A 57671-nucleotide genomic window follows, 5' to 3' on the forward strand; every position below is an offset into this window, starting at 1 on the left:
CATCTGCCAATGAAGCACGTACCTGACATTCGGCTTGTCGATCCCCATGCCGAAAGCGTTGGTGGCGACCATGATTCTGATTTCATCGAACCGGAACTTCTCTTGCGCGTCGGCGCGCTCCGTATCGGACATGCCGCCATGATATTTGCCCGCGGCAAAGCCGGCGGCCGACAGCAGCTCGTGAACATGCTCCGCTTCCTTGCGCGTCGCCGTATAGACGATGCCCGACTGCTCGCGCCTCTCCTCGGCGAACCGAAGCAGAAACCTTTTGCGGTCGGCCCCCGTCACGACGGACAATGCCAGATTCGGCCTTGCGAAGCCGGTGACGAATACGTTCGGTTCGTGCAAACCGAGCATGCGGATAATATCGTCCGCAACCTCCCGCGTGGCCGTTGCGGTAAACGCCGCGACAAGCGGCCGGTTCGCCATACGGCTGATCCATCCGGCAAGCTGGCGGTAGCTCGGGCGGAAATCGTGACCCCATTGCGATACGCAATGCGCTTCGTCAATGGCGATAAGCGGTATTCCCAGCTGCTCTGCAAGCGAAGCGAACATCGGGGCGTCGAGACGCTCCGGCGCGACGTACAGCAGCTTATATTCGCCCGCGACGGCGTTTCTCATCACGTCCCGGTATTCGGCCGCGCTAAGCGAGCTGTTCAAATAAGCGGCAGGCACGCCCAGACGGTTAAGCGAATCGACCTGATCCTTCATCAACGAAATTAACGGGGATATGACAAGCGACGTCCCCGGGAGCAGCAGCGCCGGAATCTGATAACAGATCGATTTGCCGCCCCCGGTCGGAAGAACGGCAAGCGTGTCGCGCCCGTCCAATATGCCGCCGATAATCTCTTCCTGCCCTTTTCGGAATGCGTCGTAACCGTATATCTGCTTAAGCTTGTCCTTCGCTTGTTGAAGCATAATGAACTCTCCTTGCCTTTTAATCATTGCGGTCCGCAAGCGGAAACGGCTTTGTCCTCGTCCAAGGACGAACCGTTTCGCCGGGAAATATAAAGCGGTGAATAAAGCCAATTTGGAAATCCTTATATCGGGACATGTCCTCTTTCAGAAAGAAGACCCCTACACTATAATAGCGCAGGGGTCCTCCCTATCCAAATCATTAAATTCGTTGGTGCGAAAATTAACCGTTCACCACTTGAATGACATTGCGCACGGATTGAGCCGATTTGTCGAGCGCCGCTTTCTCTTCCGGCGTAAGATCAAGCTCGATCACTTTCTCGATGCCGTCCCCGCCGATAACGGCCGGCACGCCCATAAACAAGTTGTCGTAGCCGTATTCCCCTTCCAGCAAAGCAATGACCGGAATAATGCGCTTCTTGTCTTTCAGCACCGCTTCCGTCATTTGAACGAGGGAAGCCGCCGGCGCATAATACGCGCTGCCGTTGCCGAGCAGGTTTACGATTTCGCCGCCGCCGACGCGGGCGCGCTGCACGATCGCTTCGATCCGGTCGGCAGGAATAAGCTTTTCGATCGGAATGCCCGCGACGTTCGAGTAGCGGACAAGAGGCACCATGTCGTCGCCGTGTCCGCCAAGCACGAAGCCGCGGACGTCTTCGACGGATACGTTAAGCTCTTGCGCGATAAACGTGCAGTAACGGGCGGTGTCCAGAACGCCGGATTGGCCGATCACGCGATTTTTCGGAAAACCAAGCGTTTGGTAGGCTACATAGGTCATGGCGTCGACCGGGTTGCTCAGGACGATGACATAAGCGTTCGGGCTTGTCGCTTTTACGCTCTCGCAGACCGACTTCACGATTCCCGCGTTCGTGTTCACGAGGTCGTCTCGGCTCATCCCGGGCTTACGGGCTACGCCGGCGGTAATGATCACGACGTCGGAATCTTTCGTGTCCTCATAGTTGGAAGTACCGACAATATTGGAGTCCACGCCTTGAACCGGCGTCGATTCCAGCATATCGAGGGCCTTGCCTTTTGTCGGGTTCTCGAGCTGCGGAATGTCGACGAGGACGATGTCCCCGAGTTCCTTTTGCGCAAGCATCAAAGCCGTTGTCGCGCCGGTAAAGCCTGCGCCAACCACCGTAATTTTTCTGCGTTTAATAGCCATCTTGTAAGCACCCTCCTGATTCAAGTTTCACCCAGGCCCTATATAGGGCTTCTACCAAAGATATCGAAACCTCTAAGGGATCCAACCAAAGGCTCCCAACCCCCAAAATCGAGGGGATCCCAACCCCCTAAATCCCCCTTGTCGTAAGGGGGACCCCAAGGGGCTTCGCCCCTGAAGGCCACCCCAAAACGAACTAACGACGGATCGCAAGAGTGCGTTCCCCGAAACCGAGTGCTCCAACCGCTTAGTCCCTTCGGGACCCGCTTCTCCGTTTATTGTCCCTGCGGGACGAAAACGTTATCCCTCCCGGGATACAAAGCCTTGTTCCTTCGGTACAAAAACAATGCGGGAAGACCCGCAGAGCCATCTCCCAGCTTCAAGACGATAGTCAGTAGGTTAAAAGCAGAAAAAATGTGAACTGCAGGACCGTTAACGGTATATGTAAAAGCGGCCGCGCAAAAATGCGCGGCGCAAGCTTTTGTATTACATGTTTGCGATTACTTGGTTGGCGAATTCGGAGCATTTGACTTCCGTTGCGCCTTCCATCAGACGGGCGAAGTCGTACGTAACCGTCTTATTGTTGATCGACGTTTCCATGCCTTTATAGATCAGGTCCGCCGCTTCCTGCCAGCCCAGATGCTCAAGCATCATGACGCCGGACAAAATAACGGAGCCCGGGTTCACGACGTCTTTGTCCGCGTATTTCGGAGCGGTGCCGTGGGTCGCCTCGAAGATGGCGTGTCCCGTAATGTAGTTGATGTTAGCGCCCGGAGCGATGCCGATGCCGCCTACTTGCGCAGCCAAAGCGTCGGACAGGTAGTCGCCGTTCAGGTTCAGCGTCGCGATAACGTCGAAGTCGGTCGGACGAGTCAATACTTGCTGCAGAGCGATGTCCGCAATCGCGTCCTTCACGATGATTTTGCCGGCTGCTTCCGCTTCCTTCTGCGCCGCGTTCGCCGCGTCAACGCCTTGCTCTTCCTTGATGCGGTCGTATTGGCCCCAAGTGAACGTTTCGTTCGGGAACTCGGTTTCGGCCACTTCGTAGCCCCAGTTTTTGAACGCGCCTTCCGTAAATTTCATAATGTTGCCTTTGTGTACGAGCGTTACCGATTTACGCTTATGTTTGATGGCATATTCGATCGCCGAGCGGACGAGACGCTTCGAGCCTTCGGACGATACAGGCTTGATGCCGATGCCGGACGTTTCAGGGAAACGGATTTTGTTTACGCCCATTTCCTCCTGCAGGAACTTGATCACTTTCTTAACCGCGTCGCTGCCTTCCTGATATTCGATGCCGGCGTAGATGTCCTCCGTGTTTTCGCGGAAAATGACCATATCCACGAGGTCCGGACGTTTAACCGGCGAAGGAACGCCGTTGAAATAACGGACCGGGCGCAAGCATACGTACAGGTCCAGCTCCTGGCGGAGCGCTACGTTCAAGGAGCGGATACCGCCGCCGATCGGAGTCGTGAGCGGGCCTTTGATCGCCACGATGTATTCGCGGATGGCCGTCAGCGTATCGGCAGGGAGCCACTCCCCGAATTGGTTAAACGACTTTTCGCCGGCAAACACTTCGTACCAAGCGATTTTCTTTTCGCCTTTGTAGGCTTTTTCAACCGCCGCGTCAAGGACGCGTTTGGATGCGGCCCAAATGTCGCGGCCCGTGCCGTCGCCTTCGATAAACGGAATAATCGGATTGTTCGGAACGTTCAGCTTGCCGTTCTCGATCGTGATTTTCTCGCCTTCGGTCGGAAGCGCGAATTTCTCGAATTGAACCATGAATGAAATCCTCCTGAACTATCGCGCCGTTAGACGCTTAATGTTTTGCGTGTTCATGCGTATCGGCCTCCCCGCAGCGGGATGGACAAGCCGCATGCAACCCAATTCATAATGATTTTATTGCATGGAGAAGGGAACGGCAATGCCGCCGCCCCTCTCTATCATTTCAAAATCGTCAGCGTTCGTCAATCGGGACGAATTTCGCATTTGCCGGGCCGACGTAGTCCGCGCGAGGACGGATAAGCCGGTTGTCCTGGTATTGCTCCAAAATGTGCGCTGTCCATCCCGATACGCGGCTGATCGCAAAGATCGGCGTAAACAGGTCGCGAGGAATGCCAAGCGTCGTATAAACGGATGCGGAATAGAAGTCGACGTTAGGCTTAAGGCCTTTTTGCCCCGTCACGAGCTCCTCGATTTTTACGGACATTTCGTAAAGCTCCATATTGCCTTTCAGCTTGCCGAGCTCGCGGGACATCTTCTGAAGATGCTTGGCGCGCGGATCGCCGTTTTTGTAAACGCGATGTCCGAAGCCCATAATTTTCTGCTTGTTCGCAAGCGCATCGGCAATCCAGCTTTCCACTTTGTCGAGAGAACCGATCTGCTCGAGCATGACCATAACGGCTTCGTTCGCTCCGCCATGCAGCGGTCCTTTCAGGGCGCCGATCGCGGAGGTAACGCCGGAGTAAATGTCGGAGAGCGTTCCGACCGTTACGCGGGCGGCGAACGTGGACGCGTTCAATTCGTGGTCGGCGTGCAGCACAAGAGCTTGGTCAAGCGCTTTCACGGCCACATCGGCAGGCTCTTTGCCATCCAGCATGTACAAGAAGTTGTATGCGATCGATACGCCGGATTTCGGAGCGACAGGCTCCAGGCCGTTGCGGATGCGCGAGAAAGCGGCTACAATCGTCGGCAATTTGGCCTGCAGCTTGATCGCCTTCTCGAGATTTGCCTCAGGCGTCATATCGTTCGCGGATTCATCGTAAAGCGCGAGGCTCGATACGGCGGTCCGGAGAGCGGCCATCGAGTTTGCGTTTTTCGGGAACGTGCGGATTTGTTCGATGACTTCGCCGGGAATGGCAGCGTATTCATCAAGCTTGCTTCTCAGCTGCGCAAGCTCGGTGCGGTTCGGCAGCTTGCCGTACCACAGCAAATAAATGACTTCTTCAAACGTGGCATTCTCGGCCAGATCGTCAATATTAATGCCGCGGTAGGTCAAAACGCCATCGATAATGGAGCTGATCGACGAAGATGCGGCTACAATTCCTTCAAGGCCTTTGGTTGCTGTCATTCGAATCTCTCCTTTAACCTCATATGATTACGCTTAAAACATTCCAAATCGTAATACTCATATGATTTATGATAATGGATTTCGCCCGAGATGTGAACAAAATTAGACATAGAAATGCTTTATCAGCGTCATAAATAATTGTTCTTGATATACGTTTCGCCAATTCGTCCCCATATTATGCCTGATTTTTCGCGAACCAAATTTCATTGTAGGTTATTTTCCCCTTTTCTATTCCGTCCCTCCGGTTCATTTTTTTGCCGCAACAAATCCACGCGCTGCAATCGCCAAAAACGGCCATGGAACCGGCCGCTATGGTTCTTCTGCCGCTAAAATGGTACTATGGGCATTGAAAGATTTTCACGCATCATGAGCGTTAGACCGGACAGGAGGCATGACCATGACTGAACAAAGGATGGCGATCATCGATATCGGCTCCAACTCCGTTCGCCTAGTCGTGTACGAGCGAACGGCTTCAGGGGCTTATCGCGTCATAGACGGAAGCAAAAGACAGGCCAGACTAAGCGAGCACGTCGGTCCCGACGGCAAACTGACCTCGCTTGCGATCGAGCAAATCGTACATACGCTCCGGCATTTTCTCATGATTTGCACCTACCATCAAACGAAACGCGTCCGCGCGGTTGCGACCGCCGCCATCCGCAACGCGGCAAACGGCCGCGAGGCGCTTTCCGCCATACGGGCGGCCACGGGGCTCGAAGTCGAACTGCTCTCCGGCGAGGACGAAGCCTATTACGGGTTCCTGGGCATGATCAACGCCATCGACGCGGAGGACGGCTTCCTGATCGATATCGGCGGCGGAAGCACCGAAGTATCGCTGTTCCGCGGCCGAAAGCTGGTCCGTTCGGTCTCGTTCCCGTTCGGCAGCGTAAGCTTGAACCGCCGGATCGGCCAGAGCGGCATACCGGACAGCCAGTCGCTGAAGGAGATTGAAGCGATCGTCGCGGACGCCGCGGCCGGCGAGCCGTGGATTGCGGAATCGCCGGGGCTTCCGCTGATCGGCGTCGGCGGGACGGTGCGCGCCCTCGGCAAAATCCATCAGGCATCCAGCGGCTATCCTTTCCCGTCCAATCATAATTACCGGATCGAAGCCGCCGATGTAGCGCAATTGTTCGACCAGCTCGTCAAGCTGCCGCTCGACAAGCGCCGCAAGTTTCCGGGGTTGTCCAAAGAACGCGCAGACGTTATCGTACCCGGGCTTGCCATTCTGCAGCGGCTGTTCCAATCGATGAAAGCTTCGCATTACGTCGTTTGCGGAACAGGGCTTCGCGACGGGCTTTTCCACGCGGAGCGGCTCGCCGAAGAGCCGGTTCTGCCCGACGTGCTGGCCTCCAGCGTAGACAACGTTCAGCGGTTATACCTGAACGCTCCGAGCCGCCATGTCGAGCTGGTAGAGCGGCTGGCGCTGCATATTTACGGCCGGCTGGAAGACATTTACCGTCTGCCGCCGGATGCGAAGCTTCTTCTGCAAACGGCCGCCAAGCTGTTTCGGATCGGAGCCGCAGTCGATTATTACGAAGCGGCTAAACATTCGTTCTATCTTATCCTCAATTCGCATCTGAACGGCCTCACGCACCGCCAGATCGTGCTGATTGCGGCCATCGCGTCTTACAAAGGAAAAGGCCGGCTCCGCCAGCAGCTCGCCGATTACCGGGAGCTGCTTCACGAAGCCGACCTGGAAGCCGTAACCCGTCTCGGCATGATTCTGCAGCTGGCGATCGCTTTGGACCGCAGCGAGACGCAAGCCGCCTGGCCCCTCGAAGCGAAGCTGCTGCCGCCGGCGCTGCTGCTCGTCCCGGCCCCGGAGGCAGGCCATTTGTCGTGGGAACAAGCCGAGGTTAAGGAGCTTGCCGCCGATTTCAAAAAAGCTTGGGGCGTCGTCCCCGAGCTGTTGTTACAGCATCACGCGTAACCTTTCCACTTGCGGATGTCTCTCGCCTCGTATTGGCTGCGCAGCGGCTCTCCCTCGTTTACGACGGGCGCATAGGCGCCCGTCGGGAGGAGCTGCCGGGCTTTGACGTTATCGTTCAAATTAAGCTGAAGCATATTGATCAGCATGCGCCCGAGCTCCCGGTCGAATACCGGGCACATGAGCTCGATGCGCCTGGTCAGGTTCCTCGTCATCCAATCCGCGCTGGACAGATACACCTCTTCTTCTCCACCGTTCGCAAAGTACACCATTCGCGCATGCTCCAGGAAACGGTCGACGATGCTGATGACCCGGATATTGTCGCTGCGGCCCGGCACGCCGGGGCGCAGGCAGCATACGCCGCGCACGATCAACTCGATCGTCACGCCGGCTTGCGAAGCTTCATACAGCTTATCGATCATTTCCTGATTGGAGAGCGAATTCATTTTGGCCACGATATGCGACTTCCGGCCTGCTTTGGCGTGCTCGATCTCGCGGTCGATCAGCCGGAACAGCTTTTCCTTCAGGCCGGTTGGCGCCACGCCGAACGCTTTCCATTCATAGGGCGAAGAGTAGCCGGTTATTTCGTTGAAGAGGGCCGAAGCGTCGGCTCCGATGACCGGATGGGACGTGAACAGGCCGATATCGGTATACAGCGTCGCCGTGCTGTCGTTGTAATTGCCGGTGCCCACATGAACGTAGCGGCGAAGCGTTCCGTGCTCGCGACGGACGACCAGCAATATTTTGGCGTGCGTCTTTAGTCCGACCAGCCCGTAAACGACATGGCAGCCCGCTTTCTCCAGCTGCCTCGCCCAAGCGATATTGCGCTCCTCGTCGAATCGCGCTTTCAGCTCGACGACGACCGTTACCTGCTTTCCGGCTTCGGCGGCTTTCGATAACGCTTGCACAAGCGCCGATTGGCCGCTGACCCGGTAAAGCGTCATTTTAATGGCCAGCACGTCCGGATCGTAAGCGGCTTCCGTCACGAAGTCGTTTACCGCTTCAAACGATTCGTACGGATGATACACGAGCACGTCGCGCTCCTTGACGACCGAGAACATATCCTCGTTGTCGTCGAACTCTTTCGGGTACACCGGCTCCATCCGGTCGAACCGGAGATTGTCGTAGCCGGGCAGCGAACCGGCAAATTTCATCAGGAAGCTTAAATCGAGCGGTCCGTCGATTTGGAACAGGTTGTCCTCGATTTCAAGCTCCTCCTGCAGCATGGCAAGGGCGTAAGGGTGCATGCCGCGCGCCACCTCAAGCCGTACCGGAATGCCCCAGCGCCGCTTCCTGAGCTCCTTCTCGATCTCTTCCAGCAAATCCTCGGCGCCGTCTTCGTTAATGGACAAGTCCGCGTTGCGGGTTAAGCGGAAAGGATGCACGGCAAACGGCTTGTATCCGTTAAACAACGTATGGATAAACTGCTCGATAATCGATTCCAGCAGCACGAACTCCGTTTTTTTGCTGCCGGTGCGGTAAGGGACCTGGAAGAAACGAGGCAGAATGGACGGCACCTGCACAATGGCAAATAGCGGCTCTTCTTCCTCTCCGCCGTCTTCCTGCTGCAGAAGAACGGCCAAATAAAGCTCCTTCGTATGCACTAGCGGGAACGGCCGGCTCTGGTCGACCGCCATCGGCGTCAGAACCGGAAACACGATTTCGTGAAAATAATCCGATACCGCCCGCAGCTGTTGCGCCGTCAGCTCATCCATCGAACGGAAGACGATGCCTTCTTTCGCTAGAGCGCGCACAATATCCCGGTACGATCTATACTGCTCCGCAACCATCTGGTTCGTCCGCTTCAGCAGTCTTTTCCATAAGCCTGCCGGCGTGTAGCCGGTAAAATCCGTTTTCGTATAGCCCGCCCGAATCTGATCCTGAATTCCCGCCACGCGAACGCTCATGAACTCGTCCAAATTGCTGGACACGATAGCCAGAAACTTGGCCCGCTCCAGCAGCGGATTGGCCGGTTCCTGAGCCTCCTCCAGCACTCTGCGGTTAAATTCAATCCAGCTTAAATCCCGGTTTACGTAATGGGACAATTGTTTGGTCACGAATAACGCCTCCCTATATGCCCCCTATTATGCGGTCCCACTATTATACGCTTATTAAGCAATTGTAAAATTAATGTAAAGACAAGCGAAAAATATGAAAAAACGGCCCGGACGGCATCTACGAAGAAGCGGCCGTCCCCGCTAATATCTCCTTATCGTAAAAGAGCCGTTCTTCATCCGTTTCTCCAGCCAGCGCAGCATCATTTGCCGGTAAAAGGCGCGCGTGGGCGGCAAGAGCAGCGTCAATCCGGCAATATCGCTTATAAAGCCGGGCATGGCCAGCATAATGCCCCCGGCAAAGACGCATAATCCGTCCAGCATCATTCGCCCGGGAATTTGTCCGGCTTGCATCTGCCTTCTTGCTTCGGCCAATACCTTCCGTCCTTCGGCCTGGGCCAAATAAGCGCCGAGAACGGCCGTCAGCAAGATGGCGAGCCACGTCCCCATGCCGCCGATCCAGCGCGTCACCAGAACGATGCCCGCCACCTCGACAACGGTGAACGCGATAGCCATAATAAACAGCCCGTTACGTCTTTGCATAAGCACTCCCCTTACGCATCCTGTTTCAATAGGTTTATAAGCAAATCATACAACGCCGGCATCCGCTTGTCCAAACGGGCAGGCTGCATCTCCTTCGTTACCCACGCATGCCGCGTCCCGCCGTAAACGAGCCGTTCGCCCGGAAGCTCATCTCCCGGCTCCCACGTGCCGGACTTCCATTCCGGCGCTTCCACCCTTCTGACTTCGTTCTGGAAGCTAATCCTGATTTTCGAGCATGAAGCGACCCTCGTAAAAACAAGCACCGTATCGTCGTACCGGGCCGGCGCTTCAAACGCGCAGTCGAGGTCGATCACCGGAAGCAGCAGCCCTTCCCGCTCGATCGCTTTATATTCGATGCCCAGGCTGCGAATCAGCTCGGTCCGGCCGATTTCGAACCAGTTCAAATAATTCGTATGGAACACGACCGCCATCTGATCGGTTTCCTGGTAACGCACGCGCAGCGGATGCGCATGCCAACGGGAGTATCGTTCTGTCACGCGGATGACTTCCTTTCGCTTTTGCTTCGTTTCGATGGAAGAACAAAAGCGACGGTGCGGCCACCATCGCTTTTGCGCTTATGTCATATATGCTGAATTTTACAGTACTTTCGATTGGCCGGAGTAAATGACGCCGGTTTCGCCGTAAATCGTCACTTCCATATCGTCTTGCAGCTTGCTGGTCGCGTTCGCCACCCCGAGAATGACCGGAATGCCGAGGTTGATGCCGCAAACCGCAGCATGGCTCGTAATGCCTCCCTGCTCGGTGATGACGGCAGCGGCTTTCTCGAACGCCGGCATATAATCTTTGTCCGTCGATACCGTTACGAGGATCGAGCCTGCCGTCGTTTTGGCAATGGCTTCTTGAGCCGTGCGGGCAATGACGATTTTGCCGGTAGCCGTCTGGCTGCCGATGCCTTGTCCTTGAGCGAGCAATTCGCCGATGTGATGAATTTTGACCAGGTTCGTGGAGCCTGCGAAGCCGACAGGCACGCCGGCGGTAATGACAACCGTGTCGCCCAAAGCGAGCTGGCCGGTCGACATGGCGCCTTTCACCGCGGTTTCGAACAAGGCGTCCGTCGTCTTCTGCTCTTCGCCAAGCACAGGCGTAACGCCCCATACGAGAGCAAGGCGGCGTACGACTTTATCGTCGGACGTAACGGCGATAATCGGCGATTTCGGACGGTACTTCGACACCATGCGGGCCGTGTAGCCGCTCTTCGTCGACGTAATGATCGCCTTGGCGTCAAGCTCAAGGGCGGAGTTCGCCACCGCTTGGCTGATCGCTTCCGTAACCGATACTTGCTGGGCGTTCGCCTGCTTCAGGAACAGTTCGCTGTAAGCAAGAGCCGCTTCCGTACGCTCGGCGATGCGGGCCATCATCTCGACCGATTCGACCGGGTATTTGCCCGCAGCCGTTTCGCCCGACAGCATGATCGCGTCCGTTCCGTCGAAAATAGCGTTCGCCACATCGCTTGCCTCGGCCCGGGTAGGACGCGGATTGCGCTGCATCGAATCGAGCATTTGCGTAGCGGTAATAACCGGCTTGCCGGCGCGGTTGCATTTTTGAATCATCGACTTCTGCACAAGCGGAACTTCTTCGACCGGAATTTCTACGCCGAGGTCGCCGCGCGCAACCATAAGGCCGTCCGATACTTCGAGAATTTCGTCGAGATTGTCGACGCCTTGCTGGTTTTCGATTTTGGAAATGATTTGGATATGGCTGGCGTTGTGGCGCTCGAGCAGCTCGCGGATTTCAAGCACGTCGCTTGCTTTGCGGACGAAAGAAGCCGCGATAAAGTCGATGCCTTGCTCGATGCCGAATACGATATCGTTGGCGTCTTTTTCGGTAATGCCCGGCAGGGAGATATGGACGCCCGGAACGTTCACGCCTTTTTTGCTCTTGATCGGACCGCTGTTGACGATGCGGCATTTGATTTCCGTTCCGTCGATCCCTTCTACGGTCAGGCCGATCAAGCCGTCGTCGATCAAAATGGTGGAGCCGACTTGTACGTCGTTCGGAAGGTTGCTGTATGTAACGGGGATGCGGTTCTTGTCGCCGAGAATCTCTTCGGTCGTCAGCGTGATCGTCTCGCCTTGCACCAGCTCGATCGGCTCTTCCTTCAACTTACCGAGACGAATTTCCGGTCCTTTCGTATCCAGCAGGATGGCGACCGTCTTGCCCAGCTCGGCGCTTGCTTGGCGGATGTTCTTAATCCGGTTGCCGTGCTCCTCGAAATCGCCGTGGGAGAAGTTGAGACGGGCCACGTTCATCCCGGCGTTGATCAGTTTCTTCGTGTTCTCCAACGATTCGCTGGATGGACCGATCGTACATACAATTTTTGTTTTGCGCATGTTGGTTTCCTCCGTTTAGTTTAAAACCTTATAGTTTTTCGATGCCGCTCGAAGAAGATCCGGTGCGGGCGGCCGAGGCTGCACTAGATCTTCTTCGAGCGGCTTCGATTTTTATATGGAAAAGCGGCCGGCGTTAAACCTGCAGCTCCTCGCTATGCTCCGGTTTGCCGGAAACGCCGGCGTCCGGGCGGGCGGCCTTCGCGTCCGTTTTGTCCGCGGCTTGGCCTTGCGCTTCGTCCGTTACCGCCGGCTTGTCTGCCGCGCGAAACTGTCCGACTTTCCGGAATTTCTCGTAGCGGTCGTGAATCAGCTCCGCCGGCGACAGCTTCAGAAGCTCCTGCAAGTGACGCCACAGCGCCTCCTTGATTTGTTCCGATTGGAAAGCCAGATCCCGGTGGGCTCCGCCTTGAGGCTCCTTGATAATCTCTTCGATCACGCCGAACCGGAGCAGATCCGGCGCCGTAATTTTCATCGCTTCGGCCGCTTCGTCCGCTCTGGAAGCATCCTTCCACAAGATGGACGCCGCGCCGTTCGGCGAAATCGCGGAATAAATTGCGTTCTCAAGCATTAGAACCCGGTTGCCGACGCCTAGCGCAAGCGCGCCGCCGCTGCCGCCCTCGCCGATTACGACACAGACGATAGGCACGCCAAAACCGGCCATCTCGCGCAGGTTGCGGGCGATCGCTTCGGCTTGTCCGCGCTCCTCCGCCGCATTGCCCGGATAAGCGCCTTTCGTATCGATGAACGTAATGATCGGACGGTTAAACTTATTCGCTTGCTGCATGAGGCGAAGCGCCTTGCGGAAGCCTTCGGGATGAGGGCTGCCGAAGAAGCGGGCGATATTGTCCTTCATGTCCTTGCCCCGCTGATGGCCGATAACCGTTACGGGCATGCCGTTCAGCTTGGCCAATCCGCCGACGATCGCCAAGTCGTCCGCGAACAGCCGATCGCCGTGCATCTCCATGAAGTCGGTAAAAATGGCGTTGATGAAATCAAGCGAAGTGGGACGTTGATGGTGGCGCGCCATGTGCATCTTCTGAGCGGCCGTCAGCTCGCTGTACATTTCCTGCTCCAGCTGCTTGCAGCGCTCCTCGAGACGCGCGATCTCCTCCGAGAAATCCATGCCGTTATCCTCGGCCAGCTTCCTGAGCGTCTTGATTTTCTCTTTCAGTTCAACGAGCGGTTTCTCAAACGGAAGCTCTCCCGCCATCGGCAATCCCCTCCTTTACGACATGCATATCGAGCAGCTTGGTCAGCGTCGCTTTCATATCTTTGCGGTGAACGACCATATCAAGCTGGCCATGCTGCAAATTAAACTCAGCGGTCTGGAAATTGTCCGGCAGCTTCTGGCGGATCGTCTGTTCGATGACAATCCGTCCGGCAAAGCCGATCAGCGCGCCGGGCTCGGCCAAATTGTAGTCGCCGAGGCTCGCGAAGCTCGCCGTTACGCCGCCTGTCGTCGGATCGGTCATGACCGATATAAAAAGGCCGCCGCCGCCCTGGAACTTGGCGAGCGCCGAGCTTGTCTTCGCCATCTGCATCAGGCTGAGAATGCTCTCCTGCATCCGCGCTCCGCCCGACGTGGAAAATATAATGAGCGGCAGCCGCTTCTTCTCGGCAGCTTCGATCGCTCTCGTGATTTTCTCCCCTACGACGGAACCCATGCTGCCGGTAAAAAAGTCGAAGCTCATGACCGCCACAACGACCGGAAAACCGCCGATCGTCCCTTCGCCGGTCACGACGGCGTCCAGCAGCCCCGACTTCTCCTTCTGCTGCTTCAGCTTGGCGGCATAACCCGGAAAACCGAGTGGGTCGACGGACTCCAAATCGGCGTCGTATTCATACAAACGCCCGTCATCTAGCGTCATTCCGATTCGTTCCCACGCGCTGAGTCGGTAATGATACCCGCATGACGAGCATACTTTCAAGTTTTTATCCAATTCTTTGCTGTAGTGAATGGTGCCGCATTTCGCGCACTTATTCATCAAGCCTTCCGGAATGTCTCGCTTCGTCCGTTCGGAAGGAATGGTCGCGTATTTCTTTTTTCCAAATAAGTCCTTAATCACTCATGACACCTCTTTAGGGCGTGGGTTAGTATTTGGACATTACCCATCCGTCAGATCCGGAACATGGAATTGAACACTTCCTGCACTTCCTCCAGTTCGGCGGACGGCACCAAAATTTCGTATTGCTGTTTAGACAAGTTAACAGGGCGGATTTTGATGAGAAATCCCTCTTCGGTTAGCCGTTTCTTGATGTTTTCTGCAATTTTGGCAGTCGGTGCGATGTAAATGACCGTCCACATGAATTGAACCCCCTGGTAACAATGCTGCAGCATAGCTTGGCCCTGCGCTCAAGCAATGATCGATCAGGCATCATGCCATATGATGCAATATGATAACATAATTATAGGGATTCCGGCAAATCATATCGCTCCGCTTTCGGGTCCTGATGGGCGATGCGCGCCGACGCGGCGGCCGCCAGGCCGGCAACGAGATCGTCGAGAAATACGTGGATTTTCTCGCCTTTCACATTGAGCCGGCGTATAATGCCGGGCTTTACTTTGTCCAGATAGCCGAAGCTGGTCAAGCCGATCATGCCGTATACGTTCGTGATGCCGAGCGCCAGCGTTTCGTCCACGCCATAAAGGGACTCATCCGTCTCCATGATCGCCTGGAGCGGCTGGGGAAGCAGCTTGCTCTCGGCAAGCTCGTCTAACGCAATGCCCGTGTAGAGAACGTATTGCACCTCCCGCTTGCAAAGGACCGCCCTTACGCTTTCCTCGCATTCGGCCAGCTTCAAGTCCGGATTGTAAGGCAGCTGCAAGGAATGCACGATCTCCGCGATATCGTCCACGGAAACGCCTCTTTTCTTCAGCCACCTCTCGATCCCGCTTGTCCCGATTTGTCCGCTCGTTTCATTGTTTTCGTCCGTCATAACGATTCCTCCCGACTGGCCTTAATCCGCTTGTATCTCTATTTGTATGCAGGTACAAGCGGATATGTGCCAGCGCAGAAAGGAACGATTCGCCCGATATTACTTCACCACGGCGGTCCCGCCGCCGAACAGCTTCTCGATCTCCCGGATCAGCTCCACGGACGGCTTCACCCGGTACCCGTCGCTAAGGGCTACCGTTTTCTGGCCGCGCTCGTAGAACAGCACCGTCACGAGCGGTCCCGCGTGCGAAGCGAGCAGCTCCTTCAAACGCGCGAGAACGGCCGGCTGCTCCCGCTCCGCCGTTATTTTAATGTAAAGGCGCTGCTGCTTCCGCTGCACGGGGCCGGCCGGAGGCGCGCTGCGCCCGGTCTGGGCGGAAGGCGCCTCCCCGGCCCGTTCGCGTTCCCGGGCGACCGGCGCTTCACGCGCAAGCTCCGGCCGCGGCTGCGGCCGGGGCCCGCCGTCACGACCGGGCGATGCCTGCGAAGCCGGGGCCCCCGCCGCCCGCGACGGCTGCGCCGGATGCTGCGCGGAAGCGGCCTGCGGCCGGGAGCCTCGCAGCTTCGCCTGGCGCAGAAGACGGCGGGCCTGCTGCGCCAGCGCTTCCCCGTGAAGATCGGCGAACGGCACGGCGTCCTCCACGATCAGCTTATAGTCGTCGTCCTGCTGCTGCACCGTTCCGTAAAGCAGCACCAGCGCACCTTTCTGCAGCAAGCTTCCGATCCGCTTCCATACGCCGGGAAATACGACCCCTTCGACGCGCATGACGCGATCTTCGGCTTCAATGAAACCCATGGCGTTGCCTTTCTTGTTCGTAAACGGCTTGACCGAAGCGATCATGACGCCCGCGACCGCCCCGTAGCCGTCCGGCGCGTCGGCCAATTCGACGAGCCGGTCGAGGCCCAGCGGCTCAAGCGACCGCTCGGCGTCGTCGAGCGGATGCCCGGACAAATACAGGCCAAGCAGTTCCCGCTCCAGCTCCAGCTGCTGGGCGGGAGTAAACGGCTGGATGTCCGGCAGCTCGACCTCCCAATTCTGCACCTCGTCGAAGCCGAACAGCTCGATCTGCAGCTCCTCCCGTTCCTTGCGCCACTTGGCGGCGGTTTCGACCGTCTCCTCCAAGCCGGCGAGCAGCTGGGCGCGGTGGCCCGGCAGCGAATCGCACGCCCCCGCTTGCACCAGCGATTCGAGCACGCGCTTGTTGACGACCCGCAGATCGACCCGGCGGCACAGGTCCAGCAGGCTGGCATACGGGCGCTCCGCCCGCTCCCGCTGCAGCGCTTCGATCGCTTGCGTGCCGACGTTTTTGACCGATGCGAGTCCGAAACGGACAGCTCCTTCGACCGGCGTAAACGTCACGCCGCTTTCGTTCACGTCGGGCGGCAGGACGCCGATGCCCATCCGCCTGCACTCCTCGACGTATTCCGCCGTCTTGCGCTGGTTGCCCGTTACGGACGCCAGCATCGACGCCATGAACGGAATCGGATAATGGGCTTTCAGCCATGCCGTCTGGAACGCCAGCACCGCGTATGCGGCCGCATGGGCGCGCGGGAAGCCGTAATCGGCGAAGCGGACGATCATGTCGTACACGCGGTTCGCTTCCTCCTCCGTAAAGCCTTGGCGGACGCTCCCCGCCGCGAAATGGGCCCGCTCCTGGTCGAGCACTTCGCGTTTCTTCTTGGACACGGCGCGGCGCAGCAAATCCGCCTCCCCCAGCGAAAATCCGGCCATCCGCGAAGCGATCTGCATAATCTGCTCCTGATACACGATAATGCCGTACGTGTCGGACAGTATCGGCTCCAGCGACGGATGGGGATATTCCACGGGGGCTAAGCCATGCTTGCTTTGAATAAATTTCGGAATGAATTCCATCGGACCCGGCCGGTACAGCGCCAGCACGGAGACGATGTCTTCGAAATTCGACGGCTTCAAATCCCGGAGGACGCGCCGCATCCCGGCGGACTCCAACTGAAAGATGCCGGTCGTCTCGCCCCGCCCGAGCATGTCGTACGTTAACGGATCGTCGTCCGGAACGCTCCGGAAATCGATCGTTTCGCCGTACAGCTCCTGCACCCACCGGAGCGTACGCTCCAGAATGGACAACGTCCGAAGCCCGAGGAAGTCCATCTTCAGAAGGCCGATCGCCTCCAGATGCTCCATCGAATATTGCGTAAGCGCCGAGCTTTCGCCGCCCGACTGCAGCGGGACGTAGTTCGTGAGCGGCTCGCGCGAAATGACGACGCCCGCCGCGTGCGTCGAAGCGTGCCGCGGCATCCCCTCCACCTTCAGCGCCATCTTCACCATGGCGTCCGTCTTCGGCTGGCGGGAGCAGGCGTCCCGAAGTTCAGGACTTTGCCGGAGCGCTTCTTCAAGCGTAATGTGAAGCTGGTTCGGTATAAGCTTCGCCGCCCGGTCAACCTCCGCATAAGGAACGTTCATCGCCCGCCCCACGTCGCGCAGCGCGGCCTTGGCGGCCATCGTGCCGAACGTGATGATCTGCGCGACATGCTCCTCGCCGTATTTGGCCGAAACGTAAGCGATCACTTCGTCCCGCCGTTCGTCGTTGAAGTCGATGTCGATATCCGGCATCGTCACCCGCTCCGGATTCAGGAACCGTTCGAACAGCAGCTTGTATTTAAGCGGATCGACGTCCGTAATGTTCAGCGTGTAGGCAACAAGGCTGCCCGCCGAGGAGCCCCGCCCGGGGCCGGTTCGGATCCCCCGTTCGTGGGCGAACCGGATAAAGTCCCATACGATCAAAAAATAATCGCTGAAGCCCATGTTTTCGATTACGGACAGCTCGTAGGCCAAACGCTCTTCCGCTTCGCGGCGAAACGCGCTTCCGGCCGCCCATTCCGCGCTCCCGCCATAGCGGGCTTCGAGACCGCCGCGGCACAGCTCCGCCAAATATTCGGCCGAGGACATCCCGGCCGGAACCGGCCGGAACACCGGCAAAGCCGCGCGGCCGAACTCCAGCTCGAGCCGGCATTTGTCGGCGATTTCGGCCGTATGGGCAATCGCCTCCGGCACATGCCTGAACAAAGCGGCCATCTCTTCGCCGCTCTTCAAATAGAGCTGGTCGGTCTGCATCTTCATCCGGCTCTCGTCGTCCACCGTCTTCCCGGTTCCGATGCATAGAAGCACGTCCTGCACGGCCGCATCCTCGCGGCGCAAATAATGGACGTCGTTCGTCGCGACAAGCTTGATTCCAATCTCGCGGGCCAGCTTCACAAGCGCGCCGGCGACCTTCTTCTGCTCGAGCATGCCGTGATCCTGAAGCTCCAAATAATAATCGTCGCCGAATATCCGCTTGTATCGCCGTGCCGCCTCGCGCGCTTCGTCTTCACGATCGTGCAGCAGCAGCTGCGGCACCTCCCCTTTCAGGCAGGAGCTGAGCGCTACGATGCCTTCCGCGTGCGCCGCCAGCGCCTCCATGTCGATCCGCGGCTTGTAATGAAAGCCTTCCAGATGGGCGATCGAATTCAGCTTCATCAAGTTCCGGTAACCGGTCATGTTTTTCGCCAGCAAAATCAAATGATAAATCGGCTGTTCCTTGCGGTTTGCCTTGTCCAGCCGCGAGCCGGCCGTCATATACATCTCGCAGCCGATAATCGGCTTAATGCCGTGCTCCTGACAAGCGCGGTAGAACGGGATAGCCCCGTACATCACGCCGTGATCCGTAAGCGCCAGCGCCTTCATCCCAAGCTCGGCCGCCCCGGCGGCCAAGTCCCGGATGCGCGCGGCGCCGTCCAGCAAGCTGTATTCACTATGAACGTGCAAATGCACGAATGCCGAGCCAATGTTACTCACCGCTATCTTTCCTTTCCTTAACCGATGCGCTATTGCTTCTATTTTACCATACGGGGAGCAAAAGGCGTATATTTGTTCGCATGCAGGCCGGAACCGGCGTCTTAAGACCCGATAGTCCGATCCGCTCGCCAATCTTGTTCGCATCTTCCCGGAAGGTTATAATCCCGGTTTCCTCTCATACAATTCTAGTAAAGGCCGGACAGGCTTTAGGCAGGAAGGCGGGTGCTGGAACGAATGCAATATTTTTGGGCCAAAGCGGGATTGGATTTCTTTATCGCGTTCGGCGTCGTGCTTGGCGGCGCGATGCTTGCCGGAATCGGTTCGGTGCTGATGCTGCTGCCGCCGGTATCCATGATGCTGGATACGGCCGACAGGTTGAAAATATGGGCGATCGTGGCGGCGGTCGGCGGCTCGATCGACCCGGTGCGGGTCATCGAAAGCAATATCGCGGAGGGGCATCTTTCGCCGGCCGCGCAGCAAATCTGTTTCATTATCGCGGCCTTTCTCGGAGCTCATCTCGGCACCGAGCTCGTGAAGCTGCTTTGCAAAGGAGCCGCCTGACGATGCGAATACCGCCCTTTCACCGGTTCGAGCGGCTCGTTCAATCGGCCGGCATTTTTACGCTGGGCGTCCTCGTCGGGGCCATCCTGTACAATTCGATCGCCCAAGCGCGGTTCGAAGCGTTGATCAATATGCATTCGGAGCTTGAGACGAAGCTGGCGCAATACGAGCAGGAAATCCAATCGCTGAACCAGTTCAAAAGGCAGCATACGGTTATTAAAAGCGTGGAGCCCCGGATCGAGGAGGAAGCCGGCCTGAAAGAAGTGCGCCCGAAGCTGGACAAGCTGACCGAAGCCGAGCTGAAAAAGCGGATGATAGACGATCTCTCCGTGTTTATCGGCAGAAGCATTTACGACATCGACACCGACGCCAAGCTGGCGCGGAAGCTGCTGGAGAAACGGATCTACTACGGGGTCATGGGCAAGGATTACACGGTGGAGGCCAAAACGATGCTCGTATCCGACAACAAGCTGCTGGTCTGGGTCATCGTCCGTCTGTACGAAAAACCGCCTGCCTGACCGGACAAAGCGATTTCCGCTCCGGCCCGATTCCATGGTACAATACGGTCAAACAAGCGTTTCGTATCAAACCTGGAAAAAGGGGCTGTCAGCTTCATGGATGTGCTGTTGCAATGGGTATTCGCGCCCGCGATCGTCATTACCCTCGCGCTGTCCGTCATCTTCAGCTTTAAGGCGCGCCGCGCTTCGGGACAGCGCTCGCGCGGCTTGCACGCTTCGCGCATGAATATGAGCATGGGGATCATGCTTGTTTTTATCGCGGGCGTCCAGCTGCTGCTGTCGGCGCAATCGACGCTTCGCATTATTATCGGGGCTTTGTTTCTCGTCATCGGCTTGTTCAATCTGTTCGCCGGCCTGCGCAACCATAGCGTGTACCGGACGATGCGGCAGGACGGACAGTAAAACAACATTTTGCCGATGTACTCAGACACGCTTCGAAAGCAAAGGAAAAACGAAAAAGGCTGCCTCGCTCAAAGCAGCCCCCCAACGACGGTTGCGTCCATATGGGGGCGGCATGCTAACGGGGACAGCCTTTTTTGCATTGTTTACGAATCGATCATCTGCGCGGTCATCATCGCTTTGGCCGCAAGGCCGTGCTTGTCCCGGACTTCGATCTCCAGCTTCGTGAACTTTCGGCTTATTTCGAGCGCTTGCGGCACAATCGAAATTTCGCTGTCGATCTCCACGGGCCTTACCATGTATGTCGTAATGTTCTCCGTCAAATAGTCCGTCTTCAGCATTTCGCGGATCATTCGGCGGCAGGCTTGCGTCATGAGCGTGACGAGAATCCCTTCCGACACCATCCCAAGCGGTCCCGACATTTGGGGCGTGACGGTCCCCCGGTAGACGAACTTCTCCTTCTCGCCGTCCGTTTCCGCGGCCTGCGCCATGAAGCCGGTCCAGATCAAATCTTCGAACGTGCCGCCCGATTCCGGCTGCTTGCCGGCAAACCTCATGGCGTCAAGCACCTCGCGGCGGCTGACGACGCCAAGCAGCTTGCGGTTACGATCCACGATCGGCAGCAGATCGATGCCTTCGGCCGCCATCGTGTGCGCGGCGGACGTAACCGTTATGTTCGGCGCCGCCGTAATCGGATTTCTGGACATGATCCTATCGAGCGTCGCTTCCTCGGCATTGCCCGCCGCATCCTTGGGCGTCATCATGCCCACGACCTTCCCCCGCTCGTCCACGACCGGGAAACGCGTTCGCCCCGTCTCCCGCGACAGCCGATAATAAGCCGCAAGGGAATCGCTTGCCCGCAGCACGTCTGCAGGACGGCTTAACGTCACGATATCTTCGATCAGCAAAATTTTGCGTTTGATCAAACGGTCGTACATCGCGCGGTTAATCATGGAAGCGACGGTAAACGTGTCGTGCCGGGAAGCGATAATCGGCAAGCCCTTCTCGTCGGCCAGCAGCTTCACCTGCTCGCCGGGCTCGAATCCGCCGGTAATGAGAACGCCGGAGCCTTGCTCGAGCGCGCGGCGGTGGGCGCTGTCCCGGTTGCCGACGATGAGCAGGCTTCCTTCGTCGATATAGCTCATCATCGCTTCCAGCTCCATCGCGCCGATCACGAATTTATGAAGCGTTTTGTCCAAGCCGGCCGAGCCGCCGTACAGCTTCCCTTCCACGATTTCCGCAACTTCCCTGAACGTAAGCTGGTCGATCTCCTCTCTCCGCTTCCGGTCGATCCGAACCGTCCCGATTCTTTCCTTCGTGCTGACCAGCCCGGCAAGCTCCGCGTCCTTAAACGCTTTATAGACGGTCCCTTCGCTGACGCCGAGCTGCTTCGCCACGGCGCGGACCGAGATCCGGGTTCCGGCCTTCAACGATTGGATATAATGGATGATCTGGTCATGCTTCGTTTCCGTCTCCGTCCCGGAGCCGTATATGGTCAAAGTCGTTCCCTCCGATCGTGCGTTACCGGCTCTTGCCGTTTCCGGACGGCAACGCGTTTGCTTTCATTATACCATCATATCGCCGGGAAACTTTATTGTCCGTCCTGCAAGCTTCCTTCATCCGGTTTCAACGCAAAGTCCACCAGCCTCAGCTCCCCGTCGATCTGCTGGCCGTTAACGCCCTTCAGCCTGTAATCGCGCAGCAGCGCCTGAAGCTTCTTCTGCTGAACGGCCTGCTTCATTCCGTCAAGAATAAACGCCTCCCAGTCGTAAACGATCGGCACCGGATATCTCAACCGAAACACGGGATGCTCGGTAAACGTCACGCGCTGCGGCGGTATTTCCTCATATAAATTGGAAAATAAAATGCTGAACGACTCGCTGTAAGGTCTCGATATGATATCGGACTGCATATCCATTCGATATTCAATCGTCTGCGAATGCGGGTTGATTCGACAAGTAAACTCGCCCGTTGCGGCAGCAAGCTTCCTCTTCTTGTGCAGTACGCGATAGGTGAACCATAGTTGAAAAGCGGTCCTGCAGCGCGAAATTCGATCGTTATGCGTACTCATCGGCCATATCGCATCCCTTTTTTATAATATGGATTTGCAGGAAAAAACAAGTATAATTGTGTCTTCTTAACTTGATTATAATAAAAACAAAAGGTATAGGTCAATGACTATAGTCACTATTTTTAATACGTTCTATAAGAGGTTGCCTGCTTGGCGTTCAAGCCTCTATCGTTAGGCTAAGAGGTGATGGACGTGAGCAAAATAGCCCGTTCGGTGGGCGAAAACATTCGAAAATGCCGAAAGCTCAAAGGGCTAAGCCAAGAGCAGCTCGCGCTTCGGGCGGACATAAACGCTTCCTACATGGGGCAAGTCGAGCGCGGAGAAAAGAGCCCTACCATCGACGTGCTCGGCAAAATCGCGGACGCGCTGCAAACGCCGCTTGAGGCGCTGGTCGGGGAAACGGCCGGCAAAGCGGAAACCGCCGGCGGCGGATATGCCGATAAAATCGCCAGTCAACTGGACGGCCTAAGCGTCAAGGAGCAAGAAGCGGTATACCGTTTCGTCAAGCAGTTGGTCCAGTTTAAATCGCTGGAATAATGCTCCCAAGGCCCTCTTGGAGGGTTTTTCACCTCCCCAAACCCCTCCTGAGGAGGGGCTCCAAGGGCATGCGCCCTCTGGACACCCCAAATTGCGTGCCTGCTGCGCGGCCGTCTTCGACAATCCATCGTGCTGCCCCCGCGTTGTCCTGACGGACAAAGCTCTCTTTCCCGCTTCCTAAGCCACGTTGTGCCTCATTGCGCTGCCTGCCACTCTCTCTCAAGAGACATTTCTTTCGTGCTCTCCCCGCGTTGTCCTGACGGACAAAGCTCTCTTTCCCGCTTCTTAAGCCACGTTGTGCCTCATCGCGCTGCCTGCCACTCTCTCTCAAGAGACATTTCTTTCGTGCTCCCCACGCGTTGTCCCGACGGACAAAGCTTTCATTCGTTCTTGACCCGCTTCGAGGGCGTAACATAGCTGAAAAAAATGGGACTGCCGAGGCGGATGGCGCCTTTAGCAGTCCCATTGAAAACCGTTTAACCTCTTGCCCCGCGAGCGGCCCGGCGCTCGATAGCGGCGTATTTGGCCCGCTTGATCCGTTCAAGCTGCTTTCGTTTTTGCTCGTCGACAAGCAATATTTCGTTTAAATTCGCCGCGATGACAAGCAATGCAAAGACGCACCATACGACGCCGAACACGTCGGCCATATCCCACGCCCCTCCGAATTCGAGACGAGGTATGGCGTAAACGAGCATACCAAGCGAAGCTATCAAATAAACGGCATGGCGCAATTTGCGCAGCAGCATGAGCCATCAGCTCCTCTTCATGAACTTGTCCCCTCTTAATCCATCCTATGCTCCGCTTGCTTCGCCTATTACCGGTCGGCGGCTTATGCTTTTTTTTGCGGAGAGAGGCCAATCACCAAGGGATAGATGTCCTCATATGATGAAGTAATTCTTGCCAAAACACCTAAGGGCTTCGTGCCGCTTATTACCGCCATCCTCCCGTTCGGAAGGAGATTACCGATGCTTAAATCGAAAGTAGCCATACAGGTGGTCAGCTCCGGCATGCTTCCGGACGATACGCTTATGCTCGGCGATTATTACGTGAAAAAATGGAAAATTCCGCAGGGGCAGCCGATAACGCTCAAGTTCGGCGGGTTTCGCCAGCATGTCAAGGCGATATCGGCGGCCCGCTTTGACGGCCTTCGCGTCGGCCAAACGCTTGCCCGGAAAATGGGGCTGTCCGGCAACGCGACTTTGCGCATGCAGTATAAAGCCGATACGTCGACGCTTATGCTCGGCCCGCTGATCGGCGTGCTAGTCAGCCGCGACTATCCGCAGCAGTCCGAGAAGCCTTTCGGCTCGATCACGATGTTCTGCAAGGAGCTCGTGGACGCATGCAGGACGCATGGCGCATACGTTTATTTTTTTACGCCCAATATGATCGGTTCGAACGCAAACGCGGTTGAAGCATGGGTCTACGCGGACGGCTGGAAGCGCGCGACCGTCCCCGTTCCGGACGTCGTCAACAACCGGCTGACGTCGCGGAAGCTGGAGAATAAACCGAGCGTGCAGCAATTTCTGAAGGCCGTGAAAGCGGCAAACCGCACGAGCGTCTTCAACGAAAAATTTTTAGACAAAACCGAAGTGTTCGACGCCTTGAAGAACGACGAGTCGCTGATCCGCTATTTGCCCGAATCCCATCTGCTGCGCAATTACACCATGCTGAAATCGATGTGCTCGCGTTACAGCAGCGTCTTCCTGAAGCCGGTGCGGGGCAGCCTCGGCAAAGGCATTATCCGCATCTCGCGCTCGGAGGGCGGCGAAGGCTATCAAGCGATGTTCACGACGGCGGCAGGCGCCCAGAAGCAAAACTACGGAAGCCTGCTGAAGCTGTTCTCCGCGATCTCCTCGAAGATGAAATCGAGCCGCTACCAGGTGCAGCAGGGCTTGAACTTGATCGAAATCCAGAAACGTCCCGTCGACTTCCGGGCGCTCGTGCAAAAAAACGCTGCCGGCAAATGGACGATCACTTCCATCGTCGCCCGGACGGCCGGCAACCATCACTTCGTATCGAATCTGGCGAGGGGCGGCACGCTCAGCACCGTAACCGAGGCGGTCGTCAAATCGAATCTGTCCGCCGGCGTAAGCCGGACCGGCACGCCGGCCAGATTGCGAAGCGCCGCTCTTGCCATCGCCAAAGGAATCGAGCAGCATATTCCGGCGCATTTCGGCGAGCTTGGCATCGATCTGGCGCTTGACACAAGCGGCCGCATCTGGCTGCTTGAAGTCAATTCCAAACCGTCCAAAAACGACAACACGCCGCTGACGGACAATAAAATCCGGCCTTCGGTCAAACTTATGCTTCAATATTCCCGTTATTTATCCGGTTTTTGAAACGGAGGCTTCCGCCAATGACGCAAGCCGTATTCATCATCGGACTATTCGTGGCGTGCATCGACCGGACCGGCGGCATGCCGGGAGGAGACGCCGCCGTCCCGGAGCCTGCCTTCTATCGGGAGCTTAGCGAGACGGCGGCCCGGATGGGCATTGACCTATACGTATTTTCGCCGGAGCAATTCCGCGGCGGCGAACTGTTCGGCTACCGCTGGCGCCGTTCGCGATGGGTTCTCGACAAGGTGCCGTTCCCGGATATCGTATACGACCGCTGCTACTACACCAGCGCCGGGCAACGCAAAGCGTGCAAGCTGACCCTTGCGGCCATCCGCGCCCGAAAGCCGCACCGTCTGCTGAGCGGCGGCAATCTTCCTTCCAAATGGGAAGTGTATAAGCTGCTTGCCGCGGACGCGCCGGTCGCCGGACTTTTGCCCCCGACGGCAAAAGTCCGGTCGGCCGACCAGCTGCTTGCCGCGCTGGCGAAATACAGGGAAGGGCTTTTTCTCAAGCCGGCAGCGGGCATGCAAGGCAAAGGGACGCTGCTCGTGCGGCGCGACAAGGAATCGAACGGAATCGCCGTCGACGGGCGAACAAGAGCCAACAAGCCGTTTTCCTTGCTGTTCAACGGAGAAGCCGAGTGGAAGCAATGGATCTCGGCGTTTATCGGCGAGACGCCGTATATCGTGCAGCCTTATTTAAAGCTGGCGATGCCGGACGGCAGGTCGTTCGATATCCGCGTCCTTCTCCAGAAGGACGGCAGCGGACGGTTTGCGGTTACCGGCCAAGCGGCCAGAGTCGGCAAGGCGGGATCGATTACGTCCAATCTGCACGGCGGAGGCTCCGCAAGCGACGCGGCAAAGCTGCTGAACGAAGCGTTCGGCCGCAAGATAGGCGGCGAAATCTCCGCACAAATGAACGATATAAGCGAATATATTGCTCATAGGCTCGAGAACCGATACGGCCGGTTCGCCGAGCTTGGGTTCGATTACGGCATTGCGGACGGCGGCAAGCTCTGGCTTCTGGAGGTCAATTCCAAGCCGGGAAGATCGGCTTTCGGCCAGTTGAACGACGGCACTGCGGCGGCATTGTCCATTGAACGGCCCCTTCTTTATGCCCGATTGCTAAACAGCCGCCAGGCTCCTTCCTACATGTTGAGACGGTCCGCAAACGGCCGCCGGCTTTATTCCACGCCCTATATGTCCTTAAAAACAAGACGGCCCTCGGCTAGATAACGTTCAGGAGGTTCATCCATGAGTTTGACAACTTGCAACGTGCATTTCTCCCAGGCATCGGATAAAGTCATCTATTTGTCGCGTCCGCTGTTCAAAGAACTCAAGCTCTCCGGCAAAAAAAAGATTCAGCTGAAGCTGGGCAACGAAACGACGACGGCCGTTGTCCGGCCGGTTCAGCGGCAAGGAAACCATCTATACCTGTCCGCCGGCGTCCGCCAGACGATCAAAGTTCCGAAAACCGGCAGCGTCCACGTGCTCGGCAGCGGAGAGAACGAAGTTCAGCTCGGTCCGCTCGTCGGCATCCTGAGCGATTCGGTCTCCCATTCCAGCCTGCAGCCGTTCGGCTCGCGCTCCGCATTTATAAAAGAATTAATCCGTACCGGAAGCAGCAAAGCGTTCATCTTCGGCTTTACGCCCGACGACATCAACTGGCAGCAGGATACGGTCAACGGTTATTTTCTAACGCCGCAAGGCAATTGGTACCGGAAAACCGTTCCGCTGCCCGACGTCGTTTATAACCGTCTGCCAAGCCGCAAAGCCGAAACCTCCTCCGCCATCAGCTCGCTTAGAGAAAAATTCGTCAGGAAGAAGATCCCTTTCTTTAATTGGAGCTTCTTTAACAAAGCGGACGTTTACAAGCTGCTTGAAAACGACCCCGAAGCGCTCGCGCATTTGCCCGAGTCGGTTTCGGGACCTACGCCGGAGAAAATAAAGGCGCTACTCGAAAAGCATCATTTTATTTATTTCAAGCCGACGGCCGGAAGCTTAGGCATTGGCATTTACCGCCTGACCTATCATCCGAAGCGCGGTTATTTCGCGCGTTACCGCAAAGGCCCGCGCAATGTTCTGCTGCGTTTCGCCAATTTCCAAAGCTTAATCCGCATGCTGCAAAACCGGCACGGCAGCTCGTTCAGCCAATATGTGATTCAGCAAGGCATACGGCTGATCGAAATCGACAATTGCCCCATCGATTTCCGGTTCCATATGCATAAGAACGGCAAAAACGAATGGGTGCCGGTCGGAATCGGCGCCAAAAAAGCGGGACGCGGAAGCGTCACGACGCACGTGAAGAACGGAGGGTCGCTCCTTACGCCCGAGCATGCCTTGAACCGCACCTTCGGCTTAAGCGCCAAGGAGATTCTCGACAAAGCCAAGGACGTCGCGGTTAAAATGTCCGAGGCGATCGAACGCAATTACCCGCACCGGCTTGGCGAGCTCGGCCTCGATATCGGGATCGACAAGGACGGCGAAATATGGATGTTCGAGGCGAACGCCAAGCCGGGCCGATCTATATTCAAGCATCCTTCGCTAAAGGCGGAGGGTCGCGCATCGCTCTCCCACATTGTTGAGCACTGCTTTTATTTAAGCCGCTTTCAAGAGGGGGAATAGCCATGAACGACCATACGCTTCCCGGCGAAGACGAGCTTGCCGAATTGCATGGCGGCAAGCCCGTGTTCGCCATACTGACGATCGACGACGATATCCAGCTTTTTCGGGGGAACCGGGAAAACTTTGCCGACCTCGTCCGCACGGGCGAGCAGATGGGCTTTATCGTCTATGTGCTTACCGTCAAGCATTTGAATTTCAGGAAGCCGAGGCTGAAAGGCTACGTCTTCGATCAGGAGACCGAAACGTGGACGGCGCGGCTGCTCCCGTTTCCCCACATCATTTATAACCGGATCCCGCTTCGCGAGGATGAAACATTGCCTATCGTGAAGCAAAAAATTAAAGCCTGCATGAAACATCCGAATGTAATCTTGTTTAATCCGTCTTTCTTCAACAAGTGGGAGCTGTTCGAGTGGCTGCGCGCCTCCAAATCGACCAAAGGACACATTCCGTCCACGCGCAAGCTGATGTCGATCCAAGGCTTGAGCCGGATGCTCCGCAAGCATCCTTATTTATATTTGAAGCCCGAAAGCGGCAAAGCCGGCAAAGGGATTATGACCGTATCGGTACATGGGGAGAAGCAGCTTCCGTACCGGCTTAAAATTCAGGAAGACCGCAAAAGCTCGACCTATAACTGCGCGACGCTCGCTAGACTGTGGCACAAAATCGTGCTGGAAAGCGCGGGAGAAGCCTACATCGCCCAACAGGGCATCGACCTTGCCTCGTTTCAGAAGCGCCGCTTCGACCTGAGAGCGCTGGTGCAGAAAAATGACGAAGGCAGGTGGGATTTGACGGGAATAGGCGCGCGTCTCGCCGGTTCCTCCAGCATTACGACACATGTTCCGCGCGGCGGGACGATCGAAGACCCCGAAACGCTGCTTGTCAGTTCTTTTAACCAAGAATTAGGTCGTAAAATATTGATAAAGGCGAAGCAAACCGCTCTCATTATCGCCCGTCAGATCGAGCGAAGCTCCGGACAGACGCTCGGCGAAATGTCGATGGATCTCGGCGTCGACAACACCGGACATATATGGTTCTTCGAAGCGAACTCCAAGCCGATGAAATTCGACGAGCCCCATATCCGGCAAAAATCGCTCGAGCGCATTTTCCAGTACGGCGATTATTTGACCAAAAGAAATAAGAAAAAGGCAGGTGGCGCTTGATATGGAACTGCAGCTCGGACTGCTTGGCCCTGAACAATGGATTGCCGAACGTAAAAGACTGATCGGGTTTGCCATCCGTTTCGGAGAGAAGCGGTTGACGCTGAAGTCCATGCATGCGTTCCGGACGCTGCGGCCCGATCAATTGACCGCCGCAAGCACGGACAAAGGCGCAGCGGCCGTCGTTACGGCCACGCTGGGCGGCCGTCTTGCCGGCCTCGGCTTCGCCGGAGACGCCGGCGAAGAAGGCTGCTTCGTCGTCGTCCGTTCGGATATGCGGGATCGCGGCATCGGGAGCAAAATCGTGGAAGGATTGATGAGCCGTTTCGAGCATCTGACCTGTACCGTCGCTTGCGACAACGCCTCAAGCATGGCGTTATGCTTCAAGCTTGGCATGGTCGCCGTCGCCATGGTTACCGGCCCTACCGGCAAGCCTACGCTGCGATTCGAAAGGAGAGTCTCCCATGACACAGCCGGTACTCGGGATATTGACCTTATATCTCAATGATAACGGCGCACTCGAGGAGAAGGACATCTATGCCAAAATGACCGCCGCCGGACAGCAAATAGGGCTTGATCTATTTGTATTCACGCCCGACGACGTCGATTTCAAAAAAAATAAAATCAACGCTCTTTTTTATCACACGGATACCCATAAATGGACGAGGAAGTGGACGTCCTTTCCCCATATGATCTACGACCGGTGCCGCATCCAGAAGTCTCCCCGGTTCGAGAAGCTTCGGGAGTTCCGCAAAAAATACGGCCAGCTCACTTTCCTGAACCGTCCGCTTCGCAACAAGTGGACCGTTCACAAAACTTTGCAGCAGGATGAAAGATTCAAAAGCTATTTGCCGGCCGCCAAGCTTGCCGAATCGGCGCAAGACGTCGCGGAGATGCTGCAGAAATATCCGCTGCTGTACGTCAAGCCGATTAACGGCACCGGCGGACGGGGCATTCTGCGAATCGAACGCAAAAAAGGCGGCAGGCTGCTGCTGCAAGGCCGCGACCAGGCCAGGCGGATTATAACGCCGGCTTATATAACGCATTCCGAGCTGGCAAGCTTCCTGCGCAACTGGAACATCGGCAATGTGAAGCATATCGTCCAGCAAGGTCTGCAGCTTAAGCTGCCGAACGGCAGAGTGCACGACTACCGGATGCTCGTTCAGAAAGACCGCACCGGCAAGTGGCAGGTAACGGGCTGCGCAGGCCGGATGGGACCCGCCCGAAGCGTCACCTCCAATCTTCATGGAGGAGGCCATGCGATCGGCATGACCGAGCTGCTGAACATGTGGGTCGGCGAAGATAAAGCCGACGCCGTCAAAGCCGATGCCGAATCGTTTGGCGTTGCCGTGGCGCAATATTTGGAGAAAAGCTTCGGCCGTTTATGCGAGCTTGCGCTTGATCTCGCCATTGACCGCAAGGGGCGGGTATGGCTGCTGGAAGTGAATCCGAAGCCGGCACGGGAAGTGTTCAGGCAAGCGGGGGAAATGGATACTTACCGCAACTCGATCCTGAGGCCGCTCGAATATGCGTTATGGGTGAACGAGCAGAAGAAAATCCGTAAAGCGGCCGGCAAAACGGCGGCTGCGTCGGCCTCCTTCTCCAAAGCGGCCCCGAACCTCGAAATCGGCTGACGAGGCGTGACCGAACTGGGCGGGGTCCGGGGAATACCTTAGAAGACACAAATGGCAATGCAAGATTAACCTTGCATCGCCATTTCTTATTTGCAGCATTTTTGGATTAGACCATCACTAACCGGTTCCCGCTTCGATGCCGCTTCCGCAAATTACTTCGCCGCTTCGAGCAGCGGGAGCAGCTCTTTAAGCGAGCGGACACGCACGTCCGCGCCTTGCAGCTCGGCGTCGCTGCCGTAATCGGCATAGGCGCAGCCGATGACCGCCAGGCCGTTTTTCTTCCCGGCTTCCACGTCGGACGAGCGGTCTCCGACCATCCAAGCGTCCCGTATGCCGTGGTCGCTGAGCAGCTTTGCTACCAGGTCAACCTTGCTTGCCGTACCGAATTCGCCGGCGCTGTACAGGCCGTCGAACAGAGGCGCAATCCCTTTGTAGCCGGCGACATCCTTAACGTACCGCTCAAGTCCGTTGCTGGCAACGAACAGCTTGACCCCCCGCGCTTTCAGCTCCTGCAGAGTCTCCGCAGTCCCCGGGTACAACCGCCCTTCCCCTGCGGCGAGCCCCTCAATCTCATATTGAAGCAGCAGTTCGTTCGCCCGTTCTCTCGTTTCCTCCGGGGCGTCCGGCATTACTTTCAGCCAGATGTCTTCAAGCAGCATGCCGAGACAGGCGAGCAAATGCTCCACCGGCGGCGTCTCCTTCTCGTACAGCCCTTCCGCCCGCAGCGTATCGAAGATGCGGACATGCACGCCGCGAAGCAGCGTATCCGTCTCGAACAGCGTGCCGTCCATGTCGAACAATATCGCTTCCGGTTTTTTCAAAGCGGGAAATATCGTATTCTCCACTCTCGTCCCTCCTCTGTCGTCTGCCTTAATCATAATGCATCGAACCGAGCCGGGCAATCTCCCCGCGATGCCGAAAGCGTAGCGGCTGCCGTTACACTTCAATAATAATCGGCAATATCATCGGCCTTCTTTTCGTCTTATGGAACAGAAACTTGCCGACGGCTTCCTTGACGCTGCTTTTTAACAGAGACCATGTCCAGTCGTTGGCCGTTTCGCGCAGCTCCTCGATCGTCGCTTCGACCAAACGGCTTACGTCGCCAAGCAGCTCCTCCGACTCCTTGACGAATACGAACCCTCTCGTAATGACGTCCGGAGCGAATAACAACGCGTTATCCTGACTGCTTAACGTAATGACGGATATTAGTATGCCGTCCTCGGACAGATGCTTCCGGTCTCTGAGCACGACGTTGCCGACATCCCCGATGCCGGAGCCGTCCACCAGCGTATGGCCGGAAGGAACCTTGCCGGCGAGATACGCATGCTTGCGGTTTACTTCGAGAACGTCGCCGTTCCTCATAATAAAGATCCGCTCCGGATCGACCCCGACCGATTCCGCGAGCTGGCGGTGACGGTGCAGCATCCGGTATTCCCCGTGGATCGGCACAAAATATTTGGGCTTCATCAGCGTCAGCATCAGCTTAAGCTCCTCCTGGCTCCCGTGGCCGGATACGTGCATCCCGCTGTTAATGACGTTGGCGCCCAATAAATACAGATGATCCAAAATGGCGGCGACGTTTTTTTCGTTTCCGGGAATGGGCGAGGAAGCGAAAATAACGGTATCCCCGGGTTCGATCGCCATCAGGGGATGCGTGGAGCTGGCAAGTCTGGACAAGGCGGCCATCGGTTCCCCTTGGCTTCCGGTGCACATGACGGCTACGCGCTCCCTGGGCAACTCCGCCGCTTCTCTCGCGTCGATCAGCATGCCTTCGGGCATCTGAATATAACCGAGCTCGGAAGCGACTTTGACGACATTCACCATGCTTCGGCCCAATAACGCGATATAGCGGCCCGTATTGCACGCAGCGTCGATGATTTGCTGAAGACGGTTGACGTTCGAGGCAAACGTCGAGATGAACACTCTGTTGCTCGCTCTCTGAAAGCATTCTTCGATAGACTCCCCAACCAGCTTCTCCGACGCCGTAAACCCTTCCCGCTCCGCATTCGTGCTTTCCGACAGCAATACCGTCACCCCTTTTTCGCCGACGCGCGCCATCGCGTGCAGGTCCGGGTACTGCTGGTTGGCCGGCGAGAAATCGAACTTGAAGTCGCCGGTATGCACGACGGTCCCGTCCGGCGTGTCGATCACGACGCCGACGCAGTCGGGAATGCTGTGATACGTCCGGAAAAACGACAGCTTCAAGCTGCCCAGCTCCAGATGGGAATCGGGATGGATTTCGCATAGAACGACCGTATCCTTCAGCTTGTGCTCCTTCAGCTTAATGTTGATTAAGCCAAGCGTCAGCCGGGTAGCGAATACGGGGACGTTGATTTGTTTCAGTATGTAGGGGATGGCGCCGATGTGGTCCTCGTGGCCGTGCGTAATGACCATCCCGCGGATCCGGTCTTTGTTTTCCAGCAAATACGTAATATCGGGAATGATCAGATCGATGCCCAGCAGGTTTTCGTCGGGAAATTTCGAGCCGCAGTCGATGACAACGATGTCATCCCCGTACTGCACCACATACATGTTTTTGCCGATTTCGAACACGCCGCCAAGCGCAAAGATAGACAACTTCTTTTCATTCGTCATTGGGATATTCGTCCCTCCAAAGAAAGGATTCGGGCTATCAGCGATGCGATAAACGTTTATCGAATCCTTCGAGGATGGGCGACCGCCATCCAGCGTAAGGCCGATTGCAATTGATGGATAGACCAGATTTATTATGAGCAAATGCAATCCGCTGTATTCGCTTCGCGCGCATCCGTGACGAGCGGCGGTTACAGCCGCTTTAAACTTTCTGCGCCGCCCATGTGACGACGTCTCCCCTTAAGCGTACAGGCTTGCCTTCTCTCGCGATTTCGGTTTCGTAAGGCTTCACCGTATGCTTGATCACGCGCCAGCCGTCGTACTTCGAGTAAAGCAGGCCGTTCAACGTTTCGGTATCCATTAACAGCTCAAACATCGGTTCCAGCCGTTCGCCGGTTGCGGGCTCGGTTTCGCTAATATTGGAGCTAATAATCAAACAATGAATGCCTTGTTCCCTCGTACCCTCGATCATGTCCGTCAATACGCGGTCGAAGGTCGCCGCTGAGTCCAAATGCTCCAGCGCCGAAACGGAATAAATGTAATCGTATTGCCCGGGCTCGATCGGAAAAGCGCCGATGTCCGCAATATGCGTCTCCAGCATAGTCGAGACGCCGTACTGACGGCTGTAACCGGAAAGGTGCCGAATGGCCGATTCAAGCAAATCGACGCAGACGATTTTGCCGCCGGAGCCAAGCAGTTTAAGCGCCAGCGGAATGCTGTTCCGGCCGACTCCGCAGCCGAGATCCAACAACCGCATATCGTTCCGGGGTACCGTCTGATCGAACAACTCCATAACGGTTTTGACCGGCTTGTGAAGCCAAGATCCTTCCTGAAATAAAACCTCGTTCTCGTAGCAATCGTCATGATACCGTCTTTCAGCTTCTCTAATTCTGGCGATTCGGTCTATTAACATAACGCGCCTCCCACATGCTGGCAATCCTGCAGCTGCTATTATGATTCATAGCTATCATACCGCTCAAAAAGCCGAAAGGGAAAGCTTAAAAAGCTTTCCCTGCGTAATGATGGCCTATTGCAGCTTAAGCCTGCATCGGCTTACTAACCTTTAGGCTTGGCGATCAATGCGGCCAGGAACGAAAAGATGATCGCCGAGGATATGCCGGCGCTGGTCACCTTGAATATCCCCATAATAATGCCGATCAGTCCGCTGCTCTTCAGCTCCGTAAGCGCTCCGTGCACAAGCGCGTTGCCGAAGCTTGTAATCGGAACGGAGGCGCCCGCACCGGCAAACCGGATGAGCGGATCGTACAAGCCGACGCCGTCGCCGATCGCTCCCAACACGACAAGCAGCGTCATCGTATGGGCAGGCGTCAGCTTGAACACGTCAAAGCAGATTTGCCCGAATAAGCAGATCGCTCCCCCGACAAGAAAAGCCCACAAATAGATCATTCTGAATCTCCTCCGTTCTCGATCGATACGGCATGGGCGATGCACGGAATGCTTTCGCCTTGCTGATAGGACAGCGGGGATAACAACGCGCCGGTCGCCACGACGAGAATCCGGTTCAGCTCCTTGCTGCGCAACTTCTTCATCAGATGTCCGTACGTCACGACCGCCGAGCACGCGCAGCCGCTCGCGCCCGCCTGTACCTCCTGCTTCTCGTAATCATAAATCATCATGCCGCAGTCTTTGTACGTCGTCTGCTCCATCGGAATTCTATGCTTATGAAGCAGGTCTTTGGCGATTTCGTAACCGATCTTGGACAGATCGCCCGTAACAATCAAGTCGTAATGTCCAGGTTCGATGCGAAGATCGCGGAAATGCGCCTGTATCGTATCGACAGCCGCAGGCGCCATTGCGGCCCCCATGTTAAACGGATCGGTAATGCCCATGTCGACGACCCGTCCGATCGTCGCCGAAGTAATGAACGGCCCTTTCCCGTGCTGGGCCACGAGCGCCGCCCCCGCTCCCGTAACCGTAAATTGGGCGGTGGGAGGCTTCTGGGAGCCGTATTCGGTCGGATACCGGAATTGCTTTTCGACGCTCGCGTTATGGCTGCAGGCGCTGGCGACGGCATATTTGGCCGAACGCGAGTTGACGAAATTGGCCGCGATCGCCAAGCTTTCCATCGACGTGGAGCAGGCGCCGAACACGCCGATATAAGGAATGGACAACGTCCTCGCGGCAAAGCTGGTGCTAATAATCTGGTTCATCAGATCGCCGCCGACAAAAAAGTTGATCTCTTCTTTGGTCAGCCCGCCTTTATCGATGGCCAGCTTGGCCGCTTCCTCCAGAAGCGTACGTTCCGACTTCTCCCAGCTGTCCTGTCCGAGCCGGATGTCGCCATGTATCACATCGAAGTCGTTCGCTAACGGGCCTTGTCCTTCAAACGGTCCGACGACGGAGGCTTCCGCCACGATCGCCGGCTTATTTTCGAATATCCAGCTTTGATGCCCTTTTAACATTGCCCGGAGCTCCTTCCTTAGTAAGCGGGATTAAACAGCCAGTGCAGCAAGCCGACGACAAAAGCGGCCACCGTGCCGAACACGATAACCGGTCCGGAAAGCTCGAACATCTTGCCGCCCACCCCAAGCACAAGCCCTTCGCAGCGATGCTCGATGGCCGACGAAGCCATCGTATTGGCAAAGCCCGTTACCGGCACCGCCGTTCCCGCTCCGGCCCACTGGGCGATTTTATCGTATACGCCCAAGCTGGTCAGAATGACGGAGATGAGAATAAGGGTAGCGACCGTCGGGTTGCTTGCCTTCTCTTTCTCGAATCCGAACCAATGGATGTACATATCGGTAAAAGCCTGGCCGATAATGCATATGACGCCGCCGACCAGGAAAGCGCGAATGCAATTGACGAACACCGGTCTTGACGGCTCATGCCTTTTGGCCAATTTCTGATACTGCTGCTGAACAGGCGTTTGTTTTTTCTTTTTGCTGTTCGACATTCGTCTTATCTCCTTTCTACGTATGCAGGAGCGGTTTCACGTCCGCCAATATCCGCTGCATTTGGTGCGAGCAGCGCTCGTACATTTCCTTCGCTTTCTCGTCCTGCACCGATAAAGCGAACATTTCGAGATCGGCCTCGCATTTTTTTAACGTTGCATATAAAGAAGCTTTCGCTTGCGGCTCCGGCGCTTTAATCTGGTCGTCGAACAAATCGATCGTCAATTGTCCGTAAGAGTCGACTTGTCCGAGAAAAACGTTTTCGACGGCCGCGCCGATCTTCTCCAGCTCGGTGTGAAGCCAAGCGCGGTTTTTGCCGATCGTGGCGAGCGGCTCGTCCATAATTTCCCCGTCCATAATAACGGCCTGCGGCTCGTATTCCGGTCCTACCTTTACACCTAAATGCTTGGGTGTCAGCGGCTGATTCTCCCGCGTCAGAAGAACGTTAATATCTCCGCTTGGTTCCATGATCGCGAATTCGACGTCGGCCGCCCGGAACACGTTTTTCCTTCGCAGCTCTTCCATCAGCTCGTCTAACGTAAGCCGCTCTTTCGCCAGGTTATCCTCGAGAATTTTGCCGCCTTTAATGAGAATCGTCCCTTTGCCGTCGATAAAATCTCTCGCTTTCTTGCTCTTTAATTGGAGAAACTCGATGCCGAGCGACACCACAATCCAGACGGCAAGCGACACGAGTCCAAGATACCAGCTGCTCTCCAGATCCAGCGGAATATATGCGGCGAGGCTGCCGATCGTAATCCCGGTTATGTATTCGAACAGCGAAAGCTGGGAAACTTGCCGTTTGCCGAGCAGCTTCGTCAACAGAAATAATATGACGACGGCTACCAACGTTCTCCATGCTACCTCTAACCAATCCGGCACAACTAATAAACCCCCTTAAGTCGCGATTATTCACTCACGGAATTATTTGTAGCGAAGGAATATTTTATACCCGTCGACGGAGGAATGCCCTTTGGCGGATAACCATAATATGGAGAGCTTTCGCCCGGTATACAACGGAAAAAGAGGAGGTACATTATTTGAGGCTTCAACTTGAGGCATCTTTGAAGGGGGGTGAAAACCGTGACAGTCTCTTCCGACGTAAAAACATGCGTAGCTTCTTTGAAAAGCGCGCAAGCAAGCCTAGAGCAATTTGCCTTGTCGACCAACAATCAGCAAGCCAAGACGCTGTTTACTAACGCAGCTCAACAAACGCAGCAAGTCATCCAGCAAGTGGAAGGCCGCGTTCAACAATTGGAAAACGAAGAACCACAATATAAAGGATTCTAACCCTTACATGAAACCAAAGGATTTGTAGGGACGATGCCATTCTTGGGCACGTCGATAAGCAGCCTGTACGCGAAGCGGCGTACAGGCTGTTTGGATTGGCCGGATGTCGGTTGGAGAACCCAGGCGGACCTATGGTATTCTATGAATAGAGGCTCACGCGGCGAATCATGACACTTTATGACCATAAAGGAGATGATAGACCATGGGACTTCTTCATCATGACGTAACGCTGCTTAATTTCGATCATCAGTATGCCCGGCAGCACCGGCTATCCGACAGAGCCGACGAATGGATCGACCTTTCGAATATCCCTTCCACCAATTTGTTCTGCACGCATGAAGCCTTGGCTGAAATACGCCGAAGATTGGCCGCGCGCAGCTCTAGCGGCATTACCTACATCGGCAGCGGTAACTACCACTACGTTACATATGCCCTTCTCAGCGAAATCCATCATCCGTTCAGCCTAGTGTTGTTCGATAATCATACCGACGCCAAGCGGTCGGAGCAATTGCCGGGCCTCCTAACCTGCGGCTCTTGGGTAGCCGAAGCGATCGCCCGCCTTCCCCAATTGCAGCAAGTCGTATGGGTCGGAGTTCATGCGGACGCCTTGCCCCGTTATTCCGGCATCGGGTCCAAGCTCATCTTTTTGCCTGATTTACGACACGCCGGACAATTATTGTCCTCGCTTACCGCAGACGACATATACGTCAGCATTGACAAGGACGTGCTGGACGAAGCGGATGCCGTGACCAATTGGGATCAAGGCACGATGCGTTTGAGGCAGCTCATTATGGCGCTGCACGAGCTTGTCGTCAACAAAAACATAATCGGCATGGACGTGTGCGGAGAGCTCCGGGTTCCCCCGGCCGATGCATGGAAATATGCCGAACAGATCCGCTTGAATGAAATAGCGAACCTCGCGATTTTGGACGTCGTCAGTTAATTAGCTTTATCCCTCGCCTTCAACTAGCGGAACTGTCATTTCCAACATGATTTAATTGGAGAGGGGCTGTCTCCAAAAGTCAAAGTCAATGACTGATCGGACGCCCCTCTTTCATTTTTTAAATAAATAGATTAATGCCGGATTGATCCGCCTTACCGAGATAGTAGCCGACGCCGCCGATTTTTACTCCCTCGATAAGTTCTTCTTTCGTAATACCCATCACATCCATAGACATTTGGCACGCTACGATCTCGACGCCTTGTCGGATCGCCGTCTCGATTAATTCCTCCAGAGACGAAATGTTTTTGCCTTTCATAACGCCCCGAATCATCTTCGTTCCAAGGCCCATCATGTTCATCTTAGAAAGCGGCAGTTTTTGGCTGCCGCGAGGCATCATCGCCCCGAACATTCGGCCGATCAAGCTTTTGGGTACCGGCACCTTCTCCGGTTTGCGAATCACGTTCAATCCCCAGAAGGTGAAGAACATGGTCACTTTCTTTCCGCTTGCTGCCGCTCCGTTGGCAATAATGAAGGAAGCGATTGCCTTGTCGAGGTCGCCGCTGAACACAATCATGGAACTGCCCTCTGAACGCGCTGCTGCCGGTTTCGAGGCCGAATTCACATTTGCGTTTGAGGTTCCTTTTCTGACATAAGCCTCAATCATACCGCTTTGCGTCTTCCCTACTTTGATCATTTCATGATCGGACATTCGTGCCCATGCCTGGATATCTTCATAAAAGCCGGGATCGGAAGCTGTTACACGTAACACCTGGCCATTTTCCAGTTGATCGATCTTCTGTTTGACCTCAATGAGCGGACCGGGACAGGATAACCCGCAAGCATCCAATTCGATATCCGCATGAACTCCCTGCTCCTCTTGCTCAAGCGCCGCCGCTATTAGTTGACTGCCGTTGGCGGTCGGTGAAGCCTGCGGCACTTTATTGCCGGACGGCGTGTAGGCGAACATGGTGTACGTCTTGTAACCGCCGGTCAAATTCCGCACTTTAAAACCCTTCTGCTTTAGGATTCGGGATGCGGTGTAGCCTCTTAAACCGACTTGGCAATATACCCAAATCTCTTTATCGGGATCCAATTCGCTCAAGCGGCGACGGAGCTCATCGACAGGTATTAGGATGGAGCCGGGGATGTGACCATTCTGGTGCTCGATCTCCGAACGAACGTCCACTAGCGTTATTTTTTCAGGGTCAAGGGATTTCAGATCCTCGGGCACAAAGACTTGCGTCCGGCCGGCAAGAATATTTTCTGCCGTATAACCCGCCATATTAACCGGATCTTTGGCGGAGGAGTACGGCGGCGCATAAGAAAGTTCAAGCTCGGTCAGGTCGTACACCGTACCCTTGAAGCGAATAACGGCAGCGATATCGTCAATGCGCTTGTCCACTCCGTCAGCTCCCACAGCTTGAGCGCCCAGTACGGTGCCTGCGTCATCAAACAGTAACTTGATGGTTAAGGGAGTCGCCCCCGGATAATAAGAAGCATGAGAGCTTGGATGCACGTAAGTAACATGATATGGGATCCCTAGATGCTGCAGGGTCTTCTCGTTATTGCCAGTGACCGCTCCCGTCTGTCCAAAAACTTTAATAATCGCTGTTCCTTGCGCACCTCTATAAGCCGTTCCCAAGCCGCAAACATTATCCGCTGCGATCCGCCCTTGTTTGTTGGCTGGACCGGCCAAAGGTATGGCCGTCTTGTTCCCATTCACAAAATCGACGACTTCGACCGCATCACCGACGGCGTATACGCCTTCCAGATTGGTCTCCAGCTTTTCATTCACGATGATGTGGCCTTTCGGAGTAAGCTCCAGTCCGCTGTCTCTGAGAAAGGCGGTATCGGGCGCAACGCCAATCGCCAAAATGACCATATCGCCGATTAACGATGTTCCGCTCGAGAGCTCAACCTGTATTTGTTCACCTATTTCCTTAAAAGATTGCGCGCTGTCGGAGAAAAGAAGCTTCACGCCGTGCTGTTCTAATTCTTTGGCAAGAACATGGGACATCTCCCTATCGAATGACGCCAATATGTGCGGTCCGGATTGAACCAAGGTGACATCAAGTCCGATTTGTTTAAGATTTTCGGCCATCTCTACCCCGATGAACCCGCCGCCGATGACAATCGCCGACTTCGTATTCGATTCGGCAACTCTTTGTTTAATGCGATCGGTATCAGCCACATTGCGTAAGGTGAATACTCGGGAACTGTCGATACCAGGCAACTCAGGCCGAATAGGCTTCGCACCCGGCGACAGAATCAGGTAATCGTAACTTTCTTCGTATACACCGCGTTCTCTGCTGCTTACGCGCACTGTTTTGGAGCCAGGGTTAATGCTTGTTACTTCGCTCTCTGTTCGAATATCGAGATTAAATCGCAAACGCATCGCTTCCGGCGTCTGAACGAGCAACCTCGACCGGTCTTGGATAGAATCTCCGATATAATAAGGCAATCCGCAATTGGCAAAAGAGATGTGTTCATCTCGCTCGAACATGACAATGTGCGCATCTTCATCCAAACGGCGCAGCCGGGCGGCGGCTGAAGCGCCGCCGGCGACACCGCCGACGATTAACACTTTCTTGCTCATGATGCATCCTCCCCAAAGAAAACTTTGATGATTTGTTTCACTCTGTCGTCAGCAATCGTGTAGTTGACTTCGAGTCCGTTACGTTCCGTCGTGACAATGCCGAAGCTGCGAAGCTTTTGCAAATGCTGGGATACGGTAGATTGCGGAAGATCCAGGCATTCCTGCATATACCCAACGTTGCAATGACCTTTTTGGAGAAGTCCCTTTACAATGCACAAACGGACCGGGTGGGCCAGAGCCTTCAAAATATCCGCGGCCTCGTTGAATTGCTTAAAATTGTTATCCATCTGGATCGTCACCTCGAATTAAAATTAATATATCGTAATATTACGATATATTGATTTAGAAAGCAAGTTATGCGATGGGGGGCAGTGTTGCTCCAACGCACCTAATAAATGAGATTTAGTAAGGAACAAGTGAAGGCGTTCGTGAAGGAGAACAGGATGAATTGCTTCTTCGTTTGTGAGTGTAGAAGTAAACATGGAGACATCACATCCACTTAAAAGAATAGTAATTAAGAGTAGGTTAATTAGCATTCTCAAGATTACCACACCTCCTGTTCTCTATAGCCATCATGCTTCAGGATCATGATTTAAACCATAGTTATGGGATAATTCATGTTGTAAAGCGTGTGCCTTAGAAGCATCAGATTGATCTAAAACAGTACTATAAGCTGCATATGTGTGTCACCTGCCTATACGCAAATGCCCGCTTCCGCATATGCTGGTCTGAACAACGTTTATAAGGGAGGATGACCATTTGGATCCGCGACTGGCGCAATTGCTTCAGCAAACAAGTCTTTATGGAACGTTGGCTAAATTTTACGAGCATATCGACCCTGAAAAGCATATTTACTTCTACCGGAAACACCTTATGTATGAGATGCAGCTGGTGAAGCTGTATTGGTCCTTGCACAACACGATGGAATAAGCCGCAACGTCAGAAGTACCCTTGCCAGAAACGCTTGGGGAAACAATCGCTTACAAATTTGTTTACAATAAAATGCCCTTCGGGTCTATTTACGACCCAAAGGGCATTTTATCCTCCAACAACAATTTACGTTCAACCATCTAAGAAAAGTTTTATTGGCTATTTTATCATTATTATTTTCCGCCCAAACAACAATATCCTTGATACACCTTTCGTCTTCTTTCAAAAACCGAAACACATATAAATAGGGACAATCTTTTTCCCGTGCGGCTTTATTCCAATAACGGACCTGAAATATCCCGTCATCATGATTATCCTAATTTCCTTTGATTGCTTAAAAAAGTGCCTGGTTAGTTATTCACTTCTTGTTCTCAACTTTCCGGACGATCGAGTCGTCCTGCTCCAAGAAAGGCCACGCCGGATATTCGATCGGCAGGCGGCTGACTTCATCTAATCGGGCCAATTCGTCCTGATCCAAAACGATCCCGCTTGCCGCCAAATTATCGGCCAACTGCTCCGGACGCTTGGCTCCGACAATCACGCTGGTGACGGCCGGCTGATTGAGCACCCAAGCGAGAGCGATGCGAGCCACCGTCGTTTCGCGCTTCTCCGCAATTTCGCGCAGCACATCCAGGATGCCGAAAGCCTTTTCCTTGTCGACGGGAGGGAACGACATCTTGGCATGGCGGTCTTCGGAGCCGTTATGGTGATCTCGGGTATATTTGCCCGATAGAAATCCCCCGGCGAGAGGGCTCCATACGATCAGGCCCATGTTCTGATCCTGCAGGACAGGTATGATTTCCCTTTCGATTTCGCGGGCGGCCAGCGAATAATAGGACTGGCTGCTTTTAAAAGCGTGAAGCCCGTAGAGCCGGGACAAGCCGCGTGTTTTCATTATACTCCAGCCGGTCATGTTCGAGCTGCCGATGTAGCGTACTTTGCCGCTGCGGACAAGATCGTCAAGCGCCCGAAGCGTCTCTTCCCAATCCGTCAGCTGATCCGGATTATGGATTTGATACAGATCGATATAATCCGTGCCGAGACGCTTAAGGCTTTCTTCCACTTGTTGGATGATATGGAGCCGGGACAAGCCGAGTTCGTTCGGGCCGGGTCCCATACGGCCCCTTACTTTGGTTGCGATGATGGCCTGATGTCTTTTGCCTTTAAGGGTTTTCCCCAGAATTTCTTCCGACCTGCCGTCGGCGTAAACATTAGCGGTATCGAAAAAATTCACTCCCGCATCCATCGCTTGATCGACCAGAATGCCCGCTTCTTTTTCATCCAACGATCCGAAGAGTCCCCACTTGTCACCTCCGCCGAACGTCATCGTTCCAAGACCGATTTCCGATACCAACACGCCCGTATTACCCAGCAAATTATACTTCATTCCCTTTCAATCCTCCCGAAATTGGTTTACATTAATGGTGACGGAAGCAAATTGAAAAAGACGCAATAACTTTGAAATTTTTTTTAGATGAGGTGTAGGTTGAATGACCTTGGATGAACTGTGGGACCAATACCACGATCACGTCAGAAATTTCGTTCGGGAGCAAACCCGTTTTCATCCCGATGCCGAGGATATTGTTCAGAATGTGTTTATAAAAGCTCACCGGCACATCGACGATGTGCGGGATACCGGAAAAATTCGAGCCTGGCTGTTTCAAATTGCCCGTAACGGCATTGTCGATCACTTTCGGAAAGCGAAGCTCACCGAGGAACTGCAAGACCAGCTCCCTGCAGAAGATTCGTATGAAGAACCGGATCTCGCTCAGGAAGCCGTAATCGGGCTAAAGAATGTGCTCCGGCGATTGCCGGACAAATACAGAGAAGCTCTTGAGCTGTCCGAATTAAAGGGGATGTCCCAAAAGGAATTGAGCGAGCATCTGGGCATTTCTTATTCCGGCGCAAAATCCAGAGTGCAGCGAGGCCGAGAGTTGCTTAAAGAAATGATGACCAGCTGCTGCACCATTGAATCGGATCTGTACGGCAATATTATGGACTATCGCGTTGTGCTGGACGAACCGCGCCTTAACGGGAAATCCGGACGAAGAAATGAAGGGCGAAATAGTTAAGAGCGAGGGAATGCTCCGTACCATCTCGTTCAACCATGACCTCCCCCGTCTTTTGACAACATTACCAAATGAGCTTATATGAAAAACGGGCTGCCGATGGTCGGCAGCCCGTTTTGTTTATTTAGCTATCGTTCTCCGCTTCCCCGGGAGACGTCCGAATGTTCTGCATGGGTTGGGGTAGACTACGGGAGGAGGTGAGAACATACAAATGAGAAAATTATTGGTCCTGCTCTTGCTGATTCCTTTGTTATTCGGATTGTCGGCAACGGACATATACGGCGAACCGTATGCAAATAAAGGCCAAGAGGAACAACAAGACACGATAAAGCCCTACAAACGCGGAGCGATTCGTTCGCCAAGACGAAGCTATAATCCCGGAATTACGCCTGCGACTCCGGCGAGACGGGATAATACGGTTCGAAATCCGGCGCCGCCAAGAGCTACTCCCACGCCGCGAACCGGATTCGGCGGTTTTTTGGGCGGCATGTTCGGAGGATTGGCGCTTGGGACGATTTTAGGATCGCTGTTCAACCCGTTCGCCGGTTTTTCGCTTGGTTTTCCTTTGCTTTCTTTACTCAGCCTCGCTTTATGGATCATTGTTATTTTTGCCGTCGTTCGGTTGTTCCGCAAGCGGAAAAATTATTAATCGGGGAGCGCCGAAGGCTGCGAAGCCGATGGACTCCCGGGCTTGAATAGGCGGGGTCGATTCAGGCGGCAGGCAAGATCCGGACCTATTAGCGGTAGCCGGAAGCATTCGCCGGTTTACCGGCATCCTGCACTTCCACGAGGTATCGCCAGCAGTCCGGCTGCGAGCCGTCCAAATCGCAAAAACCGTACACTTGTGCGAGCCCGCCGCTTGAAACAGAATGGCCGTTCCATCGAGCAACCTCCGGATCTCCCGCCAAAGCGGCAACGGCACGTCCTACAAAACGCGGCGTTTCGGATATGATGAAATGAGGCTCCTTCACCGTGGCGTCGCGCCAGTTTTCTTCCGTTACGCCAAAGTGATCGAGCATAATCTCAGAACGCATCCAACCCGGAGTGACGGCTACGGCGGTGCAGCTATAAGGTAAAAGCTCATGGGCTAAAGACTTTGCCATACGAACGACGGACATCTTGGCCAGATCGTAGAACATCGATAAACGATAGTTCGTACTGTTGTATTCCGCCGTTCCGTCCGTGATCTCAACAACCAGTCCGTTCTTGCTGCGGGTTAACAGCGGCAGCGCAAAATGGCTTGTAATGAGATGCGTGTCAACCGCAAGCCGGAGCATGCGCAGCCCCCTTTCAAGGGAGTGCTCCCACATGGGGACATTCCACTGTGCCAAATGTTCGGCCCCCCACACATCATTGACCAGAATATCCAGTCTCCCCTGTTCCTTCTCGATCCGAGCAATAAGAGCCTGAACCTGCTCAGGGTCCAGATGATCCACTTGAACCGCTATCCCTCGACCGCCCTCATGATAGACAAGTTCAGCGGTTTCTTCAATCGTTTCAGGACGATTGTACTCGGAGCGCTGCGTTCGGGTCGTGCGTCCGGTCACATAAACGGTCGCCCCTGCCGCTCCCAATTCGACAGCTATGCCTCTGCCGGCACCCCTTGTTGCACCCGCCACCAAAGCCACTTTTCCATGTAGAGGTTTCATGACTTCCACACCTTTCGTCTCGTTTCGTTTATTCAAATCCATAATACGCCCCTAAAGAAGTCAACCAGTGTCATATTAGCGAAGTTAGTTTTAACGATCAGCCCGTTAACAAGAACATTTCCCGTTAAAATGAAAAAAGCCGCAAATTATGCGGCTTAGAGCAAACTAAATATCTTTCGTTGTCCGTGCGGCTTTGACATGTTTGAGCTGGGCTACGATAATGACGCTGATGATGACCAGCAGAAACCACGAGCTGATCTTACCGAAGCCAACCAGCTGCCAGCCTTGGTGCTGATCGGGATATTTCCAAGCATTAAAGAATGTAGCGATATTTTCGGCTAACCAGATAAAAAAACCTACAATGAAAAAAGCGAGCGTCAAGGGCATTCGATAAGTAACGGTCCGTACCCGGTAGATGATCCATGTTTTCCAAAAGACAATCAGGACAAGCCCCGTCAGCCACCACCGAAAATCAGGAATAAAATGATGCGTGAAAAAGTTCAAATAGATGGCTCCTCCCAGCAATCCGGAAGAAGCAAGCCCCGGCCAGCCGGTCATATCCATCCGCAGTCTGCGCCATACCTGACACATATAGCTTGCTACGCTTGCATACATAAAGCCGCTATAGAGCGGGACGCCGAACAGCTTCGTAAACCCGGGCTCGGGATATGACCACGATCCCATCCTTACCTTGTAGATTTCCAGCAGCAAACCGATTATATGAAATACGCAAATCACTTTAATTTCATCGCGTGTTTCCAATCGGCTGCGGTACATCAAATATTGCACAGCAAGCAGGATAACAAGAATGGCATCGTAACGGTAAAGGAAGGGAATCTCGATGACGCCGGAAAGGAACAACGTTCCAAAGATCGCAACGGGAAATATGCAGCTCATCGCCTGATGATAGCCAAAATGCAATAGTTGGGTTATTGATTTCATTCAAGTGATCTCCCCTTAGCGCCTTATGCGCCGGGCGACTCTTCATCCTCTCCTTGATCGTCTTCGTCGCTTTTGTATTCCAAAATATCTCCGGGCTGACAATCCAAAGCCTTGCAAATAGCCTCTAAAGTGGATAAACGAATCGCTTTTGCCTTTCCGTTTTTCAATATAGACAGATTCGCCATCGTGATTCCGACCCTGTCCGAAAGCTCGGTGACGCTCATTTTTCTTCTTGCCAGCATCACGTCAATATTGATTATAATGGCCATGTCGTTCACCTCAGATCGTTAAGTCGTTTTCGGATTTGATTTCAATTGCCTCTTTTAATAGCTTCTGGAGAACGGCGGCAAAAACGGCGATGACCATGGAGGCAAAAATGATGACCATACCGATGACTATGATACCCGGAGCATCGTCCATCTCCGCCATCAGATAAAAAAGCGGCATGCCCGCTGCATATAAGCCGCTGATGGCGATTGCGCAGTATTTGATTTTCTTTAAAGCCTGTACGGATAATTCCGAGAAAGCTTTGTTCTTGTCAATATAGCTCAATAGCTTAAAAGCTTGATAAAGCGCAAAGTAAAAAGGGATCGCCGCTGCGTACAAATCGATTAACACGAGATATTTGATATACGGATGATCCGGATACAATTCTGCCGCAAAATTAGCTATCTCCGGCACCGCAAATATGCACAAAGCAAGAACCGGGATTCCAATAACAATAACCGCTACCTTTAAAAAGAGTGTTGTTCCTCGTTCCATGAAAGGCACCTCACTAAGTTTTAGTCCATTCGAATTTAACACAGAATTTATCGTTTTACAATATATTTTGATTGTTTTAGGATATGTTCTTATTGTTTTGTCTATTCCCGTAAGGCTAAACCAACCTCCTCCTAAGTTAAAAAAGCCGACCCGTTAAGGTCGGCTGAAGGTTATTAGGTCTTGACTTCTCAACTTCCGTCTTGCGAAAACGGGAGCCGCTGCCGCCCGGCAAACTGCTCCCGAGATTTACCGTTATCCAAATACACAGCATCCTGGCATGGCTTCGATACCAAGCAGACTCGCTGCCTCGGCGGCTAGTTCGCCTTGAACGTCTTGCCGCCATGCCCTCCCGAGAAGCCGGCCGCTTGCCCCGCACCCGGCTCGGGCACCCGCATAAGAATGACGATCCCAACGATGAATAAGATAACGAGGCTGAATACGCCCATGCTCGTATGCCCGGTAAGCTGCGCGGTTGCGCCGACGAGGAAGGGTCCGAGAATCGAAGCGAACTTGTCGAAAATATTATAAAACCCGAAATAACGGTTGGCGTTCTCCTTCGGCACCATCCGCGCGAAATAAGCCCGGCTCAGCGCCTGGATGCCGCCTTGCGAGGTGGCGACCATCATCGCAAGCACCCAGAAATCGAACGCCGACTTCATGAAATACGCGTAGATACATACGACGATATAGACGCAGATGCCGACGTATAGCATGATTTTGCCCGAGAACCGATCCGCCAGACGCCCGTACAACATCGCGAACGGAGCAGCGACGACTTGCGTGACGAACAAGATGATAAGCAGGTCCGTCGATCCGATGCCGAGATCGGTCCCATAGGCGGTCGACATCGTAATGATCGTCCCGACGCCGTCGATGTAGAAAAAATAAGCGAGCAAAAAAAGGAAAATCGCCCGATGCCGTTTGATTTGTTTTAAGGTTTCGTAAAGCCGCTTGAAGCTGTTCGCGACGATGCGGGGCTCGCGGTTCAAGTAATGCTTCTGCCGTACGTTGCGGAGCATGGGCAGAGTGAACACGCCCCACCAGAGGGCCGTAATGAAGAACGCGATTTGGCTCGCCGCCGTAACGGAGATCGGCAGAACCCCTTGCTGGGCAAGAACAATGATCGCGATGCTGATTATAAAAGGAATCGTACTCCCTATATACCCGATCGCAAATCCGCGGGCAGAGACCTTGTTCATCCGTCCGTCGTCGGTGACGTCCACGAGGAAGGCGTCGTAGAACACATTGGAGCCCGCCGAGCCAATGGCGATGAACATATAACAGACAAGCAGCAGCTCCCAGCTGTCGTTCGGAATAAACGCGAGAAGCGCGGTGGCGACGATGCCAAGCAAGCTGAAGCCGGCGAAAAACGTTTTTTTGAATCCTTGATAATCGGCGATTGTCCCCAATACCGGGCCTAGCAAAGCAAGAATAAACGTCGAGATCGAAATCGCATATCCCAGGTAAGCCGTAGAATTCGCGGCGCTAACGCCGGCGTCCTCGGCCGCCGCTTTGTAGAAGAGGGGGAAGACGGCCGTCGAAATGATAATGGAATAGGCGGAATGCCCCCAGTCGTACCATATCCAGCTTTTTTCTTCCTTCGAAAATGACCTCATAAGCTTGGCCTCCTGAATGAACCGATTGTTCTTATTGTATAGGAAATGTTGACTTCCGGGCGCAAAGAACAAAAAATTTACAAAAAGCCGGTTCGCCAAGCGGACTTGCATTTTTGCCAAACGGATTCTTGACTTCTCTTAGATGGTCATAAAGAAGGCGGGATGCCGGCCTATTGCTCCTTCTATCGTTCGACTATCGTCTCCATATAATATATAGGGTTACGATTTAAGATGAGTATTAAAGAATGCCTGAACAACTTCCATCGTCTGCGGCTGCGTAAATCCGTCGTGCCCGGCTCCTTTAGAACCAATCGACAACGGCTTGCACATTGGCTTGATCCTCTTCGCTTCCCATAGCCTCCAGACCTGCGAGCAGCGCTAGATGCGCACCCGACGAGTCTCCCCATAAACCTACTTTATCCGGATTAATATTGTATTCGGAAGCATGACTCTTAAGATAACGTATCGCTGCCTTTACATCATCAAGCTGTGCCGGAAATAGATCTTGTGAGCTAAGGCGATATTGAACGCTGGCGACGACAAAGCCGTTTTCGGCAAATTCGGATAACTGAGGAATGAAAGCAAATATGTCTTGCTCGCTCCACCCCCACCCGCATCCTTGCAAATAAATAATAAGCGGATAAGTTTCTTTGTTTCCTTCACGGTTAAATAACGCATCCATCGGATTTCGGTACACAAGCAGGTTTAACTTTAAGGGCGTTTGCCCGCCGTCCGAATACACGATATTGGGAATTAATTGAACGTAGGAGTTCCGATCTTGGTCCCAGTTTAACTCTTTAATTTCTGCTTCAAAATGATTAGTCATTTGGCATGCTCCTTTTATTTTTTTGAGAAGGGTTTTAGTTGTAAACAACTTTATTACAACGAAGATAAAAAAATTATGCTTCCAAAGAAGCATTCTTTTTTTGTTTAATGAGGTCCGTAATCTCCTCTAACGATACATGACGCAATACATCTTCCATTGCGTGCTGCGCTTTTAACAAAAAAACGCCTAAAACCTCATGGATATTCGAGCCGACCCAGCACATCGGATTAGGATTCTCATGGGAATGAAAAAGCCCGTTATCGTCAACCACATCAACCGCTTGATAAATATCATAAAGCGATATGACCGAAGGTTCTTTTAATAAATAAGCCCCGCCTGTTCCGCGTTTCACGCCAATTATTCCAGCCTTTTTGAGTAAGCCGCTAATCTGGCGAATAATGACCGCATTCGTGTTGACACTATCCGCTATCTGCTCCGATGTGAGCTGATCCGTAAGCACATGAATTAGCGACAACATATGTACAGCTATCGTGAATCGGCTGCTGATTCTCATTAAACCACCCTCTCGTTGTAATAATAATATTTACAACCGAAGGTTTTGTCAATAGGCTGGCCTGCGGCCGAAACGTTTGACATTAAACACAACCCCTCTTTCATCCCGGCAATAAACCCAAATAAAAAAACGCTCCTGACAACAACGTGTCAGAAGCGGAGCGACCTAACGCTTACACTTAGTTTAATCTCTTCTCCAGTCGTACTCCATAATATTTGCAGCTTTTCTAGCTCTATCTTCGCCCAGTAATTTTCCTACAACATACAACGCAGCATCCATGCCGGCGGAGACTCCGGCGGATAATACGATTTTCCCGTTATCAACATAGCGGGCTTCTTCAACTATTTCAGTAGAAGCAGGTACAAGATCCCTTAATTCATGAATAGCCAAACGATTTGTTGTCACTTTTAAACCATCTAATAATTTGGATTTTGCTGCAATCAAGGCTCCAGTACAGACCGACAGTATGATTTCTGCATCATTGGATACTTCTCGAACCCAGCTCGTAATCGTTTCATTGTTCATTTCTTGTCTTGAACCCCAACCTCCAGGAATCACCAATATGTCTGGTTTAGGACAGTTAGCGATCGTATAAGCTGGATTAATGCTCAGACCTCCCACCGCCTGTATCGGAGCGTCTTTTTCCGCCACAGTGTAAACTTTAAAGTCTTGCCCTCTATTGCTTCCTGCAATAAAAACTTCAAACGGTCCTGCAAAATCCAAAGGTTCGACCTGTTCAAAAATGAATACTGCTACATTCCTTGCTTGCCGTACCTGTTCCATATCATCATCTCCCATAAAATAAATAAAAGCATTCGGTCCAAGACCAAACGCTTTGCCCAGGCGTACGGCATATGAAATATGTGCTCCCCCGCGGTTCTCCACGTTTACGCCAGTAACACATACCAAAAATTTACTTCATTATAATCTGAAAATTTATACAAATCAAGCAATTTTATTACGGAGCTCCAAATTGTTGGCCTTCTCAATGATAACAACCCTTAAATCAAAAAAAGCCGCATTAAACGCGGCTTTGAATGAAAGTGTTTTTGACTCCCGGCACTTCGCGCGGAGACTCATCGAATATAGAATCTAATCCTTCGACATAGATCATATTACTTGTCATCCAATCCTTTTCCATCCAGAATATGCGCGATATATTTTTCAACCCTTGACTCTCGGGTTTTGGATTGCTTGGGTGAAGAAAAATGCAGAATGTATGCTCTTTGCCGTCCCGGCGTCAATGCTTCAAAAGCCGTTTTTAAGTCGGGGATTTCAACGAATTTGTTTTGTAATTCTTCAGGTATGATGTATTCCGTATTCTTTTTATAGTTCACTTGCAAACCGGCTTTCTCGACCGCAATGGCTTCATCAATATAGGCTTTCAAGATTAGCTGCATTTCATCTATAGCTTGGACATTGGTGAACCGAATCTGGCGCGCCGCCTGGACATTCTCCGTTTGTTGGACTAGGATCCCATGGGGATCTTTTAACAATGCGCCTTTGTGAAACAGAAGCGCGCAGTAATCCTTAAAACCATGGATCAAAACGATGTTTTTATCTTCAAACGTGTAGCAAGGATGCATCCACTTAAAATCCTCCGTCAGCCCGCAGTCGAGAACGATTTCTCTCAATAGCTCGAATTCTTCCTTCCATTTCTTAAGCTTGTTAAAATAGGGATCAATCTTAGGATTCCTTTCACCTTGCATCATCAAGGGACTCCCTTCTGTTTATTGTTTCATGAGTACCAGTTTTGTTGACTCTATGATATGACACCATTTGGTGACATATCGATTGTACGACACCATATGGTGTCTTGTCAACAGCGTTTGAAGATGTCATGTTGCAATTGGCAGCCTGGTTTGCTCATAACTAGACTATGTTAAATGCTAATGTTGATTTATGACCATAAGAAAACCGCTTTTGTGATAAGGCGGTTAATTGAGCTATCGTTCCTACGTTAGTTTAACGTCGAGGCTTCATACACCTTTGTCTCATCACCAGTGAAGATGAATGCATTAGTAATATGAATCCAGCCGTATTTCTCATAATATCCGTTTAAATCTGTACAAAGAGAAAGTTTGCTGTGACCCTTTTTTTCCGTTTCTTGAAGAGCATGCTTCATTAATTGGGACCCTATTTTCCGTCCTCTTTGTTCTGGTGATACGTATAAACAAGCAAGCCACGGAAATATATCTTGCCGAGAAAACAAATCATTACGCAATAATGCGTATGTACCAATAATTGATTCGTTTTTTATCGCTATATAAAAGCTTGGCTTTCAAAATAATCGGGCTTATTTTTTAATTCATAAACCTCTACCATTACATTCTCCCTTTCCTGTTTTTGAATAGCTCATTAAATTTCCACATTCTACATGATTATATCAAATTTGGTTCCTAATTATGGGAAGAGTATTATTATAACTAATCTGCCCGTTTAACAAGAATAAGCACCATAGAAGCGGTCCATCCATTTCTTCAAACGGTTGTGATAACGGTTCACATTTTGATGTGGTATACGCCTTTCACATGTTGTTACGAAATAAGTTATAGGGGTAACCCCACCGGTTTACTCACAACCGCTTTTCCCCTAAAATGAACTTATTGTGCCAAACGGTGGTGATGAAGATGAAACTCGACCGATTGCTTGCGATGACGATGCTGCTGCTAAACCACAAGCGCATCAGCGCCAAAGATCTCGCCGAACGGTTCGATGTTTCCCTGCGGACGGTGTACCGCGACATGGAAACGATTCAGTGCGCCGGAATTCCTGTTGTCTCCTATGCCGGCGCTTCCGGCGGTTACGAGGTAATGGAGCAGTACCGGTTGGATCGGCAGTTCCTGTCGTTCGACGAACTGAACACCATCGTCATCGCCTTGCGCGGGGTCAAGCCGACCTTTGAGGATGGGGAAATCGAGCATTTGCTGGACAAGGTCGGAGCCCTGCTGGCCAAATCCGAACGGGAACGCGCAGAAGATGTGTCCTCCGTCCTGCAGATCGACATCAATCCATGGAGCCGCAACACCGCAGACAAAGAGAAACTGGCATCCCTGCGTGAAGCGATCCGATACCGCAGGATCATCCGCTTCGCCTACACGAGTACGGAAGGCGACCGCTCCTCGCGCTCCTTGGAACCCATACGCCTCGTGTTGAAAGGCTACAACTGGTACGTGTACGGATATTGTCTGCTTCGCCGGGACTACCGGATTTTCAAGCTGTCTCGGATCAAAGAACTGGAGGTTTCCCCCGAAACTTTCGTACCCAGGCCGGATGCGGCTCCGGCGGAACCGCTGCGTTGGGATCACGGCGAAAGTTCCGAGCCTTTGCTTCATCTGGTCCTGCATTTTGAGCCAAGATCGCGGGCCAAGGTCGAGGATTATTTTGATCAAGAGGAAATTGCCGATTTACCCGACGGGTCGATGTGCGTCAGATGCCTCCGCCCGGATGAACCGTGGCTGTACAGTTTCTTGCTTGGGTTCGGGACAGGCGTCAAAGTGCTCGAGCCTGCTCAAGCTGCGTCGAAACTCCGTCAGAAAGCGATGGAAATTATAAAGCTGTATCCGGAACACTGACAGACTGATGTCAGCGGAGCCCTCTTATAATGGATTTGTGCAACACCAATCATAAGGAGGATCCGAAACGATGTTTAAAACAATTGAAGAATTTGCGGCGGAGTGGAGCTACGAAACGGCATTAACCGCCAGCCTCATGGCCGCCATGACGGACGAATCCCTGAATGAGCGGATCGGTACGGAAAACCGCACGCTCGGACGACTGGCTTCCCATCTGGTCGTTTCCATTCACGAAATGCTCACCCGCACCGGACTGAAGTTCGAATGTCCAGTCGATTACGAGCACATACCGGTTTCGGCATCGTCCATCACGGAAGCCTACAAGAAGGTCAGCGAAGCGATGCTCGAGGCCGTTCGCGCTCAATGGAACGACGAAACGCTGTTGGAGCAGCACAACATGTATGGCGAAGAATGGTCCAACGCGTTTACGCTTCGCCTCCTCATCCAGCACGAGGTCCATCACCGGGGCCAAATGACCGTGCTGTTGCGCCAGGCCGGACTCCGGATTCCGGGCATGTACGGACCGACGATGGAAGAATGGAGCGAGTGGGGCATGGAAGTTCCGGTTGTATGAATGAAGGCGAAAGATCTTAATGCGGACATGTAATATACCCCCTTACAGCGGCAGATTTTTATTATTTATCCTGTCTGCTGTAAGGGGGTATATTATGTTGTCGGCAGCCTGGCATCATATGTCTCATACATTCTAATAAGCACAATTTTAAAAACAATAAAAACTGGGTTTAGTTTCGTGCTGCCAAGTTTCAGTTCGCAGCTAGAGTAATCTTCGGCGTAGTTGAATCATGCTAAAATTAATCTAATAGCCTTCTATAAATTCTTTTTCTGAATGACTCAATTTTTTCACGAAGTAAAATGGAAAGTAATACTCCCTGCAGAGTACCGATCAACAAGCTAATTAATGATAACGGAAACCCAATGAATAACAGCAAAATACCGGCTCCATAATCATCTTCAACCTCATGGTTTGGCTCAAGAATAGAATTTCGACCAATTATAAATAGAATCATGAAAATAACATAAAGGGCTATGTTTGTTAAAGTTACTATCCATTTACCTTGAGCAGTTATTGCAGTTAGAACGACATTAACAAGCATAATTAATAAAAATAAGATACTGATGATAAGGATATCCGGATTATTAAGCAAGCAAAAAAGAAGTACCCAAGTCATACCAACGTGAATCAATGGGGCTATACATAATTCAATCAATCGAAACAAAACATCACGTCCAATCAAGTCCTGAATTGAACATTTTCACTTATTCTTCCTGACCATCAAACTATCCTGTCGTAATGAAAGAAAGGAACAGTAGGCAAATATCTCTTCTCAAATATCAAGTATCTTTTTGATAACTATCTTTCAGCATTTGCACATAAATCTTTCTTCTCTTCTCTGCAATATCCCTTACGGACTGCAGCCTTGTGATTTGTTGTTCTAAATTTTCGACATGTCGGTCTAAAATTTCAATACGTTGGCGTAATATACTTTCATGCGATTCTACAGGTTCGTCTTGCGTTAATAGACAACCGTCTTCTGCAAAAACTGCAATGTCCCCTAATTTCATCCCTGTTTGTTTGAGTCCATCTATGAATTGGATAAATCGAAGATCAGCATCATCGTAACGTCGAACATTGCTCCCAGATTGACGCTGTGGCTCAGGAATCAATCCGATTGATTCATAGTATCTCAAAGTAGAAGCTGTTATGCCAGTCAATTTAGATACCTCACCAATTGAGTACATTGGACTTTCGAAACCTTCTTTCGTCACTCATTTACCAAAACAACTTTTCCTATAGCTATGGACTTCTCAAACAATTCATGTGCCCGGTAAGCTTCTCGCAATGGGATTCGGTGCGAGATCAATGGATTGATTTTTCCTTCCTCTAATAGGGAAAGGACAAGCTGAACATCCTCCTGGAACCAGGCCAGCCTTTCTTTTTTTAGCGAAGTTATGGTGTATAGATAGACAGGGTTACCGTTCTCCGTAGTTTGTTGCTCAGCTAAACCTTCCCAATTTTTCGCCCAATCTTTCGGGTCTCCTTCCTCTAGGATGGAGGTATTGCCGAATATCACCAATCTGCCGTTCTTGCTTAAGGTTTGAATGGACCGTTTATAGTTTTCTCCTCCGATCGAATCAAACACAACATCTATACCTTCTGGAGCCTTGAGGCGAAGCACATCCACAAAATCTTCAACGCGATAGTCGATTGGTGTTGCACCAAAATGCGTAACGATAGGGTGTTTAGCTTTAGAAGCAGTACCGTACATTCTTAACTTAGCAAGCTTTCCAAGCTCCAGTAGGGCAATTCCAACCCCACCGCTTGCTCCATGGATAAGAATTCGTTCTTCTTCCGATACTTTCGCAATACGATGGAGCATTTGGTACGCAGTGACATAATTTAGTATGACAGCAACCTCAAGGGAGGAATCGATATGTGCCGGAACGGGGAAAACTTCATCCAACTGAGCGTACACATAAGCTGCGTATCCGCCAGTGCCGTTAAAAAACACACCAACCTTTTGCCCTTTTAAATATTCTCCTACCCCCTCACCGACCTCATCAACTACACCGACCGCATCGTATCCCGGTGTAAATGGCAGAGATAGCGGGAATGGAAACTTACCCGCTCGTCTTACAATATCCCCAAGAGCGACCCCTGAACTTTGTACTTTAACACGGACTTCCCCTTTTAAGGGTAAGCGTAACGGTTCTTCAACTAATGCAAGGACATCTGGTCCTCCGTATTTGGTTACGATCACGCGTGTATTCAACATAGGAACCTCACCTCAATAAAAATAGTTGATTCCTTCATTCTATTAGTTAAAGTTAACTTGAAGTCAACAGGGTCCATTGCGCGGGACAAAGAAATTTTGTACTTTACTCTAAACTATCGGTTACGGCACCTTTAGATGCAGAGGAAACCAGTCTTGCATACTTGGCCAGTACGCCCGAATTTACTTTGAGCGGAGGCTGTACCCATGCTTGCGCCCGAGCGGCCAACTCCTCTTCTGTCACTTGAAACATAATCTGCTGCGTTTCGCTGTCGATGGTGATCATGTCCCCGTTCCTCAGCAACGCAATCGGTCCCCCTACCTGCGCTTCGGGCGATACATGGCCGACTACGAATCCATGCGAGCCGCCTGAGAACCTGCCGTCCGTAATAAGGGCAACCTCCCCGCCAAGACCCTTCCCTACAATCAATGCGGTAACGGACAGCATCTCCGGCATACCTGGCCCGCCCTTAGGGCCGCAATAGCGAATTACCAATACATCCCCTTTTTGAATTTCATCTCTCAAAATGGCTTCCGTTGCGTCTTCCTCGCTGTCATACACCTTTGCCGGTCCGACAAACCGCAGCTTCTTCATACCTGACATTTTGGCAACGGCGCCTTCCGGGGCGAGGTTACCTCTAAGCACAACCAAGGGTCCGTTCGGCTTTAGAGGCATGTTCAATGGACGAATAATCTCCTGATCTTTTTGCAGCGGGGCCGCTTCGGCGAGATTCTCTGCCAAGGTCTTACCTGTCACCGTGAGGCAATCGCCGTGAAGAAGACCTTCAGCGAGCAATAACTTCATGACGCCAGGAATGCCGCCAATTTCGTTCAAATCCTGCATGGCATGTCGGCCGCTTGGCTTCAGATCTGCCAAATGAGGAACACGCAGGCGGATCCGCTCAAAATCGTCTAAGGTTAGATCGACGCCTACCGAATGCGCAATGGCGAGCAAGTGCAGGAACGCATTTGTTGAACCTCCCAAAGCCATCACAACCGTAATCGCATTTTCAAACGCTTTTTTCGACATAATGTCTTTAGGGTAGATCTCCTGTTCCAGCAG

General features: G+C 53.3%; 58 protein-coding genes and 1 riboswitch (2 of these 59 running past the window's edge). Of the genes, 18 read left to right on the forward strand and 40 right to left on the reverse strand.

Going from position 1 to position 57671, the window contains the following annotated elements; genetic code table 11:
• The 4 genes from recQ to citZ form a co-directional block, all read right to left on the reverse strand.
• Positions 1-918: the start of a DNA helicase RecQ gene (recQ, locus tag ACFSW5_RS01340; RefSeq protein WP_379268893.1), read on the reverse strand. It extends 1266 nt beyond the left edge of the window; only the first 918 of its 2184 coding nucleotides appear in the window; its start codon is at positions 916-918; the stop codon falls past the left edge of the window.
• 220 nt (positions 919-1138) lie between these two features.
• Entirely contained in the window at positions 1139-2080 is a 942-nt protein-coding gene (gene mdh, locus ACFSW5_RS01345) for a malate dehydrogenase (protein WP_379268895.1), read from the reverse strand.
• Positions 2081-2563: 483 nt separating this feature from the next.
• Entirely contained in the window at positions 2564-3859 is a 1296-nt protein-coding gene (icd, locus tag ACFSW5_RS01350; RefSeq protein ID WP_379268897.1) for an NADP-dependent isocitrate dehydrogenase, read from the reverse strand.
• Positions 3860-4034: 175 nt separating this feature from the next.
• Positions 4035-5147, reverse strand: a complete 1113-nt coding sequence (gene citZ, locus ACFSW5_RS01355; RefSeq protein ID WP_379268899.1) for a citrate synthase — start codon at positions 5145-5147, stop codon at positions 4035-4037.
• A 397-nt stretch (positions 5148-5544) separates the two neighbouring features.
• Here citZ and ACFSW5_RS01360 point away from each other — a divergent pair, with 397 nt between their 5' ends.
• Positions 5545-7074: a Ppx/GppA phosphatase family protein gene (locus tag ACFSW5_RS01360; RefSeq protein ID WP_379268901.1), complete on the forward strand. Its 1530-nt coding sequence runs from the start codon at positions 5545-5547 to the stop codon at positions 7072-7074.
• On the opposite strand, the gene ppk1 is transcribed toward ACFSW5_RS01360, so the two are convergent.
• The 9 genes from ppk1 to ACFSW5_RS01405 all read right to left on the reverse strand — a co-directional run bounded on the left by ppk1 (position 7065) and on the right by ACFSW5_RS01405 (position 18766).
• Positions 7065-9128 (reverse strand): polyphosphate kinase 1, encoded by a 2064-nt coding sequence (gene ppk1, locus ACFSW5_RS01365; RefSeq protein WP_379268903.1) that lies wholly within the window; start codon positions 9126-9128, stop codon positions 7065-7067. The genes ACFSW5_RS01360 and ppk1 overlap by 10 nt on opposite strands.
• A gap of 141 nt (positions 9129-9269) precedes the next feature.
• Positions 9270-9668 (reverse strand): FxsA family protein, encoded by a 399-nt coding sequence (locus tag ACFSW5_RS01370; RefSeq protein ID WP_379268905.1) that lies wholly within the window; start codon positions 9666-9668, stop codon positions 9270-9272.
• Positions 9669-9679: 11 nt separating this feature from the next.
• Positions 9680-10165, reverse strand: coding sequence for an acyl-CoA thioesterase (locus ACFSW5_RS01375; RefSeq protein WP_379268907.1), 486 nt, complete (start codon positions 10163-10165; stop codon positions 9680-9682).
• Positions 10166-10264: 99 nt separating this feature from the next.
• A complete protein-coding gene (pyk, locus tag ACFSW5_RS01380) occupies positions 10265-12019 on the reverse strand; it encodes a pyruvate kinase (protein ID WP_379268909.1) in 1755 nt (584 codons plus the stop codon).
• Positions 12020-12152: 133 nt separating this feature from the next.
• Positions 12153-13229, reverse strand: a complete 1077-nt coding sequence (locus ACFSW5_RS01385; protein ID WP_379268911.1) for an acetyl-CoA carboxylase carboxyltransferase subunit alpha — start codon at positions 13227-13229, stop codon at positions 12153-12155.
• Positions 13207-14085 (reverse strand): acetyl-CoA carboxylase, carboxyltransferase subunit beta, encoded by an 879-nt coding sequence (gene accD / locus ACFSW5_RS01390; protein WP_379268913.1) that lies wholly within the window; start codon positions 14083-14085, stop codon positions 13207-13209. The genes ACFSW5_RS01385 and accD overlap by 23 nt, the downstream gene beginning before the upstream one ends.
• 50 nt (positions 14086-14135) lie before the next feature.
• A complete protein-coding gene (locus ACFSW5_RS01395) occupies positions 14136-14324 on the reverse strand; it encodes a glutamate decarboxylase (protein WP_379268915.1) in 189 nt (62 codons plus the stop codon).
• A 101-nt stretch (positions 14325-14425) separates the two neighbouring features.
• Complete coding sequence (locus ACFSW5_RS01400) at positions 14426-14956, reverse strand: phosphatidylglycerophosphatase A family protein (RefSeq protein ID WP_379268917.1); 531 nt, start codon at positions 14954-14956, stop codon at positions 14426-14428.
• Between the two features lie 99 nt (positions 14957-15055).
• Entirely contained in the window at positions 15056-18766 is a 3711-nt protein-coding gene (locus ACFSW5_RS01405) for a DNA polymerase III subunit alpha (RefSeq protein ID WP_379268920.1), read from the reverse strand.
• 234 nt (positions 18767-19000) lie between these two features.
• On the opposite strand from ACFSW5_RS01405, the gene ACFSW5_RS01410 reads away from it, so the two are divergent.
• The 3 genes from ACFSW5_RS01410 to ACFSW5_RS01420 all read left to right on the forward strand — a co-directional run bounded on the left by ACFSW5_RS01410 (position 19001) and on the right by ACFSW5_RS01420 (position 20247).
• Positions 19001-19327 (forward strand): YtrH family sporulation protein, encoded by a 327-nt coding sequence (locus ACFSW5_RS01410; protein ID WP_379268922.1) that lies wholly within the window; start codon positions 19001-19003, stop codon positions 19325-19327.
• Positions 19328-19329: 2 nt separating this feature from the next.
• Complete coding sequence (locus ACFSW5_RS01415) at positions 19330-19845, forward strand: hypothetical protein (RefSeq protein ID WP_379268924.1); 516 nt, start codon at positions 19330-19332, stop codon at positions 19843-19845.
• Between the two features lie 96 nt (positions 19846-19941).
• Positions 19942-20247, forward strand: a complete 306-nt coding sequence (locus ACFSW5_RS01420) for a YtpI family protein (RefSeq protein WP_379268926.1) — start codon at positions 19942-19944, stop codon at positions 20245-20247.
• A 143-nt stretch (positions 20248-20390) separates the two neighbouring features.
• On the opposite strand, the gene ACFSW5_RS01425 is transcribed toward ACFSW5_RS01420, so the two are convergent.
• Both ACFSW5_RS01425 and ACFSW5_RS01430 read right to left on the reverse strand, forming a co-directional pair.
• A complete protein-coding gene (locus ACFSW5_RS01425) occupies positions 20391-21737 on the reverse strand; it encodes a DRTGG domain-containing protein (protein WP_379269799.1) in 1347 nt (448 codons plus the stop codon).
• Positions 21738-21835: 98 nt separating this feature from the next.
• Entirely contained in the window at positions 21836-22315 is a 480-nt protein-coding gene (locus ACFSW5_RS01430) for a hypothetical protein (RefSeq protein ID WP_379268928.1), read from the reverse strand.
• A gap of 192 nt (positions 22316-22507) precedes the next feature.
• Here ACFSW5_RS01430 and ACFSW5_RS01435 point away from each other — a divergent pair, with 192 nt between their 5' ends.
• Positions 22508-22852 (forward strand): helix-turn-helix domain-containing protein, encoded by a 345-nt coding sequence (locus tag ACFSW5_RS01435; protein WP_379268930.1) that lies wholly within the window; start codon positions 22508-22510, stop codon positions 22850-22852.
• Between the two features lie 476 nt (positions 22853-23328).
• Here the strand turns inward: ACFSW5_RS01435 and ACFSW5_RS01440 are convergent, their stop codons facing one another.
• On the reverse strand, positions 23329-23598 hold the full coding sequence (locus tag ACFSW5_RS01440) for a hypothetical protein (RefSeq protein WP_379268933.1): 270 nt from the start codon (positions 23596-23598) through the stop codon (positions 23329-23331).
• Positions 23599-23817: 219 nt separating this feature from the next.
• Between ACFSW5_RS01440 and ACFSW5_RS01445 the strand changes: the two genes are divergently transcribed.
• Genes ACFSW5_RS01445 through ACFSW5_RS01470 form a run of 6 tightly spaced genes read left to right on the forward strand, consistent with a single transcriptional unit; the run spans position 23818 to position 30603 of the window.
• Entirely contained in the window at positions 23818-25191 is a 1374-nt protein-coding gene (locus ACFSW5_RS01445) for a YheC/YheD family endospore coat-associated protein (protein WP_379268936.1), read from the forward strand.
• Positions 25192-25208: 17 nt separating this feature from the next.
• On the forward strand, positions 25209-26423 hold the full coding sequence (locus tag ACFSW5_RS01450; protein ID WP_379268938.1) for a YheC/YheD family endospore coat-associated protein: 1215 nt from the start codon (positions 25209-25211) through the stop codon (positions 26421-26423).
• A gap of 18 nt (positions 26424-26441) precedes the next feature.
• Positions 26442-27812, forward strand: coding sequence for a YheC/YheD family endospore coat-associated protein (locus ACFSW5_RS01455; protein ID WP_379268940.1), 1371 nt, complete (start codon positions 26442-26444; stop codon positions 27810-27812).
• Positions 27813-27814: 2 nt separating this feature from the next.
• Entirely contained in the window at positions 27815-28972 is a 1158-nt protein-coding gene (locus tag ACFSW5_RS01460) for a YheC/YheD family endospore coat-associated protein (RefSeq protein WP_379268942.1), read from the forward strand.
• A gap of 1 nt (position 28973) precedes the next feature.
• Positions 28974-29477 (forward strand): GNAT family N-acetyltransferase, encoded by a 504-nt coding sequence (locus tag ACFSW5_RS01465; protein ID WP_379268944.1) that lies wholly within the window; start codon positions 28974-28976, stop codon positions 29475-29477.
• Positions 29434-30603: a YheC/YheD family endospore coat-associated protein gene (locus ACFSW5_RS01470; RefSeq protein WP_379268946.1), complete on the forward strand. Its 1170-nt coding sequence runs from the start codon at positions 29434-29436 to the stop codon at positions 30601-30603. Before ACFSW5_RS01465 ends, ACFSW5_RS01470 begins: the two co-directional genes overlap by 44 nt.
• Positions 30604-30755: 152 nt before the next feature.
• On the opposite strand, the gene ACFSW5_RS01475 is transcribed toward ACFSW5_RS01470, so the two are convergent.
• The 7 genes from ACFSW5_RS01475 to ACFSW5_RS01505 all read right to left on the reverse strand — a co-directional run bounded on the left by ACFSW5_RS01475 (position 30756) and on the right by ACFSW5_RS01505 (position 36986).
• Positions 30756-31448: an HAD family hydrolase gene (locus ACFSW5_RS01475; RefSeq protein ID WP_379268949.1), complete on the reverse strand. Its 693-nt coding sequence runs from the start codon at positions 31446-31448 to the stop codon at positions 30756-30758.
• Between the two features lie 91 nt (positions 31449-31539).
• Positions 31540-33198, reverse strand: coding sequence for a ribonuclease J (locus ACFSW5_RS01480; protein ID WP_379268952.1), 1659 nt, complete (start codon positions 33196-33198; stop codon positions 31540-31542).
• Between the two features lie 199 nt (positions 33199-33397).
• Positions 33398-34108 carry a class I SAM-dependent methyltransferase gene (locus ACFSW5_RS01485; protein ID WP_379268955.1) on the reverse strand — a complete coding sequence of 237 codons (711 nt, stop codon included), beginning with the start codon at positions 34106-34108 and terminating at the stop codon, positions 33398-33400.
• 143 nt (positions 34109-34251) lie between these two features.
• Positions 34252-34602 carry a stage V sporulation protein AE gene (gene spoVAE, locus ACFSW5_RS01490; protein WP_379268957.1) on the reverse strand — a complete coding sequence of 117 codons (351 nt, stop codon included), beginning with the start codon at positions 34600-34602 and terminating at the stop codon, positions 34252-34254.
• The gene (gene spoVAD / locus ACFSW5_RS01495) at positions 34599-35618 is read right to left on the reverse strand and encodes a stage V sporulation protein AD (protein ID WP_379268959.1); all 1020 of its coding nucleotides are present in this window, start codon (positions 35616-35618) and stop codon (positions 34599-34601) included. The genes spoVAE and spoVAD overlap by 4 nt, the downstream gene beginning before the upstream one ends.
• A gap of 17 nt (positions 35619-35635) precedes the next feature.
• Positions 35636-36109 carry a stage V sporulation protein AC gene (gene spoVAC / locus ACFSW5_RS01500; RefSeq protein WP_379268962.1) on the reverse strand — a complete coding sequence of 158 codons (474 nt, stop codon included), beginning with the start codon at positions 36107-36109 and terminating at the stop codon, positions 35636-35638.
• A 16-nt stretch (positions 36110-36125) separates the two neighbouring features.
• Positions 36126-36986, reverse strand: a complete 861-nt coding sequence (locus ACFSW5_RS01505; RefSeq protein WP_379268964.1) for a DUF421 domain-containing protein — start codon at positions 36984-36986, stop codon at positions 36126-36128.
• Between the two features lie 201 nt (positions 36987-37187).
• On the opposite strand from ACFSW5_RS01505, the gene ACFSW5_RS01510 reads away from it, so the two are divergent.
• A complete protein-coding gene (locus tag ACFSW5_RS01510) occupies positions 37188-37394 on the forward strand; it encodes a DUF1657 domain-containing protein (RefSeq protein WP_379268966.1) in 207 nt (68 codons plus the stop codon).
• 202 nt (positions 37395-37596) lie between these two features.
• Positions 37597-38337, forward strand: a complete 741-nt coding sequence (locus ACFSW5_RS01515) for an arginase family protein (protein WP_379268969.1) — start codon at positions 37597-37599, stop codon at positions 38335-38337.
• Positions 38338-38455: 118 nt separating this feature from the next.
• Here the strand turns inward: ACFSW5_RS01515 and ACFSW5_RS01520 are convergent, their stop codons facing one another.
• Positions 38456-40933: a DsrE/DsrF/DrsH-like family protein gene (locus tag ACFSW5_RS01520; RefSeq protein ID WP_379268972.1), complete on the reverse strand. Its 2478-nt coding sequence runs from the start codon at positions 40931-40933 to the stop codon at positions 38456-38458.
• Positions 40930-41220 (reverse strand): ArsR/SmtB family transcription factor, encoded by a 291-nt coding sequence (locus ACFSW5_RS01525; RefSeq protein WP_379268974.1) that lies wholly within the window; start codon positions 41218-41220, stop codon positions 40930-40932. The genes ACFSW5_RS01520 and ACFSW5_RS01525 overlap by 4 nt, the downstream gene beginning before the upstream one ends.
• 472 nt (positions 41221-41692) lie before the next feature.
• On the opposite strand from ACFSW5_RS01525, the gene ACFSW5_RS01530 reads away from it, so the two are divergent.
• Positions 41693-41863, forward strand: coding sequence for a hypothetical protein (locus ACFSW5_RS01530; protein ID WP_379268976.1), 171 nt, complete (start codon positions 41693-41695; stop codon positions 41861-41863).
• Between the two features lie 358 nt (positions 41864-42221).
• Here ACFSW5_RS01530 and ACFSW5_RS01535 read toward each other — a convergent pair whose 3' ends face one another.
• Positions 42222-43250 carry an aldo/keto reductase gene (locus tag ACFSW5_RS01535; protein WP_379268978.1) on the reverse strand — a complete coding sequence of 343 codons (1029 nt, stop codon included), beginning with the start codon at positions 43248-43250 and terminating at the stop codon, positions 42222-42224.
• A 103-nt stretch (positions 43251-43353) separates the two neighbouring features.
• Here ACFSW5_RS01535 and sigZ point away from each other — a divergent pair, with 103 nt between their 5' ends.
• Positions 43354-43935 (forward strand): RNA polymerase sigma factor SigZ, encoded by a 582-nt coding sequence (gene sigZ / locus ACFSW5_RS01540; protein ID WP_379268980.1) that lies wholly within the window; start codon positions 43354-43356, stop codon positions 43933-43935.
• Between the two features lie 208 nt (positions 43936-44143).
• Positions 44144-44581, forward strand: a complete 438-nt coding sequence (locus ACFSW5_RS01545) for a hypothetical protein (protein ID WP_379268982.1) — start codon at positions 44144-44146, stop codon at positions 44579-44581.
• A gap of 88 nt (positions 44582-44669) precedes the next feature.
• Here ACFSW5_RS01545 and ACFSW5_RS01550 read toward each other — a convergent pair whose 3' ends face one another.
• From ACFSW5_RS01550 to ACFSW5_RS01595, 10 genes are all read right to left on the reverse strand, one after another.
• Positions 44670-45581 (reverse strand): SDR family oxidoreductase, encoded by a 912-nt coding sequence (locus ACFSW5_RS01550; RefSeq protein ID WP_379269801.1) that lies wholly within the window; start codon positions 45579-45581, stop codon positions 44670-44672.
• 165 nt (positions 45582-45746) lie between these two features.
• A complete protein-coding gene (locus tag ACFSW5_RS01555; RefSeq protein WP_379268984.1) occupies positions 45747-46523 on the reverse strand; it encodes a DUF817 domain-containing protein in 777 nt (258 codons plus the stop codon).
• A 23-nt stretch (positions 46524-46546) separates the two neighbouring features.
• Positions 46547-46792 (reverse strand): helix-turn-helix domain-containing protein, encoded by a 246-nt coding sequence (locus ACFSW5_RS01560; RefSeq protein WP_379268986.1) that lies wholly within the window; start codon positions 46790-46792, stop codon positions 46547-46549.
• A 10-nt stretch (positions 46793-46802) separates the two neighbouring features.
• Positions 46803-47285, reverse strand: a complete 483-nt coding sequence (locus tag ACFSW5_RS01565; RefSeq protein ID WP_379268988.1) for a DUF2975 domain-containing protein — start codon at positions 47283-47285, stop codon at positions 46803-46805.
• Between the two features lie 314 nt (positions 47286-47599).
• Entirely contained in the window at positions 47600-48901 is a 1302-nt protein-coding gene (locus ACFSW5_RS01570) for an MFS transporter (protein ID WP_379268990.1), read from the reverse strand.
• A gap of 301 nt (positions 48902-49202) precedes the next feature.
• Complete coding sequence (locus ACFSW5_RS01575) at positions 49203-49727, reverse strand: alpha/beta hydrolase fold domain-containing protein (protein WP_379268992.1); 525 nt, start codon at positions 49725-49727, stop codon at positions 49203-49205.
• Between the two features lie 73 nt (positions 49728-49800).
• On the reverse strand, positions 49801-50241 hold the full coding sequence (locus ACFSW5_RS01580; RefSeq protein ID WP_379268995.1) for an Rrf2 family transcriptional regulator: 441 nt from the start codon (positions 50239-50241) through the stop codon (positions 49801-49803).
• A 183-nt stretch (positions 50242-50424) separates the two neighbouring features.
• Positions 50425-51024, reverse strand: a complete 600-nt coding sequence (locus ACFSW5_RS01585) for a DJ-1/PfpI family protein (RefSeq protein ID WP_379268997.1) — start codon at positions 51022-51024, stop codon at positions 50425-50427.
• A gap of 47 nt (positions 51025-51071) precedes the next feature.
• Positions 51072-51151: riboswitch (ZMP/ZTP riboswitch) on the reverse strand.
• Between the two features lie 205 nt (positions 51152-51356).
• A complete protein-coding gene (locus tag ACFSW5_RS01590; RefSeq protein WP_379268999.1) occupies positions 51357-51953 on the reverse strand; it encodes a YdeI/OmpD-associated family protein in 597 nt (198 codons plus the stop codon).
• Between the two features lie 248 nt (positions 51954-52201).
• Positions 52202-52507, reverse strand: a complete 306-nt coding sequence (locus tag ACFSW5_RS01595) for a GNAT family N-acetyltransferase (protein ID WP_379269803.1) — start codon at positions 52505-52507, stop codon at positions 52202-52204.
• Positions 52508-52871: 364 nt separating this feature from the next.
• Here ACFSW5_RS01595 and ACFSW5_RS01600 point away from each other — a divergent pair, with 364 nt between their 5' ends.
• Both ACFSW5_RS01600 and ACFSW5_RS01605 read left to right on the forward strand, forming a co-directional pair.
• The gene (locus ACFSW5_RS01600) at positions 52872-53816 is read left to right on the forward strand and encodes a helix-turn-helix transcriptional regulator (protein ID WP_379269001.1); all 945 of its coding nucleotides are present in this window, start codon (positions 52872-52874) and stop codon (positions 53814-53816) included.
• A gap of 70 nt (positions 53817-53886) precedes the next feature.
• Positions 53887-54390, forward strand: coding sequence for a DinB family protein (locus ACFSW5_RS01605; protein WP_379269003.1), 504 nt, complete (start codon positions 53887-53889; stop codon positions 54388-54390).
• Between the two features lie 238 nt (positions 54391-54628).
• Here ACFSW5_RS01605 and ACFSW5_RS01610 read toward each other — a convergent pair whose 3' ends face one another.
• The 4 genes from ACFSW5_RS01610 to ilvD all read right to left on the reverse strand — a co-directional run.
• Complete coding sequence (locus tag ACFSW5_RS01610; RefSeq protein WP_379269005.1) at positions 54629-55054, reverse strand: hypothetical protein; 426 nt, start codon at positions 55052-55054, stop codon at positions 54629-54631.
• Positions 55055-55169: 115 nt separating this feature from the next.
• Positions 55170-55577: a MerR family transcriptional regulator gene (locus tag ACFSW5_RS01615; protein ID WP_379269007.1), complete on the reverse strand. Its 408-nt coding sequence runs from the start codon at positions 55575-55577 to the stop codon at positions 55170-55172.
• A gap of 23 nt (positions 55578-55600) precedes the next feature.
• Positions 55601-56611, reverse strand: a complete 1011-nt coding sequence (locus ACFSW5_RS01620; RefSeq protein WP_379269010.1) for a medium chain dehydrogenase/reductase family protein — start codon at positions 56609-56611, stop codon at positions 55601-55603.
• Positions 56612-56714: 103 nt separating this feature from the next.
• A protein-coding gene (gene ilvD, locus ACFSW5_RS01625) for a dihydroxy-acid dehydratase (protein WP_379269012.1) crosses the window boundary here: on the reverse strand, positions 56715-57671 show its 3' portion. Its footprint extends 735 nt past the window's final position; the window shows 957 of its 1692 coding nt (coding positions 736-1692); its start codon lies beyond the right edge, outside the window; its stop codon occupies positions 56715-56717.

Origin of the sequence: Paenibacillus thailandensis (assembly GCF_042685365.1) — a bacterium.
Taxonomy (GTDB): Bacteria; Bacillota; Bacilli; order Paenibacillales; family Paenibacillaceae; genus Paenibacillus_AP; species Paenibacillus_AP thailandensis.

Bases quoted from the DNA above. Each gene is read 5' to 3' on its own strand.
- mdh (WP_379268895.1), bottom strand. From the start codon at position 2,080: ATGGCTATTAAACGCAGAAAAATTACGGTGGTTGGCGCAGGCTTTACC.
- icd (WP_379268897.1), bottom strand. From the start codon at position 3,859: ATGGTTCAATTCGAGAAATTCGCGCTTCCGACCGAAGGCGAGAAAATC.
- citZ (WP_379268899.1), bottom strand. From the start codon at position 5,147: ATGACAGCAACCAAAGGCCTTGAAGGAATTGTAGCCGCATCTTCGTCG.
- ACFSW5_RS01360 (WP_379268901.1), top strand. From the start codon at position 5,545: ATGACTGAACAAAGGATGGCGATCATCGATATCGGCTCCAACTCCGTT.
- ACFSW5_RS01370 (WP_379268905.1), bottom strand. From the start codon at position 9,668: ATGCAAAGACGTAACGGGCTGTTTATTATGGCTATCGCGTTCACCGTT.
- pyk (WP_379268909.1), bottom strand. From the start codon at position 12,019: ATGCGCAAAACAAAAATTGTATGTACGATCGGTCCATCCAGCGAATCG.
- ACFSW5_RS01385 (WP_379268911.1), bottom strand. From the start codon at position 13,229: ATGGCGGGAGAGCTTCCGTTTGAGAAACCGCTCGTTGAACTGAAAGAG.
- ACFSW5_RS01395 (WP_379268915.1), bottom strand. From the start codon at position 14,324: ATGTGGACGGTCATTTACATCGCACCGACTGCCAAAATTGCAGAAAAC.
- ACFSW5_RS01400 (WP_379268917.1), bottom strand. From the start codon at position 14,956: ATGACGGACGAAAACAATGAAACGAGCGGACAAATCGGGACAAGCGGG.
- ACFSW5_RS01410 (WP_379268922.1), top strand. From the start codon at position 19,001: ATGCAATATTTTTGGGCCAAAGCGGGATTGGATTTCTTTATCGCGTTC.
- ACFSW5_RS01415 (WP_379268924.1), top strand. From the start codon at position 19,330: ATGCGAATACCGCCCTTTCACCGGTTCGAGCGGCTCGTTCAATCGGCC.
- ACFSW5_RS01420 (WP_379268926.1), top strand. From the start codon at position 19,942: ATGGATGTGCTGTTGCAATGGGTATTCGCGCCCGCGATCGTCATTACC.
- ACFSW5_RS01430 (WP_379268928.1), bottom strand. From the start codon at position 22,315: ATGAGTACGCATAACGATCGAATTTCGCGCTGCAGGACCGCTTTTCAA.
- ACFSW5_RS01440 (WP_379268933.1), bottom strand. From the start codon at position 23,598: ATGCTGCTGCGCAAATTGCGCCATGCCGTTTATTTGATAGCTTCGCTT.
- ACFSW5_RS01445 (WP_379268936.1), top strand. From the start codon at position 23,818: ATGCTTAAATCGAAAGTAGCCATACAGGTGGTCAGCTCCGGCATGCTT.
- ACFSW5_RS01450 (WP_379268938.1), top strand. From the start codon at position 25,209: ATGACGCAAGCCGTATTCATCATCGGACTATTCGTGGCGTGCATCGAC.
- ACFSW5_RS01455 (WP_379268940.1), top strand. From the start codon at position 26,442: ATGAGTTTGACAACTTGCAACGTGCATTTCTCCCAGGCATCGGATAAA.
- ACFSW5_RS01460 (WP_379268942.1), top strand. From the start codon at position 27,815: ATGAACGACCATACGCTTCCCGGCGAAGACGAGCTTGCCGAATTGCAT.
- ACFSW5_RS01465 (WP_379268944.1), top strand. From the start codon at position 28,974: ATGGAACTGCAGCTCGGACTGCTTGGCCCTGAACAATGGATTGCCGAA.
- ACFSW5_RS01470 (WP_379268946.1), top strand. From the start codon at position 29,434: ATGACACAGCCGGTACTCGGGATATTGACCTTATATCTCAATGATAAC.
- ACFSW5_RS01480 (WP_379268952.1), bottom strand. From the start codon at position 33,198: ATGACGAATGAAAAGAAGTTGTCTATCTTTGCGCTTGGCGGCGTGTTC.
- ACFSW5_RS01485 (WP_379268955.1), bottom strand. From the start codon at position 34,108: ATGTTAATAGACCGAATCGCCAGAATTAGAGAAGCTGAAAGACGGTAT.
- spoVAE (WP_379268957.1), bottom strand. From the start codon at position 34,602: ATGATCTATTTGTGGGCTTTTCTTGTCGGGGGAGCGATCTGCTTATTC.
- spoVAD (WP_379268959.1), bottom strand. From the start codon at position 35,618: ATGTTAAAAGGGCATCAAAGCTGGATATTCGAAAATAAGCCGGCGATC.
- spoVAC (WP_379268962.1), bottom strand. From the start codon at position 36,109: ATGTCGAACAGCAAAAAGAAAAAACAAACGCCTGTTCAGCAGCAGTAT.
- ACFSW5_RS01515 (WP_379268969.1), top strand. From the start codon at position 37,597: ATGGGACTTCTTCATCATGACGTAACGCTGCTTAATTTCGATCATCAG.
- ACFSW5_RS01520 (WP_379268972.1), bottom strand. From the start codon at position 40,933: ATGAGCAAGAAAGTGTTAATCGTCGGCGGTGTCGCCGGCGGCGCTTCA.
- ACFSW5_RS01525 (WP_379268974.1), bottom strand. From the start codon at position 41,220: ATGGATAACAATTTTAAGCAATTCAACGAGGCCGCGGATATTTTGAAG.
- ACFSW5_RS01535 (WP_379268978.1), bottom strand. From the start codon at position 43,250: ATGAAGTATAATTTGCTGGGTAATACGGGCGTGTTGGTATCGGAAATC.
- sigZ (WP_379268980.1), top strand. From the start codon at position 43,354: ATGACCTTGGATGAACTGTGGGACCAATACCACGATCACGTCAGAAAT.
- ACFSW5_RS01545 (WP_379268982.1), top strand. From the start codon at position 44,144: ATGAGAAAATTATTGGTCCTGCTCTTGCTGATTCCTTTGTTATTCGGA.
- ACFSW5_RS01550 (WP_379269801.1), bottom strand. From the start codon at position 45,581: ATGAAACCTCTACATGGAAAAGTGGCTTTGGTGGCGGGTGCAACAAGG.
- ACFSW5_RS01555 (WP_379268984.1), bottom strand. From the start codon at position 46,523: ATGAAATCAATAACCCAACTATTGCATTTTGGCTATCATCAGGCGATG.
- ACFSW5_RS01560 (WP_379268986.1), bottom strand. From the start codon at position 46,792: ATGGCCATTATAATCAATATTGACGTGATGCTGGCAAGAAGAAAAATG.
- ACFSW5_RS01565 (WP_379268988.1), bottom strand. From the start codon at position 47,285: ATGGAACGAGGAACAACACTCTTTTTAAAGGTAGCGGTTATTGTTATT.
- ACFSW5_RS01570 (WP_379268990.1), bottom strand. From the start codon at position 48,901: ATGAGGTCATTTTCGAAGGAAGAAAAAAGCTGGATATGGTACGACTGG.
- ACFSW5_RS01575 (WP_379268992.1), bottom strand. From the start codon at position 49,727: ATGACTAATCATTTTGAAGCAGAAATTAAAGAGTTAAACTGGGACCAA.
- ACFSW5_RS01580 (WP_379268995.1), bottom strand. From the start codon at position 50,241: ATGAGAATCAGCAGCCGATTCACGATAGCTGTACATATGTTGTCGCTA.
- ACFSW5_RS01585 (WP_379268997.1), bottom strand. From the start codon at position 51,024: ATGGAACAGGTACGGCAAGCAAGGAATGTAGCAGTATTCATTTTTGAA.
- ACFSW5_RS01590 (WP_379268999.1), bottom strand. From the start codon at position 51,953: ATGATGCAAGGTGAAAGGAATCCTAAGATTGATCCCTATTTTAACAAG.
- ACFSW5_RS01600 (WP_379269001.1), top strand. From the start codon at position 52,872: ATGAAACTCGACCGATTGCTTGCGATGACGATGCTGCTGCTAAACCAC.
- ACFSW5_RS01605 (WP_379269003.1), top strand. From the start codon at position 53,887: ATGTTTAAAACAATTGAAGAATTTGCGGCGGAGTGGAGCTACGAAACG.
- ACFSW5_RS01615 (WP_379269007.1), bottom strand. From the start codon at position 55,577: ATGTACTCAATTGGTGAGGTATCTAAATTGACTGGCATAACAGCTTCT.
- ACFSW5_RS01620 (WP_379269010.1), bottom strand. From the start codon at position 56,611: ATGTTGAATACACGCGTGATCGTAACCAAATACGGAGGACCAGATGTC.